Origin of the sequence: Pseudomonas siliginis (genome assembly GCF_024072275.1) — a bacterium.
Taxonomy (GTDB): domain Bacteria; phylum Pseudomonadota; class Gammaproteobacteria; order Pseudomonadales; family Pseudomonadaceae; genus Aquipseudomonas; species Aquipseudomonas siliginis.
The window spans coordinates 3,899,297-3,952,054 of sequence record NZ_CP099598.1 but is presented as its reverse complement, the minus strand read 5'-3'; the positions used below and the strand labels follow the sequence as shown (position 1 = coordinate 3,952,054).

The following is a 52,758-nucleotide window of genomic DNA, read 5'->3' as shown; positions in this document are numbered from 1 at the left end:
TAAATCGGCAGGCGAGCAATGACTTCCTCGGAAGTAATCGTAGGCAGGGTTCTGGCCGAAAATGGCCATCGATAAATTCCACTCGATCTGCTGCTATGTTATGGAGTTTTATTGTTATGTGGCGTGATGCCGTACTCATTCAAGTGCTTGAGTTTTAATAAGTATGAGGCGCAATTGAAACGATATGGCTGCATCAGACGATCCTTCGTACGTATGCAAAAGGGAAGACTGCCCGAGACTCAGGCAGTCGATATCAGGCCCCGCATCAGGCGATAGCCGTAGCCGCGGATGCTCTGAATCGCGTTTGTACCATACATGTCCTTGATTTTTCCACGCAAGCGACTGATTGATTTTTCCAGTGCCCGAGGGTCGTAGAAATTGCTGTTGAGGCCCATGATGCTGGCGATTTCATCATGACTCAGAATGTGATTGCCGGTGTGCGCAAAGGCTTCGAGGATCTTCATTTCGGCGAAAGAGATATCGAGTTTGCGCCGACTGTCCATCAGGCAGATTCGCGTCGGATCAAGCGTTAGATTGATATCTCGTTGCCAGTCTTCGCTGTTGAAGAACTCCGCCAGCAAGTCTTCGCTGTCATCGCTCAGTGTGTTGAGCTTGATACAGGCATCCGCCCCGGCGAGAAAATACTTGATCTTGTTGACGGCACCGCGGCCGGTGACAATTGCGCAAATAAGCGGCTTCAAGTTGTCATCGCGCAGGTTCTGCACCAGGGCCAGATTTTCTTCGATGGCTTGTGGATTATCGATGATGACGAAAATGGCGCGGTAGGAACCGATGTAACCGTGCTGCTTATATGAACTAGTGAAAGCACCTGTTTCCAGAGTCATATCGGGCTGCACGTGCTCTGCGATCAGCGATCTCAAATGATCAGCCACACCCAGTGTACGACCCAGCGCAAGAACACCGGATTCATCATTTGTCGGGCGCGGACTTCTAGTCGCCAAGTTCCCTGAGAGCATCATGCGTTGACTCGAATTAGGTGCTGACATCGGGATGTTAATGCACCGGTTCTCATCTGTGACTGACAATTGGTAACATTTACGCGGATTTTAGACGTGTCTCCCGAGTTTTCTAACAATAACTAAGCTTTTCAGGCTTTTAGTTGATTTTCTCGGGCTTGTGAACTAATGGATAAGTGATGGCTATATGCAATGGTGCCACTATTTTGAGCTTGTGGCGATGGCTTTGTCTATGTCCTTTTGCCACTGATTGGCCATGTCAACAATGTGTGAGGTTGATCACACTTCATATCTGAACTGAAATATTTGTTGTAATAGATGTAAATTTTTTCCGTTTAGTTCGTCGGCCGACGATTACTAACAGCTCTTGAGTCTAACTCTGCATAAACCCTATTCTTCCGGATCGGCGAATCGCTGTATGCATTACTTCAGATACTCAACCCCTGAGTGTTATTGAACCGGTCGCTCACCCTGAGTGCTCTGACGGAGGATTAATGGATTTCTGGACCCTTTTCCAGGTATTGATATTGGGCGCGGTAGAAGGCTTGACCGAGTTCTTGCCCATCTCGAGTACCGGCCACCAGATTATTGTCGCCGACCTGCTCGAGTTTGGCGGCGAACGCGCCATGGCGTTCAACATCATTATTCAACTGGGGGCCATTCTGGCTGTGGTCTGGGAATTTCGTCCGAAGATCTTCGAAATCGTCAAAGGCCTGCCCACCGAGCGCAACGCGCAACGTTTCACCCTTAATCTGCTGATCGCGTTTTTCCCGGCCGTTATCCTCGGCGTGTTATTCGCCGACGCGATTCATGAATACCTGTTCAACCCGATCACCGTTGCGGTAGCCCTGGTTGTTGGCGGCATCGTCATGTTGTGGGCCGAACAGCGCAGCCATGTAGTCAGCGTCGAACATGTCGACGACATGCGCTGGTCCCACGCGTTGAAGGTCGGTTTCGTACAATGCCTGGCAATGATTCCCGGCACCTCGCGCTCCGGCTCGACCATCATCGGCGGGCTGCTCTTCGGCCTTTCGCGCAAAGCCGCCACCGAGTTCTCGTTCTTCCTCGCCATGCCGACCATGGTTGGTGCCGCCGTTTATTCCGGCTACAAATACCGCGACCTGTTCCATCCCAACGACCTGCCAGTCTTCGCCCTCGGCTTCGTCACCGCGTTCATCTTCGCCATGATCGCCGTGCGTGGCCTGCTGAAATTTATCGCCAACCACAGCTATGCCGCGTTCGCGTGGTACCGGATCGGTTTTGGTTTGTTGATTCTGGCAACCTGGCTGTTTGGCTGGGTCAACTGGACCGCCGCAGCGGCCGCCTGATCACTGCGCGCTGATCAACGCCGCCACGGCAAGATCGTTTAACGTCGAATCCGACGACTCCTGACGAAAGCGCTGCAAGGCTGAGGTGAAATACGCGGCTTGCAGCATGCCGTCGCTGGCCAGATAGAGTCGCGCGTCTTCTTGCTCCTCGGCGGAGTAAACACGCTTGTGACTGTCGGTCGTTTCCTGGCTAGACGAAATAGGTGCGAGGATTAAAGACACCAAAGTGAAGCCGGAAAGCTGCGTCACCTCCCACGGCGTATCGGTACGGCCCATGCAAAAGCCATCGCAGTGCGCATAAACGTCGGAAGTGAAGCTGAATAAGGCGAGGAGGGTGAAACGCTTGAAAGCAGAAAAACTAAACGCGGGCATAAACAAAAGACATCCTGTCAGTACATCAAAATACCGGGCAACGCTCATGCGCCGCCCGCACACTCAAACCATCAATCAACGACCTTCAAGCAACTCAGCCGCCTGATCCAGCAACGCCAGCGGATCCTTGGCCTTGTGAATATCCACCGACAACAACTGACGGAATTTCCGCGCCCCGGGGAAACCGGTGCCCAGGCCCAGCACATGCCGAGTGATGTGATGCATCGCCCCACCGGCCAGCAGATGTTCGGCGATATACGGCCGCAACTGCGCCAACGCCTCAGCCCGACTGATCACCGGCGCGGTACTGCCGAACAGTTGCTGATCGACCTCCGCCAGCAAATACGGATTGTGATAAGCCTCACGCCCCAACATCACGCCATCGAACGTCTGCAGATGCTCATGGCAGGCCTCCATGGTTTTGATCCCGCCGTTTAGCACAATCTCCAGCTCCGGAAAATCCGCCTTCAACTGCGCCGCGACGTCATAACGCAACGGCGGAATGTCGCGATTCTCCTTCGGCGACAATCCCTCCAGAATCGCAATCCGCGCATGCACGGTAAAACTCGTGCACCCTGCATCCCGCACAGTCCCGACGAAATCGCACAGCTCGGCATAACTGTCGCGCCCGTTGATGCCGATCCGGTGCTTCACCGTCACCGGAATCGACACCGCATCACGCATCGCCTTCACACAATCCGCCACCAACTGCGGATGACCCATCAGGCACGCGCCGATCATATTGTTCTGCACACGATCGCTCGGGCAGCCGACGTTCAGGTTCACCTCGTCGTAACCGTGCTCCTGAGCCATGCGCGCGCAGGCGGCGAGATCGAGCGGAACACTACCACCGAGCTGCAACGCCAGCGGGTGCTCGGCTTCGTTGTGACGCAGGAAACGTTCGTGATCACCGTTGAGCAACGCGCCAGTGGTGACCATTTCGGTGTAGAGCAGGGCGTGCTTGGACAGGAGGCGCAGGAAGTACCGGCAATGGCGGTCCGTCCAATCCATCATCGGGGCGACAGAGAAGCGGCGGGAGAGTGGGGCGGGTGTGACGGTGATAGGGGGCATTGGGGTCTGAGTGAGTAACGTGAAGGGCTGGCAGTTTAACAGGAATAGGGGGGGGGAAATGGTGTTATATCGAGGTGGCAGTTCTTCTCTTCTTGGTGTTCTGGGCTAGCTGAGCCTGAACGTGCCTACCTTTCTTCAAGTGAAAATTTGTATCTATTACTGACGATCTCAAGGTTTTTTGTAGCTTTATTTTACGCGGAGCTGTGATAAATTCGACCTAAAGAAGGTTGAGCACTCCCAGAATGCTTAAATGCTGTCTTCTAAGGATCTATAAATTGAGCTTGCTAAGGACGCGGAACATAAATGCCAACAAATATAACATTTAGAACTCAGTTGCTAGGCGGGGTTTCTGAGTTTTGTCATGGCAGTCAGTTACCTCTGTTGAATAATGCTTTGATATTAGTGGAGTTGGTGGTATTGCTTGCAAGGTACCAAGAGGAGGGTGTTGCGTTAGCGCCAAATATATACATTACTGATAATATTGATGCGATTGGCTCTATGTTGCCTGATGGTGAACGTTTAAAAATTGGCGTGGCCGAGGCAAATGAAAAGGGTCTCAAGCAGGCGCTTAAAAAGTGCGCTCCTTTGGCTGCTGGTGGATGGTTAATTTACATCCAAGATAGAAGGGATAATATTGAATATGGTTTGTTCAAAGGTGCAAGTAATCCTATATCCGTTCCAGTAGATGATATTTTGATGGATCCAGAGCTGGACTTCTCTGTGGTGAAGGCTTATCAGATTGCAAATGATTGTGTTGAAATTCGATGTAATAATGAGTCTCATCACTATATTTTTCTTAATCATCGGAAGGAGGATAGTCCTCCACCATTGAGATATTTGGATGAGCTGATAACGGCAATTACGGATAACTCGCACGCTGATGAAAAAGAGCCTACTGCTGGCTTTCTTAAACGTCTGCTTTTTGAAGCCTTGCGTAAATCGCATGGATGTATAATTGCTGTGACTAATCTGGTAGAAGCACCTCGTTTTCTCTCGGAGGACGGAGTGATGTTGGATGAGCCAATAAATTTCCCAGAGTTGGTTAGGTCGTTTAGGAATAATGAGGAGTCATCTTCTCGAATTGATAGTAAAGAAACTCTCTTGAATGGTATGTTGAATTCTGACGGCATAATAGTGTTCAATAATTCAGGTCAATTGCTAGGCTATAATTGCTTTGTGAAGACCAAGCAGGAGGATGGAGTTGTAGGGGGGGCTCGGAAAAGAGCATTTGCCACAATTGAAAAAGAACTAGGTCGTGGTCTTTCCGCTGTTTTTATGCAGTCTCAAGATGGCTGGTCGGATTTTAAGGGAGTAAGTCAATGAGTGATCTCACACTATGGCAGCCAGATAGTAAAGAATTGCTTCCCGCTTCGGCCAAGACACCTGCTGAAATATCAAATTACGCAGTTCAGCTTAGCGGAAGAGATAAAACTCAAATAGTTTCGGCATTTGAGTCTGGTCATTATGAGATGGCTATAAATTATTTGTGGGGGAAGGCTACTGCTGCTCTTCGCAAAGAGTTGTCAACGGTAGGTGTAGGCCTTTTAGGTGAAATGCTGGGTAAGACTGACGTTGATGAACATGATGATGTCGACGATATTCTTACCGCGAAGGATACGATTAAGCTAGCTGAAGAATTAGGTATAGTATCTTCCACGGATGGAATGAGGCTCCGTCATACTTATGAAATAATAACTCATTTCTCTCAGTTGGAAACTTCAGATAGTGATATAGAAGAAATAGATGAATCGGAAGCGATTAGCTCGCTTAAAGCATGTGTGAAGGGAGTTTTAGGGCGCCCGAAAGTAGAGGTCGCTAAAAGGTTTATAGATTTTAGAGAGGCGCTCGATAGTGAAACTTTGAGTGAAGGTGATCAGCGTGTTGAAATGCTTAAAGGGTCCCCTTATTTTTTCAATAAGTTGACAATAAGCGTTTTGATGAGTGCTGTCAAAAAGAATACCGGTGCTAATCTTGATCATACTTTGGCTAATATCAATACGCTTGTTCCTGCGATATGGGGTAATTTGCGCGACGCCGAGAAGTGGCAGGTCGGGCAAACTTATGCGGAAGCCTATGCTGATGGAAAGTCTACTGTTGTTGGTGGATTGAAAAGCGCATTGCTAAAAGTTAAAGGTTTCGATTATGTTCCTGAGAATTTAAGAAGCTCGACGTTTTTGAAGGCCGCTGACGCTATTATTAAAGCACATGAGGGTTTGAATAATTTTTACAATGAGGCGGCCCCTGTTAGGGCTCTCTCTAAACTCGGCTCGACAATACCGACTCCTGCCCTTCCAGCATGCATTAGTGCGTTACTTTGTATTGTTCTTGGTAATCGTTATGGGGTTTCGTGGAGCGCTGCCGACGAAGCTAAGGGTATTCTCAGTGTAATAACTAATGATCGCTGGGTTTATTATTTTAATAATGTTTTGCCTGGTGATGTTCGTATTCTGGAAAAGCTATCGCTTGATCGCCCTGCTACTAACTGGTGTGCGCTGATGAAGCAGTATCAGCTATTTGATCTGGATGTTAAAAATAAGAATGTTGGTCTTTTGTTGGCGGCTACTAAGAGTGCAGAGCTTTCGAGAGTGCAACGCTTCGCTAGTGCGCTAATTCAAGAGTATTATGGTAAGAAGTCATAGAGTGCTTGGTTTTATGCTTTGGGGTTTATAAGTCAGGACCTAAGCTCTTTGCAAGTTTTTGTAATGCGCTGGTGGTCCCAATCAGTCAGTTGATTAATGGATGGGCCGCTGTGGTTTAAGCGGTCCATTAATTAAGTGGTTTTGGGTTGGTACATTGGGGAGCGTTGATGCTGAGCAGGGAAGGCGCCTGATGCGATTGGTCTTTTATTTTTGGTACTTTTCTATTTCTAGCTAAACGTATTTTGTATATTTTTTAGAATCTGGCGAACAGTTAACTTTTCCTTGTTTGTGCCCATCTTTCTCTGAGAGTTTCTAGCATTTCCCAATGTCGCTTCGAGCTCCTCTCCGCAAGTGCAATTTTCGCTTTAGCAGCGGCTGCAAGCCCTTCAAAAATACGTTTGAGAATCCGGGTGTGATGGCTTTGATGCCGTGTCAAAGCATTGGGCAACTGCTGGAATCGGTGATTCGTGGCTGGCATTGCCATGTTTGACACTCGGTCCACGAATTAACCGGTGCCGACTGTATCAGACTCACTTTCGTTGGTATTAGGGCAATGCGCACAGCAGTTTCGGCAGATCTAAACAGAAAAACATGCTGTTGTTTACATAGGTCGCAGTTGAATAGTAATAGCCCTACACCACCTTGCGCCTCCCCCTACACCTAAGACAGAATCCGCCGGCTTGTGCGTCTAGCCTGCGGGTTTTATCGTCTCCGGGTCACTGAAAACAGTGATCGGGTTTGGTAGCCCGTTCCGTCAGAAGCACAAGACTACTGTCTTGCGATGACGTTTCTCGTCTTCGTTTTATGGTGGTCATGCGCGGGGCGTCTTCGGATGCGCCGGGGTTCCTGACGACCGGTCTACCAACCTGCGTATGGCCTCCACCCTTCGTTTGGTAGCGAGAGTGATGGCTCCTTTTCGTTAATCCGTCAGGAGTTACACCATGTTCAAACCAACACCCAACCCGCCAGAAACCGACCCCGCATCCCCCTACGAATCCGCCAATTCCAAAAAACTCCACGAAGCCGCCGAGCGCGCGCTTGATCACTATCTCCTTCCCGCCAGCCTAATCAGGGCCAGCACCGATGCGCCCGAACGCATGTACCTCGCCAATCCCAAGTACGACATGGAATCCCTGTTGGCCAATGCCTGCGAAACCCTGGGTTCTGCCTCCGAAATGCTCAACAACTTTGCCGCGACGCTGGATAACTCGCGCCGCAAATCTGCGCTAGGCATTGCGCAGGTGGTGATGTTGGCGGAGTTGGCGGTGAATCAGGCGTTGGATAAGGTTGAAATCAAGCCGTAAACCCGTGTCCCTCTGTGGCATGCGGCACGCCGTTGCTGCAGAGGGGCGGGGTTCTGCATTGACATTTTCATCGTCTTTTCACGCCGATAGCGATGTGCCACAAATCATGATGGCAATGCGTCATCACGCCGCTCAAAAAGTTCAACGATTATACAAATATATAAAGTTGTACAAGTTTTCGCAAAATTAATAGCATCCCTCCAGACACCTTTGCTGAAACGATAAATCCAGCGTGCAAATGCTCTGTTTGCGACGTGAAGGGTTTGTCTGCCGGTGCTCGCGTAGGGTCTCTTTTCGACGCTTCAACAGCATTGGCATTTGCATTCCCGGGACAGCTGGAGCGTCCCGTATTACGCCTTGGATGACGACCCCCGAATGTCTGGACGGTGACTGTGGTTACCGGAGATCAATTTTTTGTGCCTGGCGTTTCGCGTCAGGACGTTTGAGGCTGAATATGGCAGTAGCATCGAATTTCCTCGGTGACATCAAAGTTTCCCGCAAGCTGGGAACCGGCTTCGGCATTCTTCTGCTGGCCGTTTTGGCGGTTGCCTTCATTGGCTATAACAGCAACAGCGTGCTGGTTGATCGCTTGAGTACGACGCGTCTGATCGGCACGTTGAATGACGCTACGCAAAATATGCGTCTGTCCGAGAAACAGTACGAAGCCGCCGCTGACGCAGCCTTCGCCGAGTCCTATAACGCTCAGTTGAATGTCTTGCAGGGCCTTGTGGGCAAGGCGCTGGACACGTTGACCCGCGCTGAAAACCAGCAAGCCTTGAAGGCTTTGCAAACCACGATTGTTGCCTACGATCAGAAGGTCAAACGGCTGATCGCTGCCGATCAGTCGACCACTGATGCGCTGAAACCGCTGACGGCGCTGTCGGACAAGTACGCGCAAACTTTTGCCGGCATGCTTGAAGGCACCACGACCAGTGCCTTGGCGTCTGCCGATGGTGAACGCGTTCGGGAGCTGCGTACGGTGGCCGACTTGCGCAATGGCATGACCACGTTTCGCCTGATGTTGCGTCGTTACATCGCGGTGCCCAACGACGTGAACAAAAAACTGCTGATGGAAACCATCGATAGCTTCTTGAGTGATATCAGCAAGGCGCGCACCAGCCTGCCGACGGCGCTGTCGAGCCAACTGGAAGAAGCCCACGCCGGCATGCGGCGTTATCGCGAAGTACTGGTGGAAGTGGCCGGGCTGTTTGAGCAGAAGCAGAACATGCGCGAGCAGGTCGACCAGGAAAGCAAGGCGATGGACAAGATCATGAGTGGCCTGATGGACACCCAGCAGCGCCTTGCACATGAGGATCAGCATTCGGCTTTTATTCAGATGGCGGTATTGACTGCGCTGGCGCTGGTGATCGGGCTGTTGGCTTCGGTGGTCATCTCGCGCCAGATTACTGCGCCGCTGGCGCTGACGGTTGATCTGGCGCGACGGATTGCCAAAGGCGACCTGACGGTCCAGGCCAGGTCTGCGCGCAAAGATGAGTTGGGCGATTTGCAAAATGCGATGCAGGAGATGGCGCAGAACCTGAACACGCTGGTGCAAGGTATCGGCAATGGCGTCACGCAGATTTCCACCTCTGCGGAGAAGCTCTCGGCCATGAGCGAGCAGACCAGCGCGGGTGTACGTCAGCAAAAAAGCGAAGTTGATCAAGTTGCCACGGCGATGCACGAAATGGCTTCGACGGTGCAGGAAGTTGCGCGTAACACCACCGATGCCTCCGCTGCCGCGACCCTCGCCGATCAGCAGGCGCGTCACGGCAGCACGGTGGTGAAGCAGGCGACGGTGCAGATCAGCGAACTTGCCATGGCCATTGAAGAGTTGGGCGGTGCGATGAATGTGCTGACTCAGGACAGCGAGCAGATCGGCAAAGTCATCGATGTGATCAAAGCCGTCGCCGAGCAGACCAATCTGCTCGCGTTGAACGCCGCTATCGAAGCCGCGCGGGCGGGTGAGCAGGGTCGTGGTTTTGCTGTGGTGGCAGACGAAGTGCGCTCGCTGGCACAGCGCACGCAGGACTCGACCAAGGAAATCGAAGCGCTGATCGTCACCCTGCAACAAGGCACGCAAGCGGCCGCGACGCTGATGACCTCAAGCCGCGAGCGCACCCTCGATACGGTGGTACTGGCGCAGAAGGCCGAATTGGCGATTACCGAGATCAATCAGTCCATCGGTACGATCCAGGAAATGAGTCTGCAGATCTCGGCCGCCGCCGAGCAGCAAAGTGCCGTGGCCGACGAAATCAACCGCAGCATTGTCAGTGTGCGTGATGTGGCTGACCAGTCGGCTGTCGCCAGTGAAGAAAGTGCGGCGGCGACGATCGAATTGGCGTCCCTGGGGCAGGACCTGCAGCGAATGACCGCGCATTTCCGCACCTGATCTTTTCAACTTGGCGCACGCGGTGCCTTCAACTATTCAGGCGCCGCGGGGGCTGAAGTTATTGCGTTGTTTGCAGATAACTAAGGCCAGCAGCTGTTTTATTTATCGCCATGGAAGGTTGCACCCCGTCATCAGGTGGTTCATGACCGACTTTCCAAAATCATTCGCGTCTCCCGGAGGCTGCCAGGGCTGTAGGAACAAAGGCGTGCCGGAGATGGATTTCGCCTTCGCTTTCCAGCCCATTGTGGACCTGCGCGATCAAACGACGTTTGCCCATGAAGCGTTGGTTCGCGGCGTGAACGGCGAAGGCGCCTTGTCTGTCCTGGAAAAGGTGGACGATCAGAACCGTTATCGATTCGATCAACTGTGTCGAGTGCGGGCGATTTCCACGGCGGCTGACTTGGGCATGACGCAGTACCTGTCGATCAACTTTCTGCCGAATGCCGTTTACCGGCCGGAGATGTGTATTCGCAGCACGCTGGAAGCGGCGCGCACGTACGGCTTTCCGCTGGAGCGGCTGATCTTCGAGGCTGTGGAAGGCGAGCACGTCGAAAGCAACAAACACTTGATGAATATCTTGCGTGAGTATCGTGAGTTTGGTTTCAAGACGGCCATCGACGACTTTGGCGCAGGCTATTCCGGCCTTAACTTGTTGGCGGATTTTCAACCGGACCTGATCAAGCTGGATATGGCGCTGATCCGCAATATTCACCGTGACCGCGTACGCCAGACGATCGTGCGCAACGTGGTGAACATGTGCAGAGAGCTGGGCGTGGAAGTGATCGCTGAGGGCATAGAAAGTGCCGAGGAAAGAGACTTTCTCGCCGATTGCGGCATTTACCTGATGCAAGGCTACTGGTTCGCCAGGCCCTCGTTCAAATCGTTGGCGCAGATCTCGACGAGTGCGTGGCTGGGGAGATCATCCAATCCGCGCTCTTATGCAAAACATTGACAGCCACCAACACTGGCTGCCGTGAGTGCCATGCGCCTGAATGCCGGTTGTTCTGCGGTCACGGGGTGCGTCGGGTTTCCAGCAACGTAAATAGGCCCATGCCTGCGAGCATCGCCAATACGAAAACGATTGCCTGCCAGTGGCCCGTCAACAGGATGGTCACCGCCGGGCCGGGGCAGATGCCGGCTATCCCCAAACCGACGCCGAACAGCAGGCCGGCCAGGAATGCATTCAGTTTGAGCACGTTCAGATTCCCAACACCGCGTGCATTGAGCGAACCGTTCCCTCAACGCGCGCGGTGGCCGGGTTCAGTGGCTTATTGCGGCACCGCTATCCACTCACTCAACGTCTGCTGATACTTGCCAGTGACCTTGCTCAAATGCAGCCACTGATCGACATACACTTTCCAACTCATGTCATCACGCGGCAGCAAGTAAGCCTTCTCCCCGTACTGCATGTACTTATGCGGATTCACTGCGCACAACCCCGGTTTGAGTTTCTGCTGATACAGCGCTTCCGAGGCGTCGGTGATCATCACGTCGGCTTTGTTGTCGAGCAGTTGCTGGAAGATCGTCACGTTGTCGTGCAGGGCCAGTTGCGCTTTGGGCAGGAAGGCGTGGACGAAGGCTTCGTTGGTGCCGCCGGCAGGTTCCACCAGGCGCACGTTGGGCTGGTTGATCTGGTCGATGGTCTGGTATTTGGACTGGTCGGCGCAGCGCACCAGCGGGATTTTGCCGTCGGTATCGAGGGTGTTGCTGAAGTAGGCTTTTTTCTGCCGTTCCAATGTGACCGAGATGCCCCCCATGCCAATGTCGCATTTGCCGGCCTGCATGTCGGGCATCAGGTTTTTCCAGGTGGTCTGCACCCATTGCACCTTGACGCCGAGACTGTCGGCCAGGGAGCGGGCCATGCTGATGTCGATGCCTTCGAAGTCGCCGTCGCTGCGCTTGAAGGTGTAGGGCTTGTAGTCGCCGGTGGTGCAGACGCGCAACTGGCCTTGTTGCTGAATGCTGTCGAGGTGAGACGAGGCCGGGTCGGCGTGAGCGCCAGTCGCCAGGGTCAGCAGGCCGCCGAGGATCATCGTGCTTTTTAGTGTTGTCATTGAGATCGGGCTTCTGAAAGGGAAGGTGGCCCAGTGTAGTGAAAGCCTTCCACGGGTGTCATCCCGGGTCCGGACTCAATGTGCCGAGCCACGCCACCAGCGCCACGATCAACAGGGCAAGGGCCAACTCCATTACGACACTGCGCCGCAGCGCTTTCGCGGCGATGAGGTGCTGGCCGTCGCGCAGCGATCGTTGCAGTGACGGTCCAAGATGAAAGCGGTTCAACGCAGCCAGCACCAGCATCACGGCGAACGCCAGCACCTTGATCGCCAGCAGCAGCCCGTAAGTGCCGAACAGCACTCCGTCGAGCCTTGGGCCGACGATGAAAAGATAATTCATCACGCCGGTGACCGACACCGTCAGCACGATCACAGCGCCCACCCATTCGAAGCGTTTCACTGCATCGGCTATCAAGCGAAGGCGTGTATCACCGATCCGCCCGCTCACCATCAACACCAGCGCCAGCAAGGCACCCAACCACGCTCCCGCCGCAAGCAAGTGCAAGATGTCGCTGAGAAAGTGCCAGAACCGCAGCCATCCTTCGTCCATCGCGCCATGCCCGCTCCACGCCAGCGAAGCGAGAGCAATGGCGCCTGCCAGCGACGCTGGCCACAGACCCGGCCGGATCACCACGATGGCCAGCGCTGTCATCCGCAGTGCCCACGCCAGGCCGACGTCCGTTTCCAACACCATCATCTGCAGGTGCGGCCACAACGCCGCGAGCTGTGTTTCGCCACTCATGGCGCGGGTCATCAGCACCAGCCCGGCCACTGACAGCAATGCCCCTGTCACTGCCATGCCCCGCAATAACCGACGGAACTGCAGCAACGTGTTGAAGCTGTACAAGCCAAACAACGCCAGCCCGAACAACAGCAGCAAATCCACATACAAGGCGAACCGCAGGATGATGTTGAGCAGGTCCGCCATTGTTCACTTCACTTTGAACGTGACGTTACCGGTGATCGGGTGCGTGTCGGCGGACACCGCGCGCCACTGCACCTGATAGGTGCCGGCAGGCAGCGGGGCGAGCGGGGTGATCAGCATGGTTTTCGGATCGCTGCTGGCGCTGACTTTGGCTTTCATCGGCATCGGCGAGTGAGCCATGCCACCCATTTCGGTCATTACCAGTATGGCCCCGGAAAATTGCGTGACCAGGTTCTCGGAAAAGTGCAGCTCGATCCTGCCCGGCGCGGCGCCTTCCGCGCCTTCGGCTGGCGTCGACGAGAGCAGTTTCGGATGGGCCTGGGCGAGGGCGCTCAGGAGCAATCCGCTGGCGAATATCAGGGGCAGGGTCAATGTGCGCATGCAAGGTCTCCGGTTTGTTTTTGTAGAAGAATTCAGAACCACAGCCTGACGCCTAGGACGAGGCGCGCCTCACTGCGATCCTCGTCTTCTTCGCGGGCGTAGTCGGCGGTGTTGCCGTAAGTGCGATTCCACGTCACGCCGATATAAGGCGCGAATTCGCGGCGGATTTCATAACGCAACCGCAGGCCCGCCTCGGTATTGGATAACCCTGAGCCGATGCCTCGCTGCGGATCGTTTTTGCCATAGATGTTGAGTTCTGCGGTCGGCTGCAGGATCAGTCGATTGGTCAGCAGGATGTCGTAGTCGCCCTCCAGGCGTACCGCACTCTGGCCGCCCTCGCCAAGGAAAGCCGTGGCTTCGGCCTCGAAGTTGTACAGCGCCATGCCTTGCACGCCGAACGCGGCCCAGGTTTGCGGTGCGCCGGGTTTGAAGTCCTGACGCACGCCGCTGACCACGTCCCACCACGGCGAAATGGCATGGCCCCATAGCGCTTGAATTTCCGCGTCTTCGGTCTTGCCGTTATTGCGCTCGCCTTCAGAGCGCAGCCACAGCCGATCGGTATCCCCGCCGATCCAGCCGGACAGGTCCCAGGCCAAAGCGCTGCCGTCATCAGCGTTCTGCCATTCGAGTTTGTCGGCAAGAAAGTAGCTGTTTATTACGCTGTCATGCACCTGATGACCGCCGGGGCTGGTGAACACCGCAGCGCGGTCGGCGTCGGTCACGGGCGGAATCGGCGTGCGGCTTTCGCTCGGCGCGGCGGGCTGCATCATGCCGTCGTCCATGCTTTGCATTGCCGAATGATCCATCCCGGGCATCTGGCTGTGATCCATACCGTGCATGTCGTCGGCGGCCATGGCTGAGGTGCCGGCGAGCAGCAGAGGAAACACGCTGAGTCGAGTCATGATCGGCCTCTTCATTCTTCCACCCGCACTTCGCGGAACATGCCCGTTTCCATGTGATAAAGCAGATGACAGTGATAGGCCCAGCGGCCGAGGGCGTCGGCGGTGACGCGATAGCTGCGGCGGCTGCCGGGCGGCATGTCGATGGTATGTTTGCGCACCTGAAAGTTGCCGTTTTCGTCTTCCAGATCGCTCCACATCCCGTGAAGGTGGATCGGGTGGGTCATCATGGTGTCGTTGACCAGCACCAAGCGGATGCGCTCGCCGTATTTCAGCCGTAAAGGCTCGGCATCGGAGAATTTGATGCCGTTGAACGACCAGGCGAATTTCTCCATGTGGCCGGTCAGGTGCAGTTCTATCGTGCGGCCCGGATCGCGCCCGTCCGGGTCTTCGAAGGTGCTGCGCAGGTCGGCGTAGGTCAGCACTCGGCGGCCGTTGTTGCGCAGGCCGAGGCCTGGGTCGTCGAGCTTTGGCGCGGTGATCATGGCCTGCATGTCCACCAGCGGATTGTTGTTTTCACTGTCGGGATGGGCTTGCATCGGGCCCATGCTGGAGTGATCCATGGCGCCCATGTCCATGCTGCCGTGATCCATGCCGCCCATGCCCATGTCGTCCATGCTCACCAACGGACGCGGATCCAGCGCCGGCACTGCTGCCGACATGCCGGCGCGTGTGGCAAGAGTGCCACGGGCGTAGCCAGTGCGATCCATTGCCTGGGCGAAAAGGGTATAGGCCTCGGCGTCAGGTTCGACGATCACGTCATAGGTCTCGGCCACGGCAATGCGCAGTTCATCGACGCTGACCGGTTTGACGTGCAGGCCATCGGCAGCCACCACCGTCATTTTCAATCCCGGAATGCGCACATCGAAATACGTCATGGCCGAGCCGTTGATCAGGCGCAGACGCAGTTTTTCGCCGGGACGGAACAGCCAGGTGAAGTTGTCATCGGGTGCCTGGCCGTTGATCAAAAAGGTATACGTGGCGCCACTGACGTCGGCGATGTCGGTAGGGTTCATGTTCATTTGCGCCCACATCGTGCGATCGGCAACCGTGGCGCCCCAGCCTTTTTCACTGACGTCGTTGATAAAGTCGCCAACGGTGCGTTTGTGAAAGTTGTAGTAGTCGGACTGCTTTTTCAGGGTCTTCATCAGGCTGGCCGGGTCTTCGTCGGTCCAGTCGCTGAGCATCACCACGTAGTCGCGATCGTATTGGAAAGGCTCCGGCTCTTTGGCTTCGATCACCAGGGGCCCGTAGACTCCGGCCTGCTCCTGTAACCCGGAATGGCTGTGATACCAATACGTGCCGTGTTGCCGAACTTTGAATTGGTAGACGTACATGCCGCCCGGTTCAATGCCGTGGAAACTCAGGCCCGGCACGCCGTCCATGTTCGCCGGCAGGAGAATGCCGTGCCAGTGAATCGAGGTGTCGGCGGTGAGCCGGTTACGCACCCGCAGCGTCACGGTATCGCCTTCGCGCCAGCGCAACAGCGGGCCGGGCAGGCTGCCATTGATGGTCATCGCTGTGCGTGCCGAACCCGTGAAATTGACCGGAATTTCGCCGATGAACAACTCGAATTCGTTACCGCTCAGTTCGTTGACGGGCGCGGCGCCGTTCAGCGCCCAGACCGGTGTCCGCCAGAGCCCGAGGCCGCCGAGCAAGCTACCGGCGGCCAGGCCTTTGACAAAAGTGCGTCTTGTGAGAATGGAAGGCATGCGCTGGAAATCCCCGTCTGACTCATGACAGAGAGACTAGCCAGCCCCAGCTTTCAGTTGGCTGAGGCAAACATTACAGTTTTGTCAGTTGACTCGGACGGGCTACAGCCCCAGCCCTTGCTGCACCACTTGCAGCAGATTGTTTTCCGTCAGCGCAATCGCATCCAGCTCCTGGCCGGTCTCGATAGTCTGCAACCACCAGTGACTCTCGCCATGCTCGTCAACCGTGCGCAGCAGCGACTGATCGCGCCCCGGTACCTTGATCTCGACACGTCCGCAACCGTCCTCGGTAAACCGCGCAATCGGATCGAACATCAAACTGTGATGGTTGGCTTCGATCACCAACTGGTCGATCGCGTAATCATGGCTTTCACCATCCGGCGAACTTTCGCAAACGTGCGTAGGATTTCGCCGAATCTTCAGTCCTACTTCGGTGACTGGTTGCAGCCAGCCCTCAATGCGGTGGTACAAGTCGTACACCTGAGCAGGCCAGCAATCGATTTCCAGCGCCGCATCAGCCTGGGTGTGCCGTGTCTGCTTGAGTCTGGCGGCGAGTTCGTCTGCTTTACTCATGTCGGTTCCCTTGTTGGATGTCTGCCTGTTCAGCGTAGACCTTTGCACGGCGCAGGGCCTTGCCTTGCGTCATGCGCTTGCAATACAAGCGTGTCGAAATCAGCACTGGCCAGGTCTGGCCAACAACGAAAACCACGGACGCAGGCGTCCCAAGGAACGGGTTAATGAAAAAGCTGTTTACAATTCTGGCGCTGATCGCGCTGACGGCCGGTAGCATCGGCACGAGTTCGGCGCGTCAGCCGGCGTCGAACAAAGCGCAGGCCGAATCGGTGGCGGGGGTGTTCGACTACTACCTGCTGGCGCTGTCCTGGTCACCGACTTTTTGTCTGACGCACAAGGACGATGCGCAGTGCACCGGCAAGGGTTATGGTTTTGTCCTGCACGGTTTGTGGCCGCAATACGCCAAGGGCGGTTGGCCGCAATCCTGCCCGCCGCTGACCAGGCTATCGGCGGCAGAAACCAGCAAGGGCCTGACGATGTATCCGACGAAAAAACTCCTTGATCACGAATGGTCCAAGCACGGTACCTGCAGCGGTCTTGGCGCAATGGGTTATCTGGACAAGTCCGATCAGGCCCTCGGCGCGGTGAAGATTCCGCAGGCGTTACAGCCGTTCGGCTCGACGTCGTACTACTTCGAAGCGCAAGAGATTGTCGATCTGTTTCGCAAGGCCAATCCGGGTATTCCCGAGGATGGAATTGCGGTGATTTGCAGCGGCCCGCAGCTGTCGGAAGTGCGGGTGTGCATGGACAAGGATTTGCAGTTCGGCGCGTGTGGCAAAGGGGTGAAGACGCAGTGTCGGGCGGGGGATATTCGGGTGCCGCCGGTACGGTGAGCCATCCGTAATGAGCCAGGAAAAACAGGCGCTCCCGTGAGCGCCTGTTTTTTTGGTCTGAGGATTTTGAAATGTGAATATGAATACGAACCACGCTACTACTCAAACACCATGAACATCCCCACCGCCGACCTGCTCCGCGAAATCAACAAACCCGAATAAGGATCCCCGGGGGGTTCAGGCAAATCCCCCCGCATCCACCCCCAATTCTCCACGCAAAAACTCCACCAGCCCCCGCTGCAAGCCGCTCAACACTCCCTCGCGGCTGACCAGCGCCAGTTCTGTCGGCGCCAACTCCGGCAGATCCCTACACACCTCGTGCTCTGGCAATACCGCCGAAACCGGTAACACCGAAATCCCTAATCCAGACGCCACCGCCGCTTGAATTCCGGTCAGGCTGTGGCTGCCGAACGCCACTCGCCACGGTCGCTGCGCCACATCGAGCAGGCGAATCGCCCGTTGTCGGTACAGGCAGCCCTGCGGAAACAGCGCCAGCGGCAGCACACCGCTGGAGGTGTCGAAGTCGGTGCCTTTGACCCAGACCAGTCGTTCCGGCCAGGTTGCCCATGCCGGGCCGCTGTCGGGTTCGCGTTTGATCAGGGCAATGTCGATGTCGCCGGCGTCGAGGCGTTGGCGCAGGTCGAGGCTCATGCCGCTGATGGTTTCCAGGCGCGCCTGCGGATGGTTGCGGGTAAAACCGGCGAGGATCAACGCCATGCGCCGGGCGTCGAAGTCTTCCGGCATGCCGATGCGCAGCACTTCCAGGTCGACGTCGCTGGCCAGCGCTTGCGTGGCTTCGGCGGACAGCGCCAGCAATCGGCGCGCGTAGTGGATCAGCAGTTCGCCGTGTTCGGTGACCGCGACGTTCACTCCGGTGCGGTCGCGCAGGAGTAGCGGGTGGCCGACCAGATCTTCGAGTTTGCGCACCTGCTGGCTGACCGTCGATTGGGTGCGGTGCACACGTTCCGCAGCACGGGTGAAGCTGCCTTCGTCGACCACGCAGACAAAGGTTTTCAGCAATTCCAGATCCAGCATGGCGGCGTTCCTGATAGTTGATTTGCGAATGACGATGGCGTGTTTATTTAATTTCACACTATCACCGCACGCTCATAAGCTGAAGTCCTCACTCTGGAGGAATCGACCGATGACCTTGAACAACACGCCACGCCCGCAATGGCTGACCTTCGATTGCTACGGCACGCTGATTCAGTGGGATGAAGGCCTGAAAGCCGTGGTCGAGAAAATGCTCAGCTACAAGGGCGAGCACACAGTCGACGCCACTAAGTTGATTGAAGTCTACGACCGTCACGAGCACCGTCTCGAACAAACGCCGCCGCACCGTTCCTTTCGCGACCTGAGCACCCTCGGCCTGCAACTGGCGCTGGCAGAATTGGGCTTGCCGAGCCAGCCCGAGGACAGTCAACGCTTGGCGGCGGCCATCCCGAACATGCCGCCATTTGCCGAAGTGGTCGACACCCTCGCGCAACTCAAAGCCATGGGCTTCAAGCTGTGCATTGTCTCCAACACCGACGACGACATCATTGCCGGCAACGTTGCGCAGCTCGGCGGCCATATCGACCGGGTGATCACCGCGCAACAGGCCGGTGCCTACAAACCGGCGCCGCGTCTGTTCGACTACGCTCATGAGCAATTGGGCGTTACCCGGGATGAAGTGGTGCACATCTGCGCCAGCCCCATGCTCGATCACACGGCGGCGCGGGACATGGGTTTTCGTTGCGTGTGGATCGATCGCGGCACGGGTCGTCAGTTGTTGCCGGACTATCGCCCCGACGCGATCCTGTCCAGCCTCGATCAAGTGCTGCCGCTGTTCAAATCCCTCGGCTGGACCTAAGGAGAATTGCCATGGCTCATATCTTGAGCGGCACTGGCAAAGCCAGACCAACCGCAACGTTGAACCTGGACACCGAGGCGATCATCACCGCCCGCAACGAACTCGCTGCGTGCTTTCAACTGGCAGCCCTGCATGGTCTGGAGGAGGGCATCTGCAATCACTTTTCGGCGATGCTGCCGGGGCATGATGATCTGTTTCTGGTCAATCCATACGGCTACGCTTTTTCGGAAGTGACAGCGCAGAATCTGCTGGTCTGTGACTTCGCCGGCAACGTGGTCGATGGCGAAGGCGAGCCCGAGGCGACCGCGTTCTACATCCACGCGCGCCTGCACAAACAACTGCCACGGGTAAAAGTCGCGTTCCACACGCACATGCCGCACGCCACCGCGTTGTGCCTGTTGCAAGGCCCGCCGCTGCTCTGGCTGGGGCAGACTGCGCTGAAGTTTTACGGGCGTACAGCGGTGGACGAGGATTACACCGGCCTCGCGCTGGACGCATCCGAAGGCGACCGCATCGCCAGCGTCATGGGCGACGCCGACATTCTCTTTCTGAAAAACCACGGGGTGATTGTCGCCGCGCCGAGCATTGCTGAAGCCTGGGACGATCTCTATTACCTGGAACGCGCCGCGCAGGTGCAACTGCTGGCGATGGCAACCCAACGTGAATTGAAACCGGTGCCTCATGCGATTGCGCAGCGCGCCTATGAACAAATGCGTGAAGGCGATGCGCAAAGTGCCCGCGCGCACCTGACCAGCGCGATGCGGCGGCTGGCCCTGCACAACTGATTAACCGTAAAGAAGCAATCGTAAATAAATCGACGAAAAGCGATCATCCAAACTCGCGACGCGCCGATAACTGGGCGGGAGGCGGGCGTTTGCCCGGTACATCCCGGTGGGCTACGCTCACACATACAAGGGTTTCGGGCTCGCGCCCCTGTCGTACCTGCCCAGGACATGCTTTTGCCAATCCCCAATCACGATCCGCATCAGGCCCCCGGCACGCTCAAACGGTTGCCGCTACGCAAAGCGGCGGTGCTGTTTATCGTTGCGGTGAGCCTGTGCCTGTGTGGTCTGCTGTACCTGCAACTGGAGCAGTCGCGGCGTCAGGATCTGGCAGTGGCGAAGATGGCTTCGGGCAACCTGACCCGGGCCATGGCGCAGCAGGCCGAGGACACTGTGCGGGCGGCGGATCTGGTGATGACCAGCCTGGTCGACTGGATTCAGGACGATGGTTATGGAGCGGCGCAGCGCCCTCGGTTACAGCGGATCTTCGCCCGCCGCGCGCAGCAACTGGATCAGTTGCATGGCATCTTTCTCTTCGATCGCGAAGGGCAGTGGGTCATTACTTCGTTCGCCGATCTGCCTCGCGGCAATGGCGTGGCCGATCGCGACTATTTCAAGTTCCATCAGCAGAATGCGTCGACCGTTGCGCGCATTGGTCCGGCGATTCGCAGCCGCGAAAACGGCGAGTGGATCATTCCGATTTCCAGACGCGTCAACGACCAGCTCGGCAATTTTCAGGGCGTGCTGATGGCCGGCATCCGCATGTCGTACTTCGATCAGTTCTTCAAAAGCTTCAGCCTCGATGACAGCGGCATCATGTTTCTGGCGCTGACCGACGGCACCTTGCTGGCGCGACGGCCCTTTGATGAGTCGCTGATCAACACCTCGGTGGCCCACGGCGAGATCTATCAAACCTTGCTGCCGAACGCTAACGCGGGCACGGCGATGCTCAATTCCGTGGTCGACGGTGTGACCCGCTTGTATGGCTATCGCCAGCTGGCCTCGTATCCGCTGGTGGTCTCTGCGGCGACGTCGCAAGACACGATTCTGCAGGGCTGGTATGACCGCGCCTTTCAGTCCAGCGTGATTGTCGCGCTTGTGATTCTCGGGGTTGGCCTGTTCGGCTGGGTGTTCATTCATCAGGTGCGCGACGGCGAACGTATCGAGAAAAACCTGCGCAAGGCGCAACTGGCGCTGGAGCAGATCGCCACCCACGACAGCCTCACCGGATTGGCCAATCGACGCTTGTTCGAGCGCTCGCTGGACATCGAATTTGCCCGTGGCGCGCGCCAGGTCAGCCCGGTCAGCCTGATCATGCTCGATATCGATTTCTTCAAGCGCTACAACGACGCTTACGGACATGTCGCCGGCGATCAATGCCTGGCGCAGGTGGCCCAAGTGGTGAAGGCCTGCTGCCAGCGCAAGTCGGATCTGGCGGTGCGTTACGGTGGTGAAGAGTTCGCTGTGCTGTTGCCGGATACGGACATCAACGGCGCGCTGGCGATAGCCGGGCAGATTCGCCGCAGCGTGATCGACAAGCACATCATTCACAGCGGCTCGCCGACCGGTTATCTGACCGTGAGCCTGGGCTGTTATTCATTTATTCCGCATGGCAACGATAGCCCGCAGGTGTTTATCCAGCGCGCGGACGCGGCTTTGTATGAGGCGAAAAATGCCGGGCGCAATCGCGCGGCGGTGTATGCGCCGGAAGAAGGTTTTGCCGAACTGATGCGGTCGGATCGCTGATTTTTTTTCAATCAACAGACATCAGAAGTGGGAGCGAGCCTGCGCGCGAATCGGTGTATCAGCTTGCATCAAGGTTGGCTGACAGACCGCTTTCGCGAGCAGGCTCGCTCCCACATTGGGTCCTGATGTAAGCAGGACTATCTGGGATGGCTCTTGTTCGTTCAGCTGCCCGTGCCACCGCCCGCACCACCCGTGCCGCCGCCGGCCGAACCGGTCCCGCCACCCGCGCCGGAACCCGAACCGCTGGCGCCGCCATTGGTGCCCGTTCCAGTGCCCATGCCCGAACCAGTTCCTGTTCCTGTCCCGGTTCCTGTGCCAGTTCCGTTATTGGTTCCACCCGAATTGCTGTCAACGGAAGGCGAGCCCGGCGTGCTGTCTGGCGGCATGGTCGAGCTGCTGGCGCCGCCGGACTTGGTGCCCGTCGCATCGGTGCTGTCATTGGCAGCGAAGCTGGCGGCGGATGCCGTGGCGAGCAGGCCGGCCAACAATAACGAAGTGAATTTGCGCGTCATCATGGTACGTCTCCTGATAAAGGGGATTACCTGATATTGGTCTTGCGCACTGAAACCTTGGTGCCCGTCGAGTGACGAGCGGTCAGTCGCCGCGCCAAGTGGCCTACCGTTCTTCTGCAATATTGGCTATTTGCCGAACCACCCCCGGGGACTAACGTAGCCACACATTCAATCGCTACCCCGGAGCCCACCATGCAACCTCGTGCCGATTTCTACACCGCTTCCCCTGATGCCATGAAAGCGATGATGGCGCTGGAAAATGCCGTCTCGAAACTGTCGCTGGAAAAGAGCCTGCTCGAACTGGTCAAGCTGCGCTCTTCACAGATCAACGGCTGCGCATTCTGCATCGACATGCACACCGCCGACGCGATAAAGGACGGCGAAACCCCGCGTCGTCTGTTCGCCGTGACGGCATGGCGAGAAGCGCCGTTCTTCAGCGAGCGTGAACGCGCCGCACTGCTGTGGACCGAGTCGCTGACACAACTGAGCCTGACCCACGCGCCGGACGAAGACTATGAAGTCGTCGCTGCGCAGTTTTCGCCGAAGGAACTGGTTGACCTGACGGTGGCGATCAACACCATCAACGGCTGGAATCGCCTGGCAGTGGGCTTCCGCAAACTGCCGCAGGCCTGAGACATTCACGCTTTTACCTTGTGGGAGCGAGCCTGCTCGCGAAGGCGACGTGTCAGTCACCATCATCGTTGCTGACATACCGCATTCGCGAGAAGGCTCGCTCCCACAGGGTCCTATTCAATGCCCATCGGAGCTCGGCGTCGTCGGTGCTTGTACCTTGCGCATCAAGAACACCATCACAGCGTGCATTGCTTTGTATTAATACGAAGCATTACTATTCACGCCCCTTTCTCACCACGCCGCCCATCCCCCATGCGCTCCCGCAGATCCGGCTTTTTCGAGCATTACGAAGAGTTGATCGGCACCTGGACTCGTCGCCTGCGCAATCGCGCGCAGGCCGAGGATCTGGCGCACGACACCTTTGTGCGGGTGCTCGAGGCGGATTCGGCGGCGGTGCAGCAGCCGCGTGCGTATTTGCATCAGACCGCGCGCAATATCGCCGTTGATGGTTATCGGCGTGAGGACCGGCGGGGCGTCATGGAGTCGGAGGCGGTCGATGACAGTGCATCGTCGGCGGGCGATCCGGAGCATTACATGCACGCGATCCAGTTGGCCGATTCCATCGAACGCGCGCTCACCGAGCTGCCGCTCAACTGCCGCAAGATCTTTGTATGGCAGAAGATCGAAGGCCTGACGCAGGCAGAAATCGCCGAACGCCTGGGGCTGTCCAAGAACATGGTCGAAAAGTATATGATCCGCACCCTGCGCCATCTGCGTGAGCGGCTGGATGGCTTGCAGTCATGATGACGAGTGACGTCGAAAAGATCGCAGCCTTCGGCAGCTCCTACAGGGGGGCGTGCCTGGTCTCAACCTCAGCCGGACAGAATATTCCATGATGGAGACGAGAGATTGCGCCTGTGGGCAAGCGGCGGTGCGTGACGAGGCGGCGGCATGGTTCGTGCGATTGCAGGAGCCGAATGTCAGCGTCGAGCAACGGCAGCGCTTCGAGGCCTGGCTGAACGAGCATCCGCAGCACCGTGCAGAATTCCAGCTGCTCCAGGACTTGTGGGCGGCGGCTGATCTGCTGCCGACGTCGCGTCTGCAGGCCCTTGCCGAAACTCCGCCACCTCGCCGCCAACGCCGGCCGTTGTTGCGTTATGCCGTGGCCGCGAGTGTCCTCGCCGTGGCGCTGGGGCTTGGCCTGTTCAGCGGGCTGAATCATCCGGGCGGTTACCGCGCTGAATTCGCCACGGCGCCGGGCGAGCGCAAGCATGTGGCGTTGCCGGACGGTTCTGTAATCGATCTGAACAGTCGCAGCCGCTTGCAGGTGCGTTATGAGCAGGATCGACGGGTTATCGAATTGAGCGCGGGCGAGGCGATGTTCAGCGTTGAACACGACGCCTCGCGTCCGTTTATTGTCGAAGCCGGCAGCGGCAGGGTCACGGTCACCGGTACGCGTTTCGATGTGCGCCGCGATGCCACGCAAACCCGCGTGGCGGTGGAGCAGGGCACGGTGAAGGTGCAGGGAAGTGCTGCCCCGGACAACCAATTCATCAACCTCACCGCAGGCCTCGGCACTGCGGTCGATGCCCAAGGCAAAGTCCTGCCGGCCTACGCGGTCAACCCGGCGCAGCTGACCGCCTGGCGCAACGGCAAACTGGTGTTCAACAACGCCAGCCTCAGCGAAGTAGCGGCAGAAGTATCGCGCTATCGCGACAAGCCGCTGACCGTATCCCAGCCGAATGTCGCCAGCCTGCGCCTGACCAGCGTGTTCAAATCCGACGACACCGACGCCTTGCTCAAAGCCTTGCCGAGCATCCTGCCGGTGACGGTGCGCACCCTTGCCGATGGCAGTCAGGAAATAATTTCCAGATAGCATTCAGGTTTTTTCCCCGTTCATCGTCTTCCTGTTCAACTGCAACTGGTTTGCATTAACAGCCGCACACTCTTGCGATCCACAGGACTCCGTACGACGTGAACATCACCACAACCCACAATAAAAAATCCCCTTGGTTGCCACTGGCTCTCGCGCTGGCAGTCAGCGCCGCGATGCCGTTGGCGTTTGCCGCTGAAGCCATTCATATCCGCGCGCAACCGCTAGGCCAAGCCTTGAGCGAACTGGGCCAGCAAACCTCGCTGCAGGTGTTTTTCAGCCCTGAGCTGGTGGCGGGCAAACAAGCTCCGGCGGTGGACGGCGACCTCGCGCCAGAGCAGGCGCTGCGGCAGTTGCTGCAAGGCAGCGGCCTCGATTATCAGATCAATGAAGGCTCGGTGACGCTCGCCCCGGCCGCCACTTCCGCAGCCAGCAACGGCCCGCTGGAACTGGGTGTGACCGACATCAAAGTGGTCGGCGACTGGCTCGGTGACGCCGACGCTGCGGTGGTGCAGAACCACCCCGGCGCACGTACGGTGATTCGCCGCGAAGCGATGGTCGAGCAGGGCGCGATGAACGTCAGCGACGTGCTCAAGCGCGTGCCCGGTGTGCAGGTGCAGGACTCCAATGGCACCGGCGGCAGTGATATTTCCCTCAACGTCGGCGTACGCGGTCTGACTTCGCGCCTGTCGCCACGCTCGACTGTTTTGATCGATGGCGTACCAGCGGCGTTCGCGCCTTACGGCCAGCCGCAACTGTCGATGGCGCCGATTTCCGCGGGCAACCTAGACAGCATCGACGTCGTGCGTGGCGCCGGTTCCGTGCGCTACGGGCCGCAGAACGTCGGCGGCGTGATCAACTTCGTGACCCGCGCGATCCCGGAGAAAACCACCGGCGAAATCGGCACCGCCCTGGAAACCACGCAGTACGGCGGCTGGAAACACATCGACACCGCATTTCTTGGCGGCACCGCCGACAACGGCATGGGCGTCGCGCTGTTGTATTCCGGCGTCAACGGCCACGGCTATCGCGAGCGCAACAACGGCAATGACATCGACGACGTGCTGCTCAAGACGCACTGGGCGCCGACCGATCAGGACGATTTCAGCCTCAACTTCCACTACTACGACGCCAGCGCCGACATGCCCGGCGGCCTGACCCAGCGTCAGTACGATGACAAGCCTTACGAGTCGGTGCGTGACTACGACCAGTTCACAGGCCGGCGCAAAGACGTGTCGGTCAAGTGGATCCGCCAGATCGACGAGCGCACCCAGGCAGAAATTCTCACCTATTACACCGACAGCTTTCGCGGCAGCACCATCGCCGCGCGCGATCAGCGCACCCTCAGCTCGTACCCGCGTTCCTATTACACATTGGGCATCGAGCCGCGCGTGTCGCGGGTGTTCGATGTCGGCCCGACCACTCAGGAAGTCAGCGTCGGTTATCGCTATCTGAAAGAGGCCATGCACGAAGAATCGAGTCGTCTGGCGCTGGTCAACAACCAGCCGGTGGTCACGCCGACCTCCGACGGCCATGTGTTCCAGGATCGCACCGGCGGCACCGAGGCCAATTCGGTGTATGTCGACAACAAGATCGACGTCGGCAACTGGACAATCACCCCGGGCATTCGCTTCGAACACATCAGCACCGACTGGCATGACCGCGCCGTGCTCGACACCGCTGGCCGCCCGGTACCGGAGAAAAATCGCAGTATCGAAAGCAACGAACCGCTGCCGGCGCTGAGCGTGATGTATCACCTGTCCGATGCCTGGAAGCTGTTCGCCAACTACGAAACTTCGTTTGGCAGCCTGCAGTATTTCCAGCTCGGCCAGGGCGGTTCGGGTGACAGCACCGCCAACGGTCTGGAGCCGGAAAAGGCCAAGACCTACGAGATCGGCACGCGCTACAACGATGATGTGTGGGGCGGCGAGGTGACGCTGTTCTACATCGATTTCGATGACGAACTGCAATACATCAGCAACGACGTCGGCTGGACCAACCTCGGCGCGACCAAGCACCAGGGCATTGAAGCCTCGGTGCATTACGACATGGCCGCACTCGACCCGCGCCTCGATGGCCTGACCGCCAACGCCGGGCTCACCTACACCCGCGCCACTTATGAAGGCGAGATCCCCGGCTTCAAGGGCCGCGATCTGCCGTTCTATTCGCGGCAGGTTGCGACAGTCGGTTTGCGTTACGACATCAACCGCTGGACCTGGAACATCGACGGCTTTGCCCAATCGAAACAGCGTTCGCCGGGCACCGGTGTGAATGCGGATGGCAGCTTCAATGGCAACTACATCACCGAAGGCACAGCAGACGGGCAGTACGGCGACATCCCGGGTTACGTGACCTGGAACGTGCGCGGCGGTTATGACTTTGGTCCGCAGGTGTCGAACCTGAAGCTCGGCGCCGGGGTGAAGAACGTCTTCGACAAGCAATACTTCACCCGCTCCAGCGACAACAACTCGGGGATGTATGTCGGCGCACCGCGCACGTTCTTCGTGCAGGCCAGCGTCGGTTTTTAAAACACAAGATCAAAAGATCGCAGCCTTCGGCAGCTCCTACAGGATGTTCGCCGATCCCCTGTAGGAGCTGCCGAAGGCTGCGATCTTTTGCTTTAGACCTTGAGGACTTTACCGCCAATCGCCACAGCCACCAGCAACACTGCCATCAATCCAAAGGCAAAGCTCAGGCTGCTGGCATGGGCGACAAAACCGATCACCGCCGGCCCGGCGAGAATCCCGGCATAACCCAGCGTGGTAATCGCCGGTACCGCGATGCTCTCCGGCATCACCGTCTGTTTGCCCACCGCCGTGTACAGCACCGGCACGATGTTCGAGCAACCGGCGCCGACCAGCGCATAACCGAGCAGTGCCGCTTGCCAGCTCGGCGCGAAGGTGGCGAGAAACAGTCCCGCAGCCGCCAACAGACCGCCGAACAGAATGATCCGCGTGGCCCCCAGCTTGCGCACGATGCGGTCACCGAGCAGACGACCAACTGTCATGGTCAGGGCAAACGCTGCGTAACCCATTCCCGCATAAGCCGTGTCGATCCCGCGTTCCTGAGCGAGGAACACTGCGCTCCAGTCCAGCGCCGCGCCTTCGGTGAGGAACACGATGAAGCACATGCCGCCGATAAACAGCACGATGCCATGGGGAATGGCGAACGCCGGGCCGGAGCTTTCGCTGCCGTAGGGCAACATGTGCGGCACGCATTTGAGCAAGGCGCCGATCAGCAAAACCACTACCACCAGCATCGCCGCCAGCGGTGTCAGGCCGAGGCCGAGCAGGGCGCTTACACCCGCCGCACCGACGATGCCGCCGAGGCTGAACAAGCCGTGGAAACCCGACATCATGTGCTTGCCGCTGGCGCGCTCGACGATCACTGCTTGCAGGTTCACCGTCGAATCCACCGTGCCGAGACCGGCGCCGAACATGAACAGCGTGGCGATCAGCGCCGGGATCGACGACACCGTCGCCAGCAACGGCAGTGCCGCGCAGATCAACAAGGTGCCGGCGGTTGCTACACGTCGGCAACCAAAACGTGTGGCAAGAATCCCCGCCAGCGGCATCGCCAGAATCGAGCCGACACCCAGGCACAACAGCAATAACCCTAGCGTGCCCTCATCCAGCCCGGCTCGCGCCTTGGCGTACGGCACCAGCGGCGCCCAAGCGGCGATGCCTAGGCCAGCGATGAAAAAAGCGACGCGGGTGGACATCTGTTGCAGACGTCCGGGGACGAACGTGTCTTGGGGGTTGAGGCTGGTCATATCGATCCTTGGCAAAAAAACAACTGCATCCCGAGTGACATTCTGACGGCGTTGAGGTTCGATCTCAGGCCTTTCGGGGCATAACGGTGAACATCCTACCCTGTGGGAGCGAGCCTGCTCGCGAAAGCGGTGGGTCAAATATGGAATTGTCGACTGACGCACCGCCTTCGCGAGCAGGCTCGCTCCCACACTGAGTTGCGGTTTACAGTCGGATTTTCGCCAGCATGGAATATGGGAACAAGGCATGACGACGTTCTACGACGCACGCGGCAATATCTACGGAGTGGTCTCACCCCAAGCCTTGCGCGAGGCCGGAATCGCGTTGCCGACAAGCGCCGACGCCTGCGCCGCATCTCGGCAGCACTGGAGCGAAGCCGCTATCGCCCTGTGCTGCGATTGGCCGGAAGGCCAGCGTCCGGCCAACGGCAAACCCCACCGCAGTGACGGCCTGCTGATCGGCCCGTTTCAGGCATCTGCGCCGTTCGATGTGCTGATCGTCAACACCGACGGCAGTCTCGCCGAGCGCAGCGGTAACGGTCTGACGATTTTTTCTCAGGCCTTGACCGAGCAAGGCTTGATGCCGGAGCAGGGCGCCATGCTGCGCGTTCATCATGACAAGGGCGAAGCGCTGGAAACGGCGGTGACACCAGCCGAAGTCGAAGGCGTGCGCGGTTTCTGGCTCGACCTCGGTCAGCCCAAATTTGGCCCGGAGGTTGTGGGTGCGCATACGGTTGAAAGCGTTCAGTTCAACAATCGCGACGTCAGCCATGTCCAGCCCCTGGCACAACTCGATCCTGACTGGGAGCGCAGCCAGTTCGTACGCATCGGCAATCCGCATTGCGTGACGCTGCTAAGCGATCCGGCCATGTTGCCGAGTAACGAGCAGATGCTTGAATCACCGCTGAACGAAAGGCTGACGGCAATTGCCTATGCCATGCCCACCGGTGCCGGCAATCCCTGCCCGGCGGGCGTCAATCTGCAATGGGCCGCGCTGGCGTCGCCGCAGCAAATCCTCGCCCGGGTATTCGAACGTGGTGAGGGACCGACCGCGTCATCCGGCACCAGCGCCAGCGCAGTGGCGTGTGCTGCGTGGCGGGTGGGTTGGGTCGAGGCGGGTGAAGTGCGGGTGGTCATGCCGGGTGGCACCGCACCGGTTTTGCTTGAGGTTTCGCAAGGGGAGTTGCTGCGCGTCAGATTGTTTGGCACGGCGCGGTTGATGGATTGACTCGGCCGACGCTATCGCTGGCAAGCCAGGCTCCCACAGGGTTTTGCATGAGGGCCCAATCATGTGCTCAACACAAAACCTGTGGGAGCCTGGCTTGCCAGCGATGAGGCCATCAGCCCCAGCGCAATCTCAACTGAACTCCACCACCGGCATCTGCCGCTTCATCAACACCTTGCCGCCGCGAATCGAATACAGCGGCAGGCCTTGGCTGCGGATCACTTCGTAGTCGCTGTCCGCCGAGAGAATCAGCAGGTTCGCCGGGCGGCCCTGTTCGAGTCCGTAACGCTCGCCCAGGTGCATGGCTTTGGCGCTGTTGTCGGTGACCAGATCCAGCGCGCTTTGCAGGTTGCGATAACCGAGCATGTGGCAGATGTGCAAACCCGCTTCAAGCACGCGCAGGATGTTGCCGTTACCCAGCGGATACCACGGGTCGACGATCGAATCCTGACCGAAACACACGTTCATGCCGGCTTCGAGCAGTTCGTTGACGCGGGTCACGCCCCGGCGTTTCGGGAAGTTGTCGAAACGTCCTTGCAGATGAATGCTTTCGGTCGGGCAGGAAACAAAACTGATCCCGGAATGGCCGAGCAGGCGGAACAGTTTGGCGCAGTAGGCGTTGTCATAAGAGCCCATCGCCGTGGTGTGGCTGGCGGTGACGCGGGCGCCCATGTCGCGGCTGCGCGCTTCTTCGGCAAGCACTTCAAGGAAACGTGAATGCGGATCGTCAGTCTCGTCGCAGTGCACGTCGACCAGGCAGCCGGTACGCTCGGCCAGGTCCATGAGGAACTTCACCGAGCTGACGCCCTGATCGCGGGTGTACTCGAAATGCGGAATGCCGCCGACCACGTCAGCGCCCATGCGGATCGCCTCTTCCATCAGCTCGCGCCCGTTGCGGAACGACTCGATGCCTTCCTGCGGGAACGCGACGATCTGCAGGTCAATCAGGTGACGGCTTTCCTCACGCACTTCGAGCATGGCTTTGAGCGCGGTGAGTTGCGGGTCGGTGACGTCGACGTGGGTGCGCACGTGCTGAATGCCGTGGGCGGCCAGGGCCTGAATGGTCTTCTTGGCGCGGGTCTTGGTGTCTTCTTCGGTGATGGTGACTTTGCGCTCGCCCCAGCATTCAATGCCTTCGAACAGCGTGCCGCTCATGTTCCAGCGCGGCTCGCCGGCGGTGAGGGTGGCGTCGAGGTGGATGTGCGGCTCGACGAAGGGCGGCACCACCAGATTGCCGCCGGCATCGAGGTCATCCGCGCCGAGGGTCGGCGCTTCGGTCTGACGGGCGATGCTGTGGATCAGTCCGTCTTCGAGGTGCAATTCGTGCAGGCCTTCCTGGTTGCGCAGGCGGGCGTTGATGATGTGCATCAGGCAAATCCTTTTTATAGGTCTTGTAGTGGTGCGCTGACGCGACGGGCGCCCAGCACACCGGTGACGATGACATACGTTAGCGCGGCAGCGGCAATGCCTACCAGCGGCGCGACCCAGGGCGAGCTGAACGCAGCGACGGTTCCGACCCCGTAGGCCCCGAGGCCCGGCCAGTTGAACGCTGGCAACCGTGCGTCGGCCAGACGCGGATAGTGCCCGCGCCAGCGGTAGAAGAAGTCAGCCATGATCACCCCGCCAATCGGCGGAATCACCGTGCCGAGCAGGATGAGATACGGCACCAGCATGTCGTACATGCCCAGCAGGGCGAGCAGAGTGCCGATCACCGCGCCACCGAGGGTCACGGTCTTGCGCCGCCCGGTGCGCAGCAGGTTGCAGCCGGCGACGGCGAAGTTGTAGATGGTGTTGTCCTGAGTGCTCCAGATGTTCAGCAACAGCATGGCCATCGCGGCCATGGCGAAGCCCTGCAACAGCAGCACTTCAACCACATCCGGCTGTTGATAGACGATCGCGCCGTATGCGCCGATCAGCACCATCAGGCCGTTGCCGATGAAAAAACCGATCAGGCTGGCCAGCACTGCCACCTTTGCCGAGCGGGAAAATCGCGTCCAGTTGGTGGCTTGCGTTGCGCCGCTGACGAAGGTGCCGAACACCAGCGTGATCGCTGTCGACCAGTCCAGAGAACCGCTCGGCACCACGCTGAACAAGCCTTCGAAGCCACCGACTTTCACGGTCGCTGCCCACATCGACAGCATCAGCAGCAACATCATCGCCGGCACCGCGATGTACGAGAGAATTTCCAGTCCGCGATAACCGATGTACGCCGTGGCGCAGAAGCCGAGGCCGAACAGCACCATCAGGACCAGCACGGTGCTTTCATCGAGATTGAAATACTTGCCGATCACCACCGCCGCCGTCGCCGTGCCCCACGCGTACCAGCCAATCTGGGTGAAGCCGAGAATCAGATCGCTGAGCTTGCTGCCGACCTCGCCAAAACAGAAACGCCCCATCAGCACCGAATTGAGGCCGCTCTTGAAGGCGATGTAACCCAGCCCTGCGGCGTAAAGGCCCAGCAGCAGATTGCCAACAATGATCACCGCCATCATCTCGGCGAAACCGAACGCGACCCCGAGCTTGCCGCCGGCAAACATGGTCGCAGTGAAAAACGTGAAGCCCAGTAACACCATCGCCGTCGAGGCCAGGTCTTTGCGCGCGTGCATGGGGACTTCACTGAGCGGGTAATCGTTGCCGGAGGCGTTCTGCGTCATGGGGCAGTCCTTGCTGGAAGGGGAAGACGCAGAAGGGTTGCAGCGGTCGTGCCAAGCGGCGCAAGTGACCGAATGTGGAGACGCGACTGGGGTTTTCAGCGCAAAAGCAGTGCACTGAAAGCACCAGGAGCCCAATGTGGGAGCGAGCCTGCTCGCGAATACGGAGTGTCAGTCACCGAATAAATTGACTGGAACGACGCTTTCGCGAGCAGGCTCGCTCCCACAGGGGCGGGGAGATCTGTTGCTTATTCGCCGCGATAGATGCAGCCGCTGGTGCACGTCTCATGAATGCGGATCGCGCTGAGTTCCGGCAGCAATGGCTTCATCTCATTCCAGATGAATTTGGCCAGCACTTCGCTGGTCGGGTTTTCCAGGCCAGGAATGTCGTTCAGGTAGTTGTGGTCGAGGCGCTCATACAGCGGCTTGAAAATCGCTTTGATCTCGGAGAAATCGCGAATCCAGCCAGTGTGCGGATCGAGGTCGCCGCTCAGGTGCAGCGCGACCTTGAATGAGTGGCCGTGCAGGCGTCCGCACTTGTGGCCGTCCGGGACGTGCGGCAGGCGGTGGGCGGATTCGAAAGTAAACTCTTTGAAGATTTCCACGGTATGACCTGTAGGGCTTGAATTTGGCGGGATCTGTTGAATTGTCAGTTTCTGGTGTACTGATCAATGTACTGATTGGTCGTTGCTGGGGTTCAAATCGAGCATCCACTGCGAGATAGCAGACTGACGCCAGGCGACCGAGTTGGGGCCTATTCTAACCTGTTTCGGGAAGGTGCCCTCCCTGATCCGGCGATAAACCGTGTTACGGCCAAGACCGGTTGTGTGAAGCACCTCGTCGAGGCGCAGGAAACGATCGATGTTTTCTGTCGCTGCCATTTGAAACTCCTCGCCGATTTCGGCTTGGCTTGAATTTATGCCGCGCGTGGCGGCAGAAAGTGGTGATGGGTTATGCGCCGGCCTTGGCCAGAACTGCGTCAGCAACCTTCATGGCAGCCTGCGCATCGTCGACATATGCGGGGTCGAACCCGCCGCACAGGTGGATGGTTGCTTGGCAGGCGCGCAGGTTCTCGCGGGTGAGTTTCAGCGCGGCGACCAGCTCTTCGTGCAGTTCGCGCTCTTCCCGACCGATTTCCCAGAATCGCGTTGCCCAGTGAGAGGATGGCGGCGGGTTGCTGTTCTGCGCGCCGAGGGCCAGCGAGCCGACCACCGCGTCCAGCAGGTCGCGCTTGTAGGCGTTGTCACCGTCGATGCTCAGACCGTTCCGGCGCAGAGCGTCCAGGGCATTGTTCAGGTTCGACTCTGGCGACGGCAGCACGAGGTCAAAGTCTTTCTTGCCGGGGCGGCAGGCCACCACCAGCAGCTCGCAATCAAGCGGCAGGTGCTGAGCCATATCCGATATCGCTTCGATAGCAGCCTCGCGGAATGCATTCTTTTCTTCGGACATTGGGATACCTCGCCCGCCGTACACCGGCAGGCTTTTGAGTGGTTGGGTTTACTGCTGGATTAGTTCGGCGGGGACTTTCACCGCGGCGCCGCGCTTGGCGAACAACACGGCGCGGAACACTGCGATGGTTCGGGTTTCGCCGGGCTGGCGCTGGCATGGGTCGTCAGTCATATCTGCCAGCCATGGAACAAGGTGGCCAGCGTCGACCCAGATGTTGTACTTCGTGATCAGCTGCTCGGCGTCGGGCAGGGCGAAGAGATCCAGCTGGCCGGTGGCGGGCTGCTGCCCACCCTCGATCGCGTTGATTGCCCAGTCCAGCGCCGGGCCGGTCAGTTCCTCGGTGCGGACGCTGACCATGCGGTTCATGGTGCCGGCCGCTTCATGAACGTGATCCAGTGCGTTTTTTCGCGCTTGCCTGACTTGTGGCCAAACAGCGGCTTTTCATCGGTAAGCGCAAGCAGCTCGCTGACCGTCACCTGGGTCTCGTTCCACTTAAATATCAGAACGCCTTCGGGTTCCAGCACCCGGAAACACTCGGCGAAACCCTGTCGAATGTCCTCGCGCCAGTCGGCGGTCAGCATGCCGTACTTGGCCCGCATCCAGCTGTCGACCCCGGCGCGGGTTAGGTGCGGCGGATCGAATACCACCAGGCGGAAAGTTGAGGCCTCGAAGGGCAATTTCCGGAAATCCATCAGCACATCCGGCTCAACTTTCAACACCCGACCATCGCAAAGCAGGTGCTGCTCGTCACGGATGTCGCCGAAAAGCGCGCGCTGGTCCTGCTTGTCGAACCACATCATTCGGCTGGCGCTGCACGGGTCGAGGACCTTCGCTGCTGCACTCATCACCGCGGCCCCTTGTAGCAGTACACGTAGGCGAACCAGGAGAGGGCGATCATAGAAGGTGCGCTCCTGCTTCAAGTAGGCCGTCGCGCTCCGCCTTCAGCTGGTCGCGCTCCCCGATCAAAGCCTTGAGGGCGGTTGAGATGTTCCGGTGGCCGAGGGTGATGGTGATGGCCTGGGCTTCGTCGAACAGTTTGACCTTCTGGTCTCGGTCATCAGCTACTCGCGCGGCCAGCTCTTTTTCGTGGATCTTGAGGCAGCGCTTGCAGGTGACATACCGCCAGTCATTAGTGAGCTGGTCGTCGGTCATGACGCCTTCGGTGCCGCAATAGACGCGCTCTGGCGGATCCTGATCAGCCTCGGTGCCGCCGTCCCACGGGTAAAGGTGAATCGCTCGCTTGCTCATCCGATCACCGCCTTTATGGTCAGTACCAATGGAAGCCAGAAGAAGAGGGTGCTTACTGCCACGCAGGAGAAAATCATGGCTGCACCTTTTCGAAGTAGAAGACCACCGGCGCGCCAGTCTCAGCGATCAGGCCGTACGACTTGGCGAGACGGTAGATTGGGTGGTAGCTGTTGAGGCTGTTGACGTGTCCGGCGATCCAATCCCGCCAGCCTTCCAGCGTCTGCCGGCCTTTGCTGATATTGCAGGGGGCGCAGGCTGGCATCATGTTGCCGAGGTTGTGGTTATTGATCTGCTCGGCGACACGCTCATCAGCGACCCGGATAACCGGTTCCAGGTGATCGGCGTGCCAGCGCTCACCCAGCAGTACGCCGCAATACGCGCAATGCCCGCCGTACTTCAGGCGCACTTGCTCGCGCTCAGCTTTCTTCAATCGCATGGCTCGCCCTCTCGGTGGTGATCTCCTTGATGAGCGACAACGGGAGTTGCGCGGCGAATTCGCCTTCTGACCAAGACAGCGGCTCGGACTGGCGGATCATCTCGTTCAGCAATTCGAATGCCGCAAGCAACTGATCGTCGCGGATCTCGCCGTCCTCTGGCAGATCATCAATGAAGTGATCTGCCGGGTCGATTTGGCTGGGGTAGTTCGGTTCGCAGATACAGAGCTGCAGGTCGGCCAGATCGATTTCGCTATCGACCAGGTAGTCGCGCAGATCGTCTTCATCAAAGAAGTACCGATCACCATCGAAGATAACCAGAGGCTCGCCGGCCCATTCCTTGACCGGCATCGCTGCAAATTTCGCTTGGCGGCGGGCGTGGTGGCACGCTTTGCAGTAGCTGTTCACTTCGTAGATATCGTGGTCAGGGTTCGCTTCGCAGCGGCGGTGGGTGGCACCGCAGTAGCGGGCAAGGTTTTCGTCGGCGCCGAAAAAACGACCGTCAGCGGAAACCCAGCCGGTTACCGTTTTGAGGCTGGCCGCTTCCGGGGCGTCGTACATGATGATTGGCTTTTGTGCAGACATGACTTCGTCCTTGCCGCTATAGCGGCTGACTTTGAAGGGGGAGGGAGTTAGGGTTTGCTGCGAGAGTTGGCTGGGTTGCCGAGGTGGTCTTCGATGAACTGCTCGGTGAAGGGCGAGTCCGGTTTTTCAATCGCAGGTTGATGCGAAGCGTTCCACCGTTCGAAGGCTTCTTGCGTGGTTGCCGCTTCGACCTTCTCGCCGCACTGGTTGCACGCCGCCACACCGCCGGCCGCACCGACATCGCGATGACCCTGCTTGCACGGGTGCATGCGCCAGTCCTCATCCTTTGTGGCTTCTGGTTCTGGATATTCTGGACGGGCAGGTGGATAAGCCGGAGCCGTCATCGCCTGGTCAATGGCAGCGCGGAGGTTCTCGCTGTAGTTCTCGCCGATGACGCGCTCGAACGGCTTATCCATCCAATGGCCGACGACCTCGATGTTGATGCTGCTGTCGCCGGCATCGCCGTTAGGGCTGCTGTTGAAGCGGATATCCCAGCAATTAGAATCCAGCGCGTCCAACCGCGCCTTGTCTTGCTCCAGCTCATCAATCCGCTGATCCGCTGCGTTCAGGCGCTGCTGCAGGGCGTCACGCTCGGCGGTGACCCGGTCTAACTCGGTGGCCATCACCACATCAGGCCCGTGCGGGTCATATCCAATGGTCGCGCCGGCCGCTGAAATCATTGTCACGGCTTTGTATCGATGGACTTCAGTCATGGCAGTTCGTCTCCGGCGACCATCTTGCAGGGGCCAAGCCGAACAGTTGCCAGCTCTTCCTTAAGTTCGTTGATCCGGTCTTGGGCCTGATCAACAACCTTCTGTGCTTCGTGCACATCGATCCAGTTGCCCATGGCCTGGTCTTCGAATTTCTGCACCGAGTTGCCGGAGGGCGAAAGCAGGAAGGCGTAGCGGGACAGCGCGTTCAGCTTGTCCCAGAATTCGAAACCTTCACGCGTTTGTATGTTTCGCATCATGCAATCTCCATCGATACCAGATCATGGGCATTCACAACCTTCATGCCGAGCTCGCGGGCAATGTGCACTTCGAGCCGGGCGCCTTTCGAGTTCTCCCAGCCGGGCAGCACTGCCACTTGGCCGCAGAGCCCGAGGCGGGTCAGGTCGTAGGCCATGTAGTCGGCCCAGTCCGCACCGTCGACAACGCCGTGTTCCGCGGGATTCTCGACGACGTAGCTCCGGGCGCGCAGCTCGGCGGCCATCTTGTTGAAAGCGGGGAAATTGAAGTCTTCGAAGCCAGTCATCGGCCCGGCCAAGTACAGGCGGTTGGCGCGGTCAGCCTGAAGCGTTACCCCTGACGCTGCTGGCGCCGGCGCTAGGTCGTGCCAGGTGTCGACCTCGAACTCTGAAGGGCGCAAGCCAAGGCGCCTGCCATCTGGCAGCACAGCCGCGACCGCGCCGTGGCTGTTGGTCCATACGGGAAAGATTTGGCCTTCAGGGCAGATCGGGCCATCACCCCGCAAGAGTGCGGACCCAATTCCCGGCATCGGATCAGCAGCGACGGTCGTGAACATCTTCACCGTGCGCGGCACGCGGTCGCCGAACGGGTAGCTTTTGCTGCGCTTGTGCAGGGCTGGACAGTCGATACGGTTTTCTGTGGGCATGGGGCGTCCTATGCCGGGGCATGCCCGGGCGGTGGAGGGGTGGCAGATTGATATTTCGTGGAAAGGGGCCGTATATTCGACGCTCATCCACGGAGCGGTAACTATGAAAATTCGTACGCAGCACATGACGCTTGGCGCAGCATTGATGCAAATCGCAGAGCATGAGAGCTTCACGGCGATCAACCCTTTACGGCTGCGAGGCGATAAGGTCACAAATGCGTTTTTGATAAACACCGACACCTGTGTGTTTCTCAAATACGGAAGCGAGCCGAAGCCAACCGGTGAATATCAGTTCACCTTCACGACGGACCAAGTTCTCGCCATTGAAGAGGCGCAGGAACACTATCGCGGCGTATTTGTTTGTCTTGTCTGCGTAGAAGAGCAGGAAGTTTGCGGTCTTGAGGCAACAGAACTGCATCGAATGATTTCAGCTCGGAAGTCAACAACCCAAGACGACGAAGAGTCCTACCAGATCCTCATCACTGCACCGGCTGGTGGACGCCTTCGCACGTACACGAATGCCGCAGGCCGGCGCGGCACGCCAGCGCTTGACCCTCTGCTGATAACTCGGAATCGCTTTCCCGCCTTTCTTTTCGAATAACCTCGGTTAGGCTCGCTCACCGAGATCCAGTCCTATCTGGCTGACCCGATCGACACATGCCGGGCTCAGCCAGACGCATTCTGTTCGACTTGCAGTGCCGCGGCCGGCGCTGATCCGCGCCGAAGTGCTGTAGCACGCCCAACCCGGCAGCATTTCTTCATACAGGTCGCTCGGGTATCCCGAAAGCACGACCATTCCTTCTAGCTCGAGCAAAACGCCAAGCAGTTCGCGGTGCGCCGCATCGTCCATTTCGTGCTTGTAGTAACGGCCACTCGATGCGCCTTTGTACCTGGTGTCATGCACGTAGGGCGGGTCGACGTAGTGCAATGTCTGCGGCCCATCGTGCGCCCTGATCACCTCGATCGCCGGCCGGTTCTCAATCAGCACGCCGCTCAGGCGCAGGCCAACTTCTGCCAGCTGCTCAGGGTAGGTTGCCCAAAGTGATTGGGCTGTGCCGTATTGGCGCTTTGTGTCAATGCGAAATCCGGTAACGCCCTTGGTGGCGCCGGCCGATCCGAAGCCCATCTGCGCGCGGATGATGGTGCGCCTGGCTCGCTCGACTGGCTCGGCGCTCGGCTCCCACGACAGTTCGAATTCCTGGCGAGAGTAGGGCGTGAACACCAAACGCTCGGTAAGTCCCGATCGCGTGAGAGGATCCTGCAGGACGCGAAACAGGTTGACGATGTCGCCGTCTAGGTCGTTGTACACCTCGGCATACGATCGAGGCTTCTGCATCAGCACGCCGGCGGCGCCGCCGAAAGATTCGACGTAGCAGGTGTGCGGCGGAAAGTGCTGCAGTACCCATGGAGCAAGCCGGAACTTGGCACCGTGGTAGCGGATGACAGGTGCGGTGATGGTCATGAGTTATTCCAGTCAGGCGCCGCCCTCCGTGACCGGTGGTGGCAATTTGGTTTGGGTTGGGGTATTACGACTTACTGATTGAGTCGAAAGGGGTGGCAATGGAACAAGTTACGGATCAAGAAGTAGACGACGCGATCGACGTTCTGATGCGGTTTGTTCGTGATTTCCTCGACACGAGTGCTACGAATGCGCCTGATGTCGATGAGGTCAGAGCCGCTGTCAGAACCTTGGTAGATGCCAACCGGTTCAACCCGGAGGATTACGAGATCAAGAATTTGCTGCGTGTCAGTGAATCAAAAAAAGGCGTATCGCACGTCGAACTCCATTCTCACCTTAAGCACCTCGCGCCTTACGAAAAGGAACGGCGAGAAATGGAAAAGCACTGGGCAATTCATGGCTATCCTGAAAACGAAGATCCATTTTCGGAGTAGCATCACCTCACTGCTCAACGCCGGTCGCGGCAAACGCTTCAAGCTTCCGCGACCACTTTTCCTTAATAGCCAATTCAGGTCGCGACATAATCGCGAAGCGTTCTGACTCACTAGCCGGCGCTGCGGCCAGATTGATGATGAACGTCGACACCGTCTCCTGCCATTCCTCGAAACCGTGGCGCTCGCCCAGCACCTGAAGCGCATCATCAAGTGCTTTCGAGACAATCAGCGATCGCTTCTCGGCGCCGATCCGATCGAGCAGCGCCTTCTCCTTGGCTCGCTTGTCCTTCTGTAATTGCGCATTGCTCTTGGCCATGGCCTACCTCTTCAATTCCGCTGGCCGGCAAGTCCAGCCAGGTCTGTTTGCGGCGCTGCTGCACCTGTTTGCTGATGCTTTTCATTTTTCGGCGAACGTAATGCCGTTCTCCTGGGCGATCAGCTTCACGCGGCTGATGCGCATGTCGAGTGCGGCGGCTGCCGCCGGTGCGGTCTTGCCGGCTTCGGCCTGAGCCTTGACCTTCGGCGCGTCTTTGTCGCGCAGCGCACGAAGTTTCTTGCTGTGGGGTGTGGCGCCGAACATTGGCACCTCAGCGCTGACACCGGCCGGGATCTGTTGGGCGTGTTTGCCAGCGCCAAAGAAGTCATCCAGCGCCCGGTTGATCTTTGCGGTTACCTCGTCGCGCGGATCAGGAAGTGGAACACCGATCACTGGACACCTCCTGCCGGCCGGTTGGCCTTCTCTTCAAATTGCATTGCTATGTCATACGCCGCCTTGAAGGTTTCACGGAAGGCGCGAGTCTTGCCGCTGCTCAGGTCGATGACCCGATACATCCCGTCGCTCTCGCCGGACACCTGGAAGCGAACCTTCTTTGGGGGCATAACCTGATCAACGCGCTTGAAGAACTCGAGGCGCGCGGCGTGGGTTTTCTGGAGCAGCACACCGAGTTCGTCGATGCGCTCTTGAAATGATGGATGCATGGCAGATGCCTCGGTGTGGGTTACGTGTATTCGTCAGCACTCTGTGCCGCCTGCTGGTTGCCGTTGGGCGCAGGGGAGAGTGCTGACGGATAAAGGCTGTGGGAGCGAGCTGCGTGCTTTGTTGGTAGTTCTGTCTGCCAGCTCCCGGAATAGAGCGGCGCCGCCTGTGGGAGCGAAGCGAAGAAAAGGCCCAACTGGACGGGAGGGCCTTTTGTGTAGCAACAGATGCAGTGATTCTCGGGTTCCGTTGTTTTGGGCGGGACCGATCAGCGCCAGAACGCTGCGACCCCGGCGATACATCGCCATCGCTCACGGTTTGCACGTTGCGGATCGGTTGGCAGCGCGATAGAGCAGGGCGGTTCTGGCCGCACATGACCCAGCGCTACGCCGATCAGTATGATCAGGAGCATGTTGATCTCCGGTTGATTGCAGGTGTCCAGCGTCTGCTGGGTTGGCGTCCGCATCCCGCTGCCCACTCAGTGAATGGGCAGAAGTGATGCCTACTGGATGGCTCTCAGCTCGCTACGCAGCACCCAGTTGCCGGACGCTTTCACCATGCAGCCTACGAATGGTGCGTACTTGGTTTCGCGATCGGTTTGGTAGCCGTAGTAGGAGCAGACGCCGCGTTTGAAGATGCTGCTGATGAGAAGCCCTGCGACCAAGAGCACCCCGAGGATGATCAAGGCCTGGCGCAGCCGCTTGCTCACGCTTCGATACCGAAGTCTTTCAGGCGCAGGCCGAGCTCATTGCCGATCTCGGCGAGCACCTTCATCTCTTCGGGGCTGATGTTGCCGTCGCCTTCGGCCACGGTGAGCATGTTCACGAACACTTCTTCGGCGTCCGCCGGGTTGTTTTTGATGTCGCGGATCTCGCGCAGGATGTTCATGCGACCGAGACGGAAACCCGCCTGCAACTGTTCGGTGAACAGGTTGACGGTGCTGGTGATTTCGGAGCCGAAGTGCTCGAGGGCCTTGTTTGCGCGGATCTGGATGTCGATCTGCGCCGCTTCGTTTTTGCTGATCTCGCCATCCGATGCCGCAACCAGCAGGCAGCCGCCGACGATGGCTTGCATCAGGTCACGATTTTCCAGTTTCTTGACTGCGCGCTTGGCGCCGAACAGCTTTTTACCGATACCGAACATGGGTGATTCCTCGGGGGGTTGGGTTACATCCCGCTGCACCCTGTCGCTAAGGTGCAGAAGTGATGCTGTCCAGCTGATGGATCAGGCAAGCAGCACAGGCTGCTCAGATCGGCGCACCATTCGAACCTGAGCAGTACGGCGCTCAGGCACTCGGCGATCACGCCGCATCGCGTCGTCACCAATCACTGCGTGAATCGCTATGAGTGCGGCAAGCACGAAGCACATCGGCGAGATGATCTGTCGGCGCATAGCTTCGGCCACTGCTGCCGTCTGCCGAGTTACGCCGAGCTTGAACATGGCGCAGGACAGGCGTTTGGCTACGGTGCAAGCCGCGACATCGAACTGCCTGGCGATTTGCTTTGCCGTCATGCCTTGAGCGGTGCCGAGCAGGTACTGAACTTCTTTAGGCGCCAGGCCTCGTCCGAGATGACCCTTCCATGCGCCGCTTACGATCGTTGCTTCCATCGATGTGACTCCCGGTTGGTTTCCCAATGCACCCGGCCAACCAGGTGCATCAGTGAAATCTTCCGTCCCTTCGGCGCTGCTGGCGCGGTACGGGCTCGTTCAAATTGTTCGTCCGACCGCGACTCTGTCCGCCGGATAACTCGATTTGGCGCTTTACGCTGCACGCCCGGGTCAGTTGCCAACCCTCTGAACCGTTAAGGCCGGTTCATCGCTGCCTTCCATCTGGCCGGTTGTTATCCGGCGATGGAGTCAGTTAACCATCGGTATATTTAGCCGTCAATACCGATGGTTAATTTATTTTTCATGGGCGTGAGATATGCTTTGCTCATAACTGGATGGATATACAGCTATCGGGAGGGTGAAATGGCAAAGCCAGCGAAGCAACCTAAACCAGCAGTACTGCAGGAGATGAGCAGCGTGGAGCGACTAAGCCTTCGGGTTTCGTCGATGATCAATTCGCCACGAGCCATGGAAAGGTGTTCAGCGCTGATACATCGATTGGACTCTGACCAAGATGTGGATTGGGATGAGGTTATGGGCCGGATAGCTGAGATTGATGGGGTGAATATGATCTTCCAAGACGATGGCGGGGTGCTCTTGGAATGGGAGCCGCTGAGCGACGAGGATCGGGTTCTTGAGATAGGCGAAGTTGAACAGATAGAAGAGCCAGCGCCTTTCTGATAGGCGTAAAAAAAGCCCGCAGATTGCGGGCTTCTTTACAATAGCGCGGTTAGGCTTTACGAGCGTTCCAAATCAACAGCACTTTGGCATGAATCGTTACGTCGTCTATCCGTGCCTCTAGATCTCTGACGTGCTTATTGTCGGATACAAGCAAAAAGCGCTCGGAATCCAGCAATTGAATCCGCTTTATGAACAAGTGCTCATGCCAGGTGAGAACATAGATCCCGTCGCCTGCGTACTCATTGACGCCCTTGTCGACTATTAGCGGGTCTTTATCGTTGATCGTGCCCTCCATGCTCTGACCCCAGCCAGTAATCATGGCAAGGGAGTGAGGGGAAGTGTAGGTAATCCCTTTTTCGCGAAGTACGTCCTCGCGGATTATCAGGTTCCTAATGACCTCGTTGTAGTCGCCCGGTACTTGGCCGTGCCCCATGGAGGCGCGCACATCGTATTGGCGAATGATGATCTCTTCAGGCCTCGCCTTTATCCCCGAAAAATCCGCCTGAATCACCTTTCCCTGCGCCTCTCCGGCCGCCGTAAGCGCCGCGGCTGCGATTTTCTCCTGCGCATCCGCATCCAAATTCTTCCCGGCGTGCTTGCGGATCATCTCCATTACCTTCTCAGCGGCACTCGACCCGATTGGCACGACCGTCTTGCTAGGGGGGCTGGTCAGCGCAGCAATCTCTTCAGCAAGGCGGGGGCTGAATGCTGAAACCGGCTCATCAAGCATGCGCGCAAGCACTGCTGCGAACTTGGTGTTCAGTGGATTGATGCCCTTGAAGTACAGGTTTACTGCGGCCGGGGTCATTCCGGCCTCATCGGCGATTTTCTTTTGACTGAGCTTCAGTTCGTTCTTTTTCGAGAGGAACAGGTCGTGCGCAGCAGCGCATTCGGCCATCAGCTCAGGCGGGAGGATTCGTTTCTTGGTCATCGCGCGAATGTATACCAATGGTTAAAAATAAGAAGAAACCATCGGTATTGATTAAAAATTAACAGATGGTTAATATCGGCCTCATCTACAAACGAGGCCAGATCATGAACGAGACCCCCCTCGAGGCATTTGTTGCTGAAAAAGGCCAGTCCGAGGCAGCAAGGCTTCTCCGCGTTACGGCCCCCGCGATCCACAAGGCGCTAACAGCCAAGCGGGATATCCGAGTCCTTGAACTTCCTGATGGAAGCTTCCAGGCGAAAGAGCAACGCCCATTCCCATCGCAGAACACCGCCGCGTAATCAGCGCTGGCTGTGTGACGGATTATCCCGGACGCAAAGCGGAATGAGCAGAACGCCGAAATAGCTGTTAATTCATACAGTACAAAGGAAGGGAAGAGAGATGGCAGATCGACAAAAAAAAACTGGGTATCCGGTAGATGGCGGGGCAGTCGAGAAGCTCGACTACCTCGCCAGCTTAATTACTTCCGATCAACCTTTTCCGCGCCGCGCAACAGGCTATCGATTGCGGCTTGATGCACTCCGAGCCCGCCTTTCCAAGACGGCTCGCCTGGCATGGCAGTCATTAAGGAGTTTGCGTCCTTTTTGAACTGTTCCATATCCAGATGCGGGTTCATCGCGACAGCTTTGCCGATCAATTGCAATGCTGCAAGTACACCGATTTCAAATGGGCTGATTCCGTTTTCGTCACTCATGTCTGGCCTCCAATGGCCTTTTCGTTTGGAAGCAGAAAGCTATCACGGATGTGCCGGACACCCATACCGCCTGAATCGCAGGCATAAAAAAACCGCCTGGCAGGGCGGTTCTTTCAACAACAAGCAAAACAATGTGGGGCCATTATGAACACGAATACCACCCCCGGCAATACCCCCAGTGTCGCGACACATTTCAGTCACTCGCAAAACGTGTCGCGACACATGTCCTCGCGCGAGATCGCCGACGTTATCGGCAGCTCTCACGACAACGTGCTGAAAACCATCCGCTCGCTGGTTGCAAGGGGTGTCGTTTCTTCAAACGACACCCCCTATATCCATCCGCAGAACGGTCAGGTCTATCGCGAGTTCCTGCTTTCTCAGCGTGACACTCTGGTTGTTGTGTCCGGCTACAGCGTCGAGTTGCGCGCTCGCATCATCGACCGCTGGCAGGAGCTGGAAGCCCAGGCCGGTCAATTCCAAATCCCGGCCACCTATGCCGAGGCGCTGCAAGCCGCAGCCGATCAGGCGAAGGACAACCAGACACTGCGACTGGTCATTCTCGATCAGGCGCCGAAGGTTGCGGCAATCAATCGCCTTGCAGCTGCCGGCGGCGCGATTTGCATCACCGACGCTGCAAAGCATCTGCAGATCCAGCCTTCGAAGCTGTTCGCGTGGATGGAGCAGAACCGGTGGATCTTTCGCCGCCAAGGCTCGGGCCGCTGGACTGCTTACCAGCCACGAATCACATCAGGTTGCATGGTCCACAAGGTGACCGCGCTCAAACCTGACCCAGAAACCGGCGTGGAACGCGCCGCTTTCGATCCTCTCGTTACCCCGAAGGGCCTTGCCCGTCTGGCCGAATTCAATATCGGAGCTTCGCTGTGAGCGTTCAAGCAATGTCATGGGCGCTCGGTTTGCCCACTCAAGTTCTCAAAGATTCCAGCGCTCGGCACGTGCTGCTGTGTTTGGCCAACTACGCCGGCTCGAACGGCACTGGTGCTTTCCCATCCGCTACCACCTTGGCCGAAGACACAGGTCTGTCTGAGCGCACGGTGCGTTACAAGCTGGACGATCTGGAAAAGTCCGGGCTTATCAAGAAGGGTAATCAGGCGATCGCCGCCGTACACATCGATCGCCATGACCGCCGCCCAGTCGTTTACGACCTTCAACTATCTCGGGGTGCAAATCCTGCACCCCGTTCTGAGCGGGGTGCAAATGACGCAACGGGGTGCAACTCACAACAGAACGGGGTGCAGCCTGAGACAGAACGGGGTGCAGCGGCTGCACCCAATACGTCACTTAACCATCAGGTAACCGAAGAGCAGCTGCAGCAGCGCGAGATCGATTCCGCTGTCGTCCAGCAAGACCGGGCCGCCGTCGAATCGCAAGACGACCGCCAACGCTTCGCCATGTTCGCCACCTGGATTCCGAACGAGAAGGCTCTGTCGGATCAGATCGCAATCGCCGGGCTTCCTGCCGATGCGGTCCCCGAAGCGGCGATCCGGGCGTTCATGGGTTTCTTCGTTGCCAAACCAGCGACCGTTGATACCTCGGCAGGCTGGTGCTACCGGCTGGTGCAGTGGGTCAAGCGCGAACGCGTCAAGGCTTCGGGTCAGGGCAAGGCGCCTGACTTCGACAGCACCAGTTGGGCCGATGATTTGGGAGGTCTGTGATGGGTGTTCCTGTGAAAAAACCCACCCTCAAAAGCGCAAACACGCTGATGAAGTCGATGGGTAATCTGCCTCCAGTGATTCCGTCGATTCCAACCCAGCTTCCGCCCGGTACCACTGAGGTCGTCAATGCTCTGTTCAAAGAGTTGAAGGCTATCTTTCCAGCCTGGCGTCAGGCATGGCCCGACGATGAAACCTTGGACGCAGCGAAGCGCAGCTGGATCAAGGCGTTCATGGCTGAGGGCATCCATCAGCTCGAGCAGATCCGATATGGCATCCAAAACTGCCGCAAGCTGGGTGGCGATTTCGCCCCGAGCGTGGGCAAGTTCATCAAGTGGTGTCAGCCGACTCCCGAGATGCTTGGCATTCCCACTCACGACAGAGCGTTTCGCGAGGCGCTGGAAAATTCTCACCCGAGCCGCGCGGGTTCGCGAACGTGGTCGCACGCAGCGGTTCGGCACGCGGCGCTGCAGTGCGAACTTCACAACCTCGCTGACCAGGTATCCGACAAGGCGAGCGAGATCTTCGATCGAGCCTACGACATCACCATTCGCATGCTGGTGCAGGGTCAGGATCTAGACGACATCGCGATCGGCATCGGGCATGACAGTCAGAAAGCAGAGGTTGAGTACGCGGTGGAAGAGGGCGAGCGCTTCATTCACGCGACGATGAGGCGTCAGGGAATACCAACTGACGGGCAGTCTGCACGCGAGCAGCTGCTGCGCCGTCTCGGTCTCACGCCATCGGCTCGGGTCGTGGGGGGCGCCGCCCATGGCTGATTCCCGCCTTGCGCCGGTTGATCCTTCGGATTACCGGTACGCCGTCCACAGCTGCGGCTACAAGTGGGATCTGACTTGTCTGCCTGACCGTGCCGTCGCGCTGTTCGCTGATTCGGCGGCCGCACTCCGGTTCGGTCAGTCGATGTGGCCATCCACTTGCGAAGTGATCGACATCACCACGGGGGAGCGGGTATGCGCGTGACCTCCAAGAAACTCCGCGCTTCGGCGAACGGCCAGGAATGCACGATGCGCATGCCGGGCGTCTGCAACCACAACCCGGAAACCACCGTGCTCGCCCACCTGCCTTGCGGGCAGAAGGGCATGGGCATGAAGGGCTTCGACACAGTAGCGGTTTACGCGTGCAGCGCCTGCCATGACGTGATCGACGCCCGCGCAGCCGGCGAGATCGATTGGCAGGACGTGCCGCGCGCGATCGCCGAAACCCACGAAGCCCTGATCAGGGCAGGAATTCTCACCGTGAAGGGGGCCGCATGATCGCCTTTTTGGAAAACAACCTCATCGCAATTTACCTCGGTTTCATTTTGATCGTGTGCGAAGCCTGCTTCTGGGGTATCCGCCGGATCACTCGGCGTGAACGTATCGCGCGCGGTGATCGGGGATGAAGGCCTTCACTCCGAAGCTGTTCAAACCACAGTCCTCCCGCGCCAAGCCAGTCGACAGGGAAGGGCTTGAGCAGGCCGCGCTAATGCGTGAGCTTGAGTTGTGCCACCCGGCAGCGTTCGATTTGATCTACCACGTCCCGAACGGTGGGCACCGAGTGAAGGCGGTCGCGGCCAAGCTCAAGGCCCAGGGCGTGAAGGCAGGTATCCCTGATCTGGTGCTCAGCATGGCGCGGGGCGGTTACTTCGGCCTGTACATCGAATTCAAGGCCACGCCACCGAATGATGCGGCGGTGTCGGCGAGCCAGCAGGAGCGTCTGCGCAAGCTGAACGATCAGGGCTATCTCGCCATCGTGTGCCGTGGTCACTTTGATGCGATGGAGCAGATCCGAGCCTACCTTCGTCTGGCTCCTACAGTGGTGGCCGCGTGAGTACCGCCGCGGTGAAGATCACCGAAGCCGAGATCAAGCGCCAAGCCGCCGGCACTGTGCAGGACGTGCGCGACCTCGAAAACAAAGGCCTGTATCTGCGCTTCAACAAGGCCCGCACCGGTGGCTCGTGGTACCTGGTGTTGAAAGGCGAGTGGAACCAGATCGGCACCTTCCCAGAGCTGACGCACAAGCAGGTGGTTGCCGCGCTACCGTCGATTCGACTGCGTCTGGCCGCCGGCGAAGGGGCGAGCCTGTCCAAGTGGAGCAACGTGGGCGAGCTGCTGGAGTGGTTCGCGGATCGCATGTCGCGCGATCGCAATCTGTCGACCAAGCGCAAGAACACCGGCGCATCGATCATCAAGTGCCACCTGAAACCGCGCCTCGGCGAACTGCCGCTGATCGGCATCGACAAGGCTGCCCTCGACACCCTGCTGATGTGGCCGCTGCAGGAGACGGTTTCCATCGACTACGTGCGTTCGGCATTTCAGTTGCTGGCCCTGGCATTCCGGCAGGCGGCCAAGCTGGGGATGATCACGTCCAATCCGATGGCCGCGATCCGGTTCAATGACTTCTCCAAGGCAAAGGTCGGCATCAAGCCGTCCCGGCTGCGCGGTGTCCAGCTGGAAGGGCTGCTCGCGCAGTTGGCCGAGGTCATGGACAAGGCGCCGATGGATTCGATGCTCGCGCTGATGATGCTTTGCCATGGCACACGGATCGGCGAAACCCGGATGGCGCGCTGGTCGCACATCAGCCTGGCCGAACGTGAGTGGTTCATTCCGGCCGAGAACACGAAAACCGGTGTCGAGCATCACCTTCCCCTGACGGAGCAAGTGTGCACGCTGCTGACCCGGTACCGCGAAGATCAATATGCCCGAGGCTATGAGGGCCAGTGCCTGTTCCCGGCGCGCAACGGCAAGTCACTGGGCGAGGCTCAGGGCTGCGCCGTGTTTCGTCGGTTGGGGCAGGGCGAGTGGACCAGTCACGACCTGCGCAAGGTGGCCCGCACTGGCTGGGCAGATCTCGGCATCGACCACCTGATTGGCGAGCTGCTGATCAACCACGCGATGGGCCACAACGTGAAGGTTTACATCCAGTCGGACGTAATGAGCCGCAAGCGTGATGCTCTCGATCAGTGGCACGCGCATCTAGATCAGAAAGGCTTCGCAGCGATTCACGGATTGACCGGCTTTAGATTTGAAGATTCTGTTAATCCGCTGCAAGCCACAGAACATAAGGCCTGCAAGGCCATTGAAGAAACAACCATAGGCGAGGTTTAAAAATGGATAAAAAGCAGCATGGCCCCGCCTTTGTGCGCCGCCAGATCCCGATGACAGAGTGCCCCTCGTGCCATGGCGCCGGCCTGATCCAAGGCGTTTTCCATCAACTCGAATGCATCGGTTGTCACTCGTCAGGTCTGGTTCATGCCGAGACGCTGGAGCCGCTTTTGATCGAGGACCTAGTGGTGCAACTCGGCTTGAAAGTGCGAAACCTGTCATCGCAACTAAAGGCGCTCAACTGCTCGCCACCCAGCGCTGAGGCCAAGCACTACCAGCAAACCAATACGCGCGGCGCTGGCCGCTCGACTTTCCGGGGGGATTGAGCGATGGGCATCTATAAAGACGTGATGGGCACTCTGGTGCGCGTGCTGGCTGCTGACAACATCGACAACAGTACCAAGCAGTCGTGGCAGAAGCTGATCGACGCCGATCTTCGCCAGGGTGGCAATGGCAACTCCCTTTCGCCACGCGACAAGTTCGATTATGACTGCTGCCTCTATGCGCTGCTGCACCGTCAGCTTGACCCTGCGCAGTGGGACGTTCTGGTCGCGAAGTATTCGACGCACAAGGCCAATAAGGTCGCCGCCATTGGCCGTCTGGTCGCGCGCATGACCTCGCCAGCGCCCCAGCTGTTCATTTACAAGGCGCTCACAGCGTGGGCAATTCCGAAGCTCAAGGGCGTGCAGGTGGGGAAGCGCTCGACTGACATGATCGTGCTGCCGGCTGAGTTCTACGACATGAACACCTGGGACCTGGCTGGATCACCGGAGCGCACTCGGCGTAACTGGCGTGGTGGCATCCACAAGCGACTCGAGCAGTTGGAAGAGGCAGCAGTGATCCATGCCACCGAGATATTCGAGCGTGAAGAAATCTTTGTTGATGCCGCTTGACCATGATGGCCACTTGGCCGTAAATTAACCCCATCATGTCGATCTTGCGCGTTATGAGAGGCGACACCAAAGCCCAGCCCTGTTGCTGGGTTTTTTGTTCTGGTGTGCTTACTGCGTTTGTGCACGCTGATATGCTGGCTTACCGCATTCTCGCGGGTGACCTGACATATGGAGTTGGCATGAGAAGAAATCTGGAGAATGTTAAGCATCTTTTGGATTTAGTGCAGGCTTACGCCGACCAGCACGGAGTTCTATACGAAGAGCTGGCCATCAAGTGGCAAGAGTCCGGCGGTGGTCGTCCGATGCAAGAGTCTGAGTGTTTCTATCTGGTTGCATTGTGTAAGCAGGCTGGAATGCTTAATGAGTCTGTCGCTCCTTTTCATGGGGGGCGATTAATCCAGCTGACTTGGTCGGGTCATGAGTACCTAGACGCTAAGACGATCAAGCCTCAAATCTAGAATGTCTGAAAATACCCAATAAGCCCGACCATCGCGTCGGGCTTTTTCGTTCACGCTCCCCGAGAGGGAGGACACCGGAAGCCTGCCATGCCTGACAAGCCAGATACGTGGGCCAAGATCATGCTGGCCCTCTCGAACCCGCTATGGCAGGGCGCAATCATGGCCGTCATCGTCTCCCTACTGCGAGTCATGTACGACGCAAAAGAAACCAGTAAGCGCCGGATCCTCTTCGAGGCGCTCATCTGTGGAGCATTGAGCCTGGTTGCGTCGAGCCTGATTGAGTGGATGGCGTGGCCGTCTAGTCTTTCGGTTGCCGCCGGCGGGTCCATTGGGTTCCTCGGCGTGACGGCCATTCGCGAGCTGGTAACCCGCTTCCTTGGTCGCAAGGCGGATGCCGCATGAAAGCCTTCGCTGCAGCAATCATCATCGCCCTGGTCGGCCTGCTCCTCATTGGGATTCAACAGTCACGCGTCGTCGCCCTACGCGGGGAGGTGGCATTCGAAGCCAGCGAGAAGAAGAAGGCGGTCGACGCCAACCTCGAAAGCCAGGCCACGATCACCACTCTACGCGCCGAAGCCCAGCGCAACGCCGATTACCAGAAAGACCTGAACAAGCGGTTGCAGGCCAGTCAGGCCAAAGCCAGAAAGGCGGAGAAGAACTTTGAAGAACTCAAACGCAACAGCAAGCCTGTTCGTGATTGGGCTGCTCAGCCTCTGCCTGACGGGCTGCGCGGTAAAGCCGGCACTGGTAACAAAGACAACGGCAGTAAGAGTCGAACCCCCTGAGCTGATCCCATGCGAGCGTATTGATGAGTCCGTATATGACCTTCGCCTGAATGGCGATGTGTGGCAGCTCAAGGACCAGGCTATCAATCTACTCGACACGTGCGCCGACCAAGTGGACGCCCAGATCAAGCGAAGTCAGAGCAAGTAAGGGGGCCCTATGGCATGCAGTGGATGCGCCGACCGGCGCGAGTGGTTCAAGAAGTGGAGCAAGGTGGCATATGAACGATCCATTGATCTCATTGTTGGAAAGACTGGTGAGCGCCCAAGAGAGCACCGCCCAGTCGATGAGCCAGGTAGCAGAGAGGCTGGACCTGCTGATCCAAGCGATGGGAGAGAATGAGCCAGATGATCCTGATGCCCCGGCTCGGACATACATGGATGGCTCACCATGCCGCTGAGGCCGCAGAAGCCATGCAACGCACAGGGCTGCAACACACTCACCCGCAACCCTCGGTACTGTGATGAGCACGCTCACCTACTGAAGAGCTCTGCCCGTGCCAAGCCTCGCGAGAGCAGCACCAAGCGTCACTACAACTACAAGTGGCAGCAGGCACGGGCTGGTTGGTTGGCGAAGCATCCGTTGTGCCGACACTGCACTGAGCGCGGATTGGTCGTAGTGGCAACGGATGTCGACCACATCATCCCCCACAAGAACGACATGGCACTGTTCTGGGACAATACCAACTGGCAAAGCCTGTGCGGTCCCTGCCATTCGGCCAAGACAGCCTCGGAAGACGGCGGTTTCGGCAATGCGCGGCGCTGAAAACAGAAAACACCCGCGAAAACAGTGAAAAACGGCTCAAATGAGACGAATTCGCACGCCGGGGAGGGGGAGGGTCGAAAGTTCAGGGCTTTTGGCTTCTAGACCGCGCCCTCAATCGTTTTTTTACACCCGCGAAATTAAAAATCCAGGAGTTGCGCGATGGGAGGCACCGCCACGGTCGCCGGCCGTGGTCGCAAACCCAAGCCGACGGCCAAAAAAGCACTGGCCGGAAATCCCGGCAAGCGAGCCTTGAATAAGGCCGAGCCCCAGTTTTCCAAGATTACCCAGATTGATCCGCCGGAGTGGTTCAGTGCTCGGGCAGCCACCATGTGGAACATGATTGTCCCGGAGCTGCTGCGCGAGAACGTGGTGGCAATCACCGATCTGCATAACGTCGAAGCCTTCTGTAGCGCCTATGACAACTGGCGTATGGCTCAAGAGTCGATCGCGCAGCACGGCATCGTTGTCACGGGCGCCACCGGCGGCCCGATGAAAAACCCCGCGCTTACCGCTG

68 protein-coding genes and 2 pseudogenes (1 of these 70 running past the window's edge) are annotated in these 52,758 nt (G+C 58.2%); 35 read left to right on the top strand and 35 right to left on the bottom strand.

Annotation, left to right across the window (positions count from 1 at the left end; translation table 11 throughout):
- Nucleotides 1-239: 239 nt before the first annotated feature.
- Nucleotides 240-980: a winged helix-turn-helix domain-containing protein gene (locus tag NF676_RS18200; RefSeq protein ID WP_252887979.1), complete on the bottom strand. Its 741-nt coding sequence runs from the start codon at nucleotides 978-980 to the stop codon at nucleotides 240-242.
- Nucleotides 981-1,471: 491 nt separating this feature from the next.
- On the opposite strand from NF676_RS18200, the gene NF676_RS18195 reads away from it, so the two are divergent.
- Nucleotides 1,472-2,305, top strand: a complete 834-nt coding sequence (locus NF676_RS18195; RefSeq protein ID WP_252886551.1) for an undecaprenyl-diphosphate phosphatase — start codon at nucleotides 1,472-1,474, stop codon at nucleotides 2,303-2,305.
- Here NF676_RS18195 and NF676_RS18190 read toward each other — a convergent pair whose 3' ends face one another.
- Both NF676_RS18190 and dusA read right to left on the bottom strand, forming a co-directional pair.
- Entirely contained in the window at nucleotides 2,306-2,725 is a 420-nt protein-coding gene (locus NF676_RS18190) for a DUF2388 domain-containing protein (protein WP_252886550.1), read from the bottom strand.
- 27 nt (nucleotides 2,726-2,752) lie between these two features.
- A complete protein-coding gene (gene dusA / locus NF676_RS18185; RefSeq protein WP_252886549.1) occupies nucleotides 2,753-3,748 on the bottom strand; it encodes a tRNA dihydrouridine(20/20a) synthase DusA in 996 nt (331 codons plus the stop codon).
- A gap of 303 nt (nucleotides 3,749-4,051) precedes the next feature.
- Between dusA and NF676_RS18180 the strand changes: the two genes are divergently transcribed.
- The 6 genes and pseudogenes from NF676_RS18180 (at nucleotide 4,052) to rimA (ending at nucleotide 11,032) form a co-directional block, all read left to right on the top strand.
- A complete protein-coding gene (locus NF676_RS18180; protein ID WP_252886548.1) occupies nucleotides 4,052-5,071 on the top strand; it encodes a hypothetical protein in 1,020 nt (339 codons plus the stop codon).
- Nucleotides 5,068-6,387 (top strand): hypothetical protein, encoded by a 1,320-nt coding sequence (locus NF676_RS18175; protein ID WP_252886547.1) that lies wholly within the window; start codon nucleotides 5,068-5,070, stop codon nucleotides 6,385-6,387. Before NF676_RS18180 ends, NF676_RS18175 begins: the two co-directional genes overlap by 4 nt.
- Before the next feature lie 941 nt (nucleotides 6,388-7,328).
- A complete protein-coding gene (locus NF676_RS18170; protein WP_016775441.1) occupies nucleotides 7,329-7,691 on the top strand; it encodes a DUF6124 family protein in 363 nt (120 codons plus the stop codon).
- A gap of 238 nt (nucleotides 7,692-7,929) precedes the next feature.
- Nucleotides 7,930-9,174, top strand: a pseudogene (locus NF676_RS27815) (methyl-accepting chemotaxis protein); the annotation flags it as partial.
- 33 nt (nucleotides 9,175-9,207) lie between these two features.
- On the top strand, nucleotides 9,208-10,080 hold the full coding sequence (locus NF676_RS27810) for a methyl-accepting chemotaxis protein (RefSeq protein ID WP_370695147.1): 873 nt from the start codon (nucleotides 9,208-9,210) through the stop codon (nucleotides 10,078-10,080).
- Nucleotides 10,081-10,222: 142 nt separating this feature from the next.
- Nucleotides 10,223-11,032: a S6 modification regulatory phosphodiesterase RimA gene (gene rimA / locus NF676_RS18160; protein WP_016775439.1), complete on the top strand. Its 810-nt coding sequence runs from the start codon at nucleotides 10,223-10,225 to the stop codon at nucleotides 11,030-11,032.
- A gap of 58 nt (nucleotides 11,033-11,090) precedes the next feature.
- Here rimA and NF676_RS18155 read toward each other — a convergent pair.
- The 7 genes and pseudogenes from NF676_RS18155 to NF676_RS18125 all read right to left on the bottom strand — a co-directional run.
- Nucleotides 11,091-11,249 (bottom strand): annotated as a pseudogene (locus tag NF676_RS18155) (DUF6691 family protein); the annotation flags it as partial.
- Nucleotides 11,250-11,348: 99 nt separating this feature from the next.
- A complete protein-coding gene (locus tag NF676_RS18150) occupies nucleotides 11,349-12,134 on the bottom strand; it encodes a transporter substrate-binding domain-containing protein (RefSeq protein ID WP_252886546.1) in 786 nt (261 codons plus the stop codon).
- A 58-nt stretch (nucleotides 12,135-12,192) separates the two neighbouring features.
- Complete coding sequence (gene copD / locus NF676_RS18145) at nucleotides 12,193-13,062, bottom strand: copper homeostasis membrane protein CopD (RefSeq protein WP_252886545.1); 870 nt, start codon at nucleotides 13,060-13,062, stop codon at nucleotides 12,193-12,195.
- 3 nt (nucleotides 13,063-13,065) lie between these two features.
- Nucleotides 13,066-13,440 (bottom strand): copper homeostasis periplasmic binding protein CopC, encoded by a 375-nt coding sequence (gene copC / locus NF676_RS18140; protein WP_252886544.1) that lies wholly within the window; start codon nucleotides 13,438-13,440, stop codon nucleotides 13,066-13,068.
- Nucleotides 13,441-13,472: 32 nt separating this feature from the next.
- A complete protein-coding gene (locus NF676_RS18135) occupies nucleotides 13,473-14,294 on the bottom strand; it encodes a copper resistance protein B (RefSeq protein ID WP_371857577.1) in 822 nt (273 codons plus the stop codon).
- 59 nt (nucleotides 14,295-14,353) lie between these two features.
- Nucleotides 14,354-16,051, bottom strand: coding sequence for a copper resistance system multicopper oxidase (locus tag NF676_RS18130; protein WP_252886543.1), 1,698 nt, complete (start codon nucleotides 16,049-16,051; stop codon nucleotides 14,354-14,356).
- A gap of 102 nt (nucleotides 16,052-16,153) precedes the next feature.
- Entirely contained in the window at nucleotides 16,154-16,624 is a 471-nt protein-coding gene (locus NF676_RS18125) for a hypothetical protein (RefSeq protein ID WP_041477268.1), read from the bottom strand.
- A 164-nt stretch (nucleotides 16,625-16,788) separates the two neighbouring features.
- Between NF676_RS18125 and NF676_RS18120 the strand changes: the two genes are divergently transcribed.
- Nucleotides 16,789-17,457, top strand: coding sequence for a ribonuclease T2 family protein (locus tag NF676_RS18120; RefSeq protein ID WP_095182419.1), 669 nt, complete (start codon nucleotides 16,789-16,791; stop codon nucleotides 17,455-17,457).
- Nucleotides 17,458-17,634: 177 nt separating this feature from the next.
- Here the strand turns inward: NF676_RS18120 and NF676_RS18115 are convergent, their stop codons facing one another.
- A complete protein-coding gene (locus NF676_RS18115) occupies nucleotides 17,635-18,492 on the bottom strand; it encodes a LysR family transcriptional regulator (protein WP_252886542.1) in 858 nt (285 codons plus the stop codon).
- 109 nt (nucleotides 18,493-18,601) lie between these two features.
- Here NF676_RS18115 and NF676_RS18110 point away from each other — a divergent pair, with 109 nt between their 5' ends.
- The 3 genes from NF676_RS18110 (at nucleotide 18,602) to NF676_RS18100 (ending at nucleotide 21,837) form a co-directional block, all read left to right on the top strand.
- A complete protein-coding gene (locus tag NF676_RS18110; RefSeq protein ID WP_252886541.1) occupies nucleotides 18,602-19,309 on the top strand; it encodes a haloacid dehalogenase type II in 708 nt (235 codons plus the stop codon).
- A gap of 11 nt (nucleotides 19,310-19,320) precedes the next feature.
- On the top strand, nucleotides 19,321-20,094 hold the full coding sequence (locus NF676_RS18105) for an aldolase (protein WP_252886540.1): 774 nt from the start codon (nucleotides 19,321-19,323) through the stop codon (nucleotides 20,092-20,094).
- Between the two features lie 174 nt (nucleotides 20,095-20,268).
- Nucleotides 20,269-21,837 carry a sensor domain-containing diguanylate cyclase gene (locus NF676_RS18100; protein WP_252886539.1) on the top strand — a complete coding sequence of 523 codons (1,569 nt, stop codon included), beginning with the start codon at nucleotides 20,269-20,271 and terminating at the stop codon, nucleotides 21,835-21,837.
- 161 nt (nucleotides 21,838-21,998) lie between these two features.
- Here NF676_RS18100 and NF676_RS18095 read toward each other — a convergent pair whose 3' ends face one another.
- Entirely contained in the window at nucleotides 21,999-22,352 is a 354-nt protein-coding gene (locus NF676_RS18095; protein WP_041477257.1) for a hypothetical protein, read from the bottom strand.
- A 189-nt stretch (nucleotides 22,353-22,541) separates the two neighbouring features.
- Between NF676_RS18095 and NF676_RS18090 the strand changes: the two genes are divergently transcribed.
- The 4 genes from NF676_RS18090 to NF676_RS18075 all read left to right on the top strand — a co-directional run bounded on the left by NF676_RS18090 (nucleotide 22,542) and on the right by NF676_RS18075 (nucleotide 27,323).
- Nucleotides 22,542-22,982 (top strand): carboxymuconolactone decarboxylase family protein, encoded by a 441-nt coding sequence (locus tag NF676_RS18090; protein WP_016775423.1) that lies wholly within the window; start codon nucleotides 22,542-22,544, stop codon nucleotides 22,980-22,982.
- A 252-nt stretch (nucleotides 22,983-23,234) separates the two neighbouring features.
- Nucleotides 23,235-23,726, top strand: a complete 492-nt coding sequence (locus NF676_RS18085; protein WP_065615952.1) for a sigma-70 family RNA polymerase sigma factor — start codon at nucleotides 23,235-23,237, stop codon at nucleotides 23,724-23,726.
- Nucleotides 23,727-23,814: 88 nt separating this feature from the next.
- Nucleotides 23,815-24,798 (top strand): FecR family protein, encoded by a 984-nt coding sequence (locus NF676_RS18080; protein WP_252886538.1) that lies wholly within the window; start codon nucleotides 23,815-23,817, stop codon nucleotides 24,796-24,798.
- 98 nt (nucleotides 24,799-24,896) lie between these two features.
- Nucleotides 24,897-27,323: a TonB-dependent siderophore receptor gene (locus NF676_RS18075; protein WP_252886537.1), complete on the top strand. Its 2,427-nt coding sequence runs from the start codon at nucleotides 24,897-24,899 to the stop codon at nucleotides 27,321-27,323.
- Between the two features lie 92 nt (nucleotides 27,324-27,415).
- Here the strand turns inward: NF676_RS18075 and NF676_RS18070 are convergent, their stop codons facing one another.
- The gene (locus NF676_RS18070) at nucleotides 27,416-28,567 is read right to left on the bottom strand and encodes an MFS transporter (protein ID WP_150634866.1); all 1,152 of its coding nucleotides are present in this window, start codon (nucleotides 28,565-28,567) and stop codon (nucleotides 27,416-27,418) included.
- A gap of 244 nt (nucleotides 28,568-28,811) precedes the next feature.
- Between NF676_RS18070 and NF676_RS18065 the strand changes: the two genes are divergently transcribed.
- On the top strand, nucleotides 28,812-29,792 hold the full coding sequence (locus NF676_RS18065; RefSeq protein WP_252886536.1) for a diaminopimelate epimerase: 981 nt from the start codon (nucleotides 28,812-28,814) through the stop codon (nucleotides 29,790-29,792).
- 129 nt (nucleotides 29,793-29,921) lie between these two features.
- Here the strand turns inward: NF676_RS18065 and codA are convergent, their stop codons facing one another.
- The 13 genes from codA to NF676_RS17995 form a co-directional block, all read right to left on the bottom strand.
- Entirely contained in the window at nucleotides 29,922-31,157 is a 1,236-nt protein-coding gene (gene codA, locus NF676_RS18060) for a cytosine deaminase (protein ID WP_039763460.1), read from the bottom strand.
- Nucleotides 31,158-31,171: 14 nt separating this feature from the next.
- Nucleotides 31,172-32,443 carry a cytosine permease gene (gene codB, locus NF676_RS18055; protein WP_252886535.1) on the bottom strand — a complete coding sequence of 424 codons (1,272 nt, stop codon included), beginning with the start codon at nucleotides 32,441-32,443 and terminating at the stop codon, nucleotides 31,172-31,174.
- Nucleotides 32,444-32,688: 245 nt separating this feature from the next.
- Nucleotides 32,689-33,045 (bottom strand): 6-carboxytetrahydropterin synthase QueD, encoded by a 357-nt coding sequence (gene queD / locus NF676_RS18045; protein WP_007915588.1) that lies wholly within the window; start codon nucleotides 33,043-33,045, stop codon nucleotides 32,689-32,691.
- Between the two features lie 63 nt (nucleotides 33,046-33,108).
- A complete protein-coding gene (locus tag NF676_RS18040) occupies nucleotides 33,109-33,321 on the bottom strand; it encodes a helix-turn-helix transcriptional regulator (RefSeq protein WP_024013576.1) in 213 nt (70 codons plus the stop codon).
- A gap of 70 nt (nucleotides 33,322-33,391) precedes the next feature.
- Nucleotides 33,392-33,889, bottom strand: coding sequence for a hypothetical protein (locus NF676_RS18035; RefSeq protein WP_252886534.1), 498 nt, complete (start codon nucleotides 33,887-33,889; stop codon nucleotides 33,392-33,394).
- Nucleotides 33,890-33,937: 48 nt separating this feature from the next.
- Nucleotides 33,938-34,255 (bottom strand): hypothetical protein, encoded by a 318-nt coding sequence (locus NF676_RS18030; protein WP_252886533.1) that lies wholly within the window; start codon nucleotides 34,253-34,255, stop codon nucleotides 33,938-33,940.
- Nucleotides 34,252-34,734, bottom strand: coding sequence for a class I SAM-dependent methyltransferase (locus NF676_RS18025; protein WP_252886532.1), 483 nt, complete (start codon nucleotides 34,732-34,734; stop codon nucleotides 34,252-34,254). The genes NF676_RS18030 and NF676_RS18025 overlap by 4 nt, the downstream gene beginning before the upstream one ends.
- A gap of 49 nt (nucleotides 34,735-34,783) precedes the next feature.
- Nucleotides 34,784-35,137 carry a hypothetical protein gene (locus NF676_RS18020; RefSeq protein ID WP_252886531.1) on the bottom strand — a complete coding sequence of 118 codons (354 nt, stop codon included), beginning with the start codon at nucleotides 35,135-35,137 and terminating at the stop codon, nucleotides 34,784-34,786.
- 73 nt (nucleotides 35,138-35,210) lie between these two features.
- Complete coding sequence (locus tag NF676_RS18015) at nucleotides 35,211-35,573, bottom strand: HNH endonuclease (protein WP_252886530.1); 363 nt, start codon at nucleotides 35,571-35,573, stop codon at nucleotides 35,211-35,213.
- Nucleotides 35,554-36,132, bottom strand: a complete 579-nt coding sequence (locus NF676_RS18010; protein WP_252886529.1) for a hypothetical protein — start codon at nucleotides 36,130-36,132, stop codon at nucleotides 35,554-35,556. The genes NF676_RS18015 and NF676_RS18010 overlap by 20 nt, the downstream gene beginning before the upstream one ends.
- 71 nt (nucleotides 36,133-36,203) lie before the next feature.
- A complete protein-coding gene (locus NF676_RS18005; RefSeq protein WP_252886528.1) occupies nucleotides 36,204-36,869 on the bottom strand; it encodes a hypothetical protein in 666 nt (221 codons plus the stop codon).
- A complete protein-coding gene (locus NF676_RS18000; RefSeq protein WP_252886527.1) occupies nucleotides 36,866-37,123 on the bottom strand; it encodes a hypothetical protein in 258 nt (85 codons plus the stop codon). Before NF676_RS18000 ends, NF676_RS18005 begins: the two co-directional genes overlap by 4 nt.
- Nucleotides 37,123-37,770 (bottom strand): DUF4406 domain-containing protein, encoded by a 648-nt coding sequence (locus NF676_RS17995; protein WP_252886526.1) that lies wholly within the window; start codon nucleotides 37,768-37,770, stop codon nucleotides 37,123-37,125. Before NF676_RS17995 ends, NF676_RS18000 begins: the two co-directional genes overlap by 1 nt.
- A gap of 103 nt (nucleotides 37,771-37,873) precedes the next feature.
- Here NF676_RS17995 and NF676_RS17990 point away from each other — a divergent pair, with 103 nt between their 5' ends.
- On the top strand, nucleotides 37,874-38,371 hold the full coding sequence (locus NF676_RS17990; RefSeq protein WP_122660010.1) for a hypothetical protein: 498 nt from the start codon (nucleotides 37,874-37,876) through the stop codon (nucleotides 38,369-38,371).
- Nucleotides 38,372-38,377: 6 nt separating this feature from the next.
- Here the strand turns inward: NF676_RS17990 and NF676_RS17985 are convergent, their stop codons facing one another.
- Complete coding sequence (locus tag NF676_RS17985) at nucleotides 38,378-39,232, bottom strand: DNA adenine methylase (RefSeq protein ID WP_252886525.1); 855 nt, start codon at nucleotides 39,230-39,232, stop codon at nucleotides 38,378-38,380.
- A gap of 98 nt (nucleotides 39,233-39,330) precedes the next feature.
- Here NF676_RS17985 and NF676_RS17980 point away from each other — a divergent pair, with 98 nt between their 5' ends.
- On the top strand, nucleotides 39,331-39,663 hold the full coding sequence (locus tag NF676_RS17980) for a hypothetical protein (protein WP_252886524.1): 333 nt from the start codon (nucleotides 39,331-39,333) through the stop codon (nucleotides 39,661-39,663).
- Nucleotides 39,664-39,670: 7 nt separating this feature from the next.
- Here the strand turns inward: NF676_RS17980 and NF676_RS17975 are convergent, their stop codons facing one another.
- The 6 genes from NF676_RS17975 to NF676_RS17950 form a co-directional block, all read right to left on the bottom strand.
- Nucleotides 39,671-39,979, bottom strand: coding sequence for a hypothetical protein (locus tag NF676_RS17975; RefSeq protein ID WP_252886523.1), 309 nt, complete (start codon nucleotides 39,977-39,979; stop codon nucleotides 39,671-39,673).
- Between the two features lie 81 nt (nucleotides 39,980-40,060).
- Nucleotides 40,061-40,372 carry a hypothetical protein gene (locus tag NF676_RS17970; protein WP_252886522.1) on the bottom strand — a complete coding sequence of 104 codons (312 nt, stop codon included), beginning with the start codon at nucleotides 40,370-40,372 and terminating at the stop codon, nucleotides 40,061-40,063.
- Entirely contained in the window at nucleotides 40,369-40,641 is a 273-nt protein-coding gene (locus tag NF676_RS17965) for a hypothetical protein (RefSeq protein ID WP_252886521.1), read from the bottom strand. Before NF676_RS17965 ends, NF676_RS17970 begins: the two co-directional genes overlap by 4 nt.
- Before the next feature lie 500 nt (nucleotides 40,642-41,141).
- Nucleotides 41,142-41,348 (bottom strand): hypothetical protein, encoded by a 207-nt coding sequence (locus tag NF676_RS17960; protein ID WP_252886520.1) that lies wholly within the window; start codon nucleotides 41,346-41,348, stop codon nucleotides 41,142-41,144.
- Complete coding sequence (locus tag NF676_RS17955) at nucleotides 41,345-41,782, bottom strand: tellurite resistance TerB family protein (protein ID WP_128613734.1); 438 nt, start codon at nucleotides 41,780-41,782, stop codon at nucleotides 41,345-41,347. The genes NF676_RS17960 and NF676_RS17955 overlap by 4 nt, the downstream gene beginning before the upstream one ends.
- An 81-nt stretch (nucleotides 41,783-41,863) precedes the next feature.
- Nucleotides 41,864-42,247, bottom strand: a complete 384-nt coding sequence (locus NF676_RS17950; RefSeq protein ID WP_122507128.1) for a LuxR C-terminal-related transcriptional regulator — start codon at nucleotides 42,245-42,247, stop codon at nucleotides 41,864-41,866.
- 363 nt (nucleotides 42,248-42,610) lie between these two features.
- On the opposite strand from NF676_RS17950, the gene NF676_RS17945 reads away from it, so the two are divergent.
- Nucleotides 42,611-42,928 (top strand): DUF1654 domain-containing protein, encoded by a 318-nt coding sequence (locus NF676_RS17945; protein ID WP_252886519.1) that lies wholly within the window; start codon nucleotides 42,611-42,613, stop codon nucleotides 42,926-42,928.
- Nucleotides 42,929-42,977: 49 nt separating this feature from the next.
- On the opposite strand, the gene NF676_RS17940 is transcribed toward NF676_RS17945, so the two are convergent.
- Nucleotides 42,978-43,859: a LexA family transcriptional regulator gene (locus tag NF676_RS17940; RefSeq protein WP_252886518.1), complete on the bottom strand. Its 882-nt coding sequence runs from the start codon at nucleotides 43,857-43,859 to the stop codon at nucleotides 42,978-42,980.
- A 104-nt stretch (nucleotides 43,860-43,963) separates the two neighbouring features.
- Between NF676_RS17940 and NF676_RS17935 the strand changes: the two genes are divergently transcribed.
- Nucleotides 43,964-44,158 (top strand): Cro/CI family transcriptional regulator, encoded by a 195-nt coding sequence (locus NF676_RS17935; RefSeq protein WP_252886517.1) that lies wholly within the window; start codon nucleotides 43,964-43,966, stop codon nucleotides 44,156-44,158.
- 179 nt (nucleotides 44,159-44,337) lie between these two features.
- Here the strand turns inward: NF676_RS17935 and NF676_RS17930 are convergent, their stop codons facing one another.
- Nucleotides 44,338-44,571, bottom strand: coding sequence for a hypothetical protein (locus NF676_RS17930; protein ID WP_252886516.1), 234 nt, complete (start codon nucleotides 44,569-44,571; stop codon nucleotides 44,338-44,340).
- A gap of 222 nt (nucleotides 44,572-44,793) precedes the next feature.
- Here NF676_RS17930 and NF676_RS17925 point away from each other — a divergent pair, with 222 nt between their 5' ends.
- The 15 genes from NF676_RS17925 to NF676_RS17860 all read left to right on the top strand — a co-directional run.
- The gene (locus NF676_RS17925) at nucleotides 44,794-45,456 is read left to right on the top strand and encodes a phage antirepressor KilAC domain-containing protein (RefSeq protein ID WP_252887978.1); all 663 of its coding nucleotides are present in this window, start codon (nucleotides 44,794-44,796) and stop codon (nucleotides 45,454-45,456) included.
- Nucleotides 45,457-45,467: 11 nt separating this feature from the next.
- Nucleotides 45,468-46,244, top strand: a complete 777-nt coding sequence (locus NF676_RS17920; protein WP_252887977.1) for a helix-turn-helix domain-containing protein — start codon at nucleotides 45,468-45,470, stop codon at nucleotides 46,242-46,244.
- Nucleotides 46,244-47,020 carry a replication protein P gene (locus tag NF676_RS17915; protein WP_252886515.1) on the top strand — a complete coding sequence of 259 codons (777 nt, stop codon included), beginning with the start codon at nucleotides 46,244-46,246 and terminating at the stop codon, nucleotides 47,018-47,020. The genes NF676_RS17920 and NF676_RS17915 overlap by 1 nt, the downstream gene beginning before the upstream one ends.
- A complete protein-coding gene (locus tag NF676_RS17910) occupies nucleotides 47,013-47,222 on the top strand; it encodes a hypothetical protein (protein ID WP_150743291.1) in 210 nt (69 codons plus the stop codon). Before NF676_RS17915 ends, NF676_RS17910 begins: the two co-directional genes overlap by 8 nt.
- Nucleotides 47,213-47,515, top strand: a complete 303-nt coding sequence (locus NF676_RS17905; RefSeq protein WP_252886514.1) for a nuclease domain-containing protein — start codon at nucleotides 47,213-47,215, stop codon at nucleotides 47,513-47,515. The genes NF676_RS17910 and NF676_RS17905 overlap by 10 nt, the downstream gene beginning before the upstream one ends.
- Entirely contained in the window at nucleotides 47,512-47,643 is a 132-nt protein-coding gene (locus tag NF676_RS27605; RefSeq protein ID WP_277342526.1) for a hypothetical protein, read from the top strand. The genes NF676_RS17905 and NF676_RS27605 overlap by 4 nt, the downstream gene beginning before the upstream one ends.
- Complete coding sequence (locus tag NF676_RS17900) at nucleotides 47,640-48,071, top strand: VRR-NUC domain-containing protein (protein ID WP_252886513.1); 432 nt, start codon at nucleotides 47,640-47,642, stop codon at nucleotides 48,069-48,071. Before NF676_RS27605 ends, NF676_RS17900 begins: the two co-directional genes overlap by 4 nt.
- The gene (locus tag NF676_RS17895) at nucleotides 48,068-49,348 is read left to right on the top strand and encodes a tyrosine-type recombinase/integrase (protein WP_252886512.1); all 1,281 of its coding nucleotides are present in this window, start codon (nucleotides 48,068-48,070) and stop codon (nucleotides 49,346-49,348) included. The genes NF676_RS17900 and NF676_RS17895 overlap by 4 nt, the downstream gene beginning before the upstream one ends.
- Nucleotides 49,349-49,350: 2 nt before the next feature.
- Complete coding sequence (locus tag NF676_RS17890; RefSeq protein WP_252886511.1) at nucleotides 49,351-49,671, top strand: hypothetical protein; 321 nt, start codon at nucleotides 49,351-49,353, stop codon at nucleotides 49,669-49,671.
- A gap of 3 nt (nucleotides 49,672-49,674) precedes the next feature.
- A complete protein-coding gene (locus NF676_RS17885; protein WP_252886510.1) occupies nucleotides 49,675-50,238 on the top strand; it encodes a hypothetical protein in 564 nt (187 codons plus the stop codon).
- A 179-nt stretch (nucleotides 50,239-50,417) separates the two neighbouring features.
- On the top strand, nucleotides 50,418-50,696 hold the full coding sequence (locus NF676_RS17880; protein WP_252886509.1) for a hypothetical protein: 279 nt from the start codon (nucleotides 50,418-50,420) through the stop codon (nucleotides 50,694-50,696).
- Nucleotides 50,697-50,783: 87 nt separating this feature from the next.
- Nucleotides 50,784-51,098 carry a phage holin, lambda family gene (locus NF676_RS17875; RefSeq protein WP_252886508.1) on the top strand — a complete coding sequence of 105 codons (315 nt, stop codon included), beginning with the start codon at nucleotides 50,784-50,786 and terminating at the stop codon, nucleotides 51,096-51,098.
- Nucleotides 51,095-51,481, top strand: a complete 387-nt coding sequence (locus NF676_RS17870; RefSeq protein WP_252886507.1) for a hypothetical protein — start codon at nucleotides 51,095-51,097, stop codon at nucleotides 51,479-51,481. The genes NF676_RS17875 and NF676_RS17870 overlap by 4 nt, the downstream gene beginning before the upstream one ends.
- A gap of 388 nt (nucleotides 51,482-51,869) precedes the next feature.
- Complete coding sequence (locus NF676_RS17865; RefSeq protein WP_252886506.1) at nucleotides 51,870-52,244, top strand: HNH endonuclease signature motif containing protein; 375 nt, start codon at nucleotides 51,870-51,872, stop codon at nucleotides 52,242-52,244.
- A gap of 159 nt (nucleotides 52,245-52,403) precedes the next feature.
- Nucleotides 52,404-52,758 carry the 5' portion of a phage terminase small subunit P27 family gene (locus NF676_RS17860; protein WP_252886505.1) on the top strand. It continues 131 nt past the right edge of the window, so the window shows 355 of its 486 coding nt (coding positions 1-355); it begins with the start codon at nucleotides 52,404-52,406; its stop codon lies beyond the right edge, outside the window.

Bases quoted from the DNA above. Each gene is read 5' to 3' on its own strand.
- NF676_RS18200 (WP_252887979.1), bottom strand. From the start codon at position 980: ATGATGCTCTCAGGGAACTTGGCGACTAGAAGTCCGCGCCCGACAAAT.
- NF676_RS18195 (WP_252886551.1), top strand. From the start codon at position 1,472: ATGGATTTCTGGACCCTTTTCCAGGTATTGATATTGGGCGCGGTAGAA.
- NF676_RS18190 (WP_252886550.1), bottom strand. From the start codon at position 2,725: ATGAGCGTTGCCCGGTATTTTGATGTACTGACAGGATGTCTTTTGTTT.
- dusA (WP_252886549.1), bottom strand. From the start codon at position 3,748: ATGCCCCCTATCACCGTCACACCCGCCCCACTCTCCCGCCGCTTCTCT.
- NF676_RS18180 (WP_252886548.1), top strand. From the start codon at position 4,052: ATGCCAACAAATATAACATTTAGAACTCAGTTGCTAGGCGGGGTTTCT.
- NF676_RS18175 (WP_252886547.1), top strand. From the start codon at position 5,068: ATGAGTGATCTCACACTATGGCAGCCAGATAGTAAAGAATTGCTTCCC.
- NF676_RS18170 (WP_016775441.1), top strand. From the start codon at position 7,329: ATGTTCAAACCAACACCCAACCCGCCAGAAACCGACCCCGCATCCCCC.
- NF676_RS27810 (WP_370695147.1), top strand. From the start codon at position 9,208: ATGCAGGAGATGGCGCAGAACCTGAACACGCTGGTGCAAGGTATCGGC.
- rimA (WP_016775439.1), top strand. From the start codon at position 10,223: ATGACCGACTTTCCAAAATCATTCGCGTCTCCCGGAGGCTGCCAGGGC.
- NF676_RS18150 (WP_252886546.1), bottom strand. From the start codon at position 12,134: ATGACAACACTAAAAAGCACGATGATCCTCGGCGGCCTGCTGACCCTG.
- copD (WP_252886545.1), bottom strand. From the start codon at position 13,062: ATGGCGGACCTGCTCAACATCATCCTGCGGTTCGCCTTGTATGTGGAT.
- copC (WP_252886544.1), bottom strand. From the start codon at position 13,440: ATGCGCACATTGACCCTGCCCCTGATATTCGCCAGCGGATTGCTCCTG.
- NF676_RS18135 (WP_371857577.1), bottom strand. From the start codon at position 14,294: ATGGCCGCCGACGACATGCACGGTATGGATCACAGCCAGATGCCCGGG.
- NF676_RS18130 (WP_252886543.1), bottom strand. From the start codon at position 16,051: ATGCCTTCCATTCTCACAAGACGCACTTTTGTCAAAGGCCTGGCCGCC.
- NF676_RS18125 (WP_041477268.1), bottom strand. From the start codon at position 16,624: ATGAGTAAAGCAGACGAACTCGCCGCCAGACTCAAGCAGACACGGCAC.
- NF676_RS18120 (WP_095182419.1), top strand. From the start codon at position 16,789: ATGAAAAAGCTGTTTACAATTCTGGCGCTGATCGCGCTGACGGCCGGT.
- NF676_RS18115 (WP_252886542.1), bottom strand. From the start codon at position 18,492: ATGCTGGATCTGGAATTGCTGAAAACCTTTGTCTGCGTGGTCGACGAA.
- NF676_RS18110 (WP_252886541.1), top strand. From the start codon at position 18,602: ATGACCTTGAACAACACGCCACGCCCGCAATGGCTGACCTTCGATTGC.
- NF676_RS18105 (WP_252886540.1), top strand. From the start codon at position 19,321: ATGGCTCATATCTTGAGCGGCACTGGCAAAGCCAGACCAACCGCAACG.
- NF676_RS18095 (WP_041477257.1), bottom strand. From the start codon at position 22,352: ATGATGACGCGCAAATTCACTTCGTTATTGTTGGCCGGCCTGCTCGCC.
- NF676_RS18090 (WP_016775423.1), top strand. From the start codon at position 22,542: ATGCAACCTCGTGCCGATTTCTACACCGCTTCCCCTGATGCCATGAAA.
- NF676_RS18085 (WP_065615952.1), top strand. From the start codon at position 23,235: ATGCGCTCCCGCAGATCCGGCTTTTTCGAGCATTACGAAGAGTTGATC.
- NF676_RS18080 (WP_252886538.1), top strand. From the start codon at position 23,815: ATGATGGAGACGAGAGATTGCGCCTGTGGGCAAGCGGCGGTGCGTGAC.
- NF676_RS18070 (WP_150634866.1), bottom strand. From the start codon at position 28,567: ATGACCAGCCTCAACCCCCAAGACACGTTCGTCCCCGGACGTCTGCAA.
- NF676_RS18065 (WP_252886536.1), top strand. From the start codon at position 28,812: ATGACGACGTTCTACGACGCACGCGGCAATATCTACGGAGTGGTCTCA.
- codA (WP_039763460.1), bottom strand. From the start codon at position 31,157: ATGCACATCATCAACGCCCGCCTGCGCAACCAGGAAGGCCTGCACGAA.
- codB (WP_252886535.1), bottom strand. From the start codon at position 32,443: ATGACGCAGAACGCCTCCGGCAACGATTACCCGCTCAGTGAAGTCCCC.
- NF676_RS18040 (WP_024013576.1), bottom strand. From the start codon at position 33,321: ATGGCAGCGACAGAAAACATCGATCGTTTCCTGCGCCTCGACGAGGTG.
- NF676_RS18035 (WP_252886534.1), bottom strand. From the start codon at position 33,889: ATGTCCGAAGAAAAGAATGCATTCCGCGAGGCTGCTATCGAAGCGATA.
- NF676_RS18030 (WP_252886533.1), bottom strand. From the start codon at position 34,255: ATGAACCGCATGGTCAGCGTCCGCACCGAGGAACTGACCGGCCCGGCG.
- NF676_RS18025 (WP_252886532.1), bottom strand. From the start codon at position 34,734: ATGAGTGCAGCAGCGAAGGTCCTCGACCCGTGCAGCGCCAGCCGAATG.
- NF676_RS18020 (WP_252886531.1), bottom strand. From the start codon at position 35,137: ATGAGCAAGCGAGCGATTCACCTTTACCCGTGGGACGGCGGCACCGAG.
- NF676_RS18015 (WP_252886530.1), bottom strand. From the start codon at position 35,573: ATGCGATTGAAGAAAGCTGAGCGCGAGCAAGTGCGCCTGAAGTACGGC.
- NF676_RS18010 (WP_252886529.1), bottom strand. From the start codon at position 36,132: ATGTACGACGCCCCGGAAGCGGCCAGCCTCAAAACGGTAACCGGCTGG.
- NF676_RS18005 (WP_252886528.1), bottom strand. From the start codon at position 36,869: ATGACTGAAGTCCATCGATACAAAGCCGTGACAATGATTTCAGCGGCC.
- NF676_RS18000 (WP_252886527.1), bottom strand. From the start codon at position 37,123: ATGCGAAACATACAAACGCGTGAAGGTTTCGAATTCTGGGACAAGCTG.
- NF676_RS17995 (WP_252886526.1), bottom strand. From the start codon at position 37,770: ATGCCCACAGAAAACCGTATCGACTGTCCAGCCCTGCACAAGCGCAGC.
- NF676_RS17990 (WP_122660010.1), top strand. From the start codon at position 37,874: ATGAAAATTCGTACGCAGCACATGACGCTTGGCGCAGCATTGATGCAA.
- NF676_RS17985 (WP_252886525.1), bottom strand. From the start codon at position 39,232: ATGACCATCACCGCACCTGTCATCCGCTACCACGGTGCCAAGTTCCGG.
- NF676_RS17980 (WP_252886524.1), top strand. From the start codon at position 39,331: ATGGAACAAGTTACGGATCAAGAAGTAGACGACGCGATCGACGTTCTG.
- NF676_RS17975 (WP_252886523.1), bottom strand. From the start codon at position 39,979: ATGGCCAAGAGCAATGCGCAATTACAGAAGGACAAGCGAGCCAAGGAG.
- NF676_RS17965 (WP_252886521.1), bottom strand. From the start codon at position 40,641: ATGCATCCATCATTTCAAGAGCGCATCGACGAACTCGGTGTGCTGCTC.
- NF676_RS17955 (WP_128613734.1), bottom strand. From the start codon at position 41,782: ATGTTCGGTATCGGTAAAAAGCTGTTCGGCGCCAAGCGCGCAGTCAAG.
- NF676_RS17950 (WP_122507128.1), bottom strand. From the start codon at position 42,247: ATGGAAGCAACGATCGTAAGCGGCGCATGGAAGGGTCATCTCGGACGA.
- NF676_RS17945 (WP_252886519.1), top strand. From the start codon at position 42,611: ATGGCAAAGCCAGCGAAGCAACCTAAACCAGCAGTACTGCAGGAGATG.
- NF676_RS17940 (WP_252886518.1), bottom strand. From the start codon at position 43,859: ATGACCAAGAAACGAATCCTCCCGCCTGAGCTGATGGCCGAATGCGCT.
- NF676_RS17935 (WP_252886517.1), top strand. From the start codon at position 43,964: ATGAACGAGACCCCCCTCGAGGCATTTGTTGCTGAAAAAGGCCAGTCC.
- NF676_RS17930 (WP_252886516.1), bottom strand. From the start codon at position 44,571: ATGAGTGACGAAAACGGAATCAGCCCATTTGAAATCGGTGTACTTGCA.
- NF676_RS17925 (WP_252887978.1), top strand. From the start codon at position 44,794: ATGTCCTCGCGCGAGATCGCCGACGTTATCGGCAGCTCTCACGACAAC.
- NF676_RS17920 (WP_252887977.1), top strand. From the start codon at position 45,468: ATGTCATGGGCGCTCGGTTTGCCCACTCAAGTTCTCAAAGATTCCAGC.
- NF676_RS17915 (WP_252886515.1), top strand. From the start codon at position 46,244: ATGGGTGTTCCTGTGAAAAAACCCACCCTCAAAAGCGCAAACACGCTG.
- NF676_RS17910 (WP_150743291.1), top strand. From the start codon at position 47,013: ATGGCTGATTCCCGCCTTGCGCCGGTTGATCCTTCGGATTACCGGTAC.
- NF676_RS17905 (WP_252886514.1), top strand. From the start codon at position 47,213: ATGCGCGTGACCTCCAAGAAACTCCGCGCTTCGGCGAACGGCCAGGAA.
- NF676_RS27605 (WP_277342526.1), top strand. From the start codon at position 47,512: ATGATCGCCTTTTTGGAAAACAACCTCATCGCAATTTACCTCGGTTTC.
- NF676_RS17900 (WP_252886513.1), top strand. From the start codon at position 47,640: ATGAAGGCCTTCACTCCGAAGCTGTTCAAACCACAGTCCTCCCGCGCC.
- NF676_RS17890 (WP_252886511.1), top strand. From the start codon at position 49,351: ATGGATAAAAAGCAGCATGGCCCCGCCTTTGTGCGCCGCCAGATCCCG.
- NF676_RS17885 (WP_252886510.1), top strand. From the start codon at position 49,675: ATGGGCATCTATAAAGACGTGATGGGCACTCTGGTGCGCGTGCTGGCT.
- NF676_RS17880 (WP_252886509.1), top strand. From the start codon at position 50,418: ATGAGAAGAAATCTGGAGAATGTTAAGCATCTTTTGGATTTAGTGCAG.
- NF676_RS17875 (WP_252886508.1), top strand. From the start codon at position 50,784: ATGCCTGACAAGCCAGATACGTGGGCCAAGATCATGCTGGCCCTCTCG.
- NF676_RS17870 (WP_252886507.1), top strand. From the start codon at position 51,095: ATGAAAGCCTTCGCTGCAGCAATCATCATCGCCCTGGTCGGCCTGCTC.
- NF676_RS17865 (WP_252886506.1), top strand. From the start codon at position 51,870: ATGCCGCTGAGGCCGCAGAAGCCATGCAACGCACAGGGCTGCAACACA.